The organism is uncultured Ruegeria sp., from assembly GCF_947489545.1.
GTDB lineage: Bacteria > Pseudomonadota > Alphaproteobacteria > Rhodobacterales > Rhodobacteraceae > Ruegeria.
In genome coordinates, this window is record NZ_CANLDZ010000005.1 from 167,794 (window position 1) to 224,383 (window position 56,590).

The following is a 56,590-nucleotide window of genomic DNA, read 5'->3' on the forward strand; positions in this document are numbered from 1 at the left end:
CGGCAGAGGGCCGGACATCCTGCATGACTGCACCATCGCCGTTGATAAAGGTGAAATCGCAGTCATCGGCGGTCCCAACGGCGCGGGTAAGTCCACTGCAATGAAGGCCGTATTCGGGATGCTGGACGTTCGCGCCGGCTCGGTGCGGTTGGATGGCGAGGATATCACCAACCTCACGCCACAAGATCGTGTGATCCGGGGTATGGGGTTTGTGCCTCAGACGCAGAATATCTTTACCTCGATGACGGTCGAGGAAAACCTTGAGATGGGTGCATTCATCCGTCGTGACGACATTTCCGAGACGATGGAGCAGGTGTTTGAACTGTTTCCGATCCTGCGCGACAAACGCAACCAGGCGGCCGGAGAGCTGTCGGGCGGCCAACGCCAACAGGTCGCCGTCGGCCGGGCACTGATGACCCAGCCCAAAGTGCTGATGCTGGACGAACCGACGGCCGGTGTCTCACCAATCGTAATGGACGAACTGTTTGACCGGATCATCGAGGTTTCACGCACCGGGCTGCCGATCCTGATGGTTGAACAGAACGCCCGGCAGGCGCTGGAGATCGCGGATAAGGGATATGTGCTGGTTCAGGGGCGGAATGCGTATAGCGGAACGGGCAAGGAATTGCTGGCGGACCCGGAGGTTCGGAAGAGTTTCTTGGGGGGGTGAGTATGATTAAACTTACTGCGACTTCATTTTTTCTTGCAATGACATCCACCGCCGTATCGGCGTATTCGGTACCACAAAGCCACTTTATTGAATTCGATTGCACAATAATCCAAATGTGTGACCACCAGTTTCTTTGCAAGAAAACTGCTGAATCTGCTCAAATAACCTACACCTCATTGATTCACGACTTATCAGTTTCCGAGTTAAGACCTCAAACTGATCATCCGTTTAGTACTTGGCAGGAAGTAACAGCATGGGTGGAATTCATAAATCCTCGCGCTGGCAAGCTCCCATTGCCAGTTTGGTATCTCGACGACGCCAGATATGATCGAGAGTTCACTTTCCGTCTGGAGGATTGGCTCAGTGGGCAACAAGAATCTCCCTACGACGTAAAAGGTTATGCGCTAGTTATGACTGGCGACCTGGATGAAGTTAGCCACAGCAGAGCCAACTTAGACACGGATGACGACCTGCCCTGGCAGATAACTGTCTACGAGAAGCTTCGGAATGAACCCGGAAAATACCGCACCCAAGACCTTCTCTGTGACTCCGACTGGTAACAAACATGGATTTCCTAACACCATTTTGGCGTTCTGGAGTTTCGTCCTTTTTTCGTCGTTGGTTGGCCGGTCTTTTGGCAGTTCGAGCGGAGTTGCTTTTTGAGGCTCCGACCACTTTGTTCAAAATGTGACACACCAATCAAGCTGCGTTCGTTGTGCGACATCAGCATTTCGACTTATTGAATTGAATTTAAAAATAAAGTCAAAAGGCAGACCATTTCACTCGTCAAAGCTGGTCAGCCAAAGAATGACACTGATCTGCTAAAATGCAGTCACATTATTCCCCTATCGCCTGACCTCAAGAAGGTGCCGACAACTAGAGTTCTGTTTCGAAACTGATCTGACCTCCTGGTTGATCTTCTGAACACAAAAACATGACAAAGATCAGGAAAAACAATGAAAAAATGGATGTGCATGGCCGCGACCTCCCTGCTCGCCACGGCTGCCGCCGCAGAAGAACGCCACTTCGTCTGCGTCTCAGACCGCGACGGTAGCGAAGTGCGTCTGAACCAAGCTGCGAAAGGTGACAAGGGTCGCATCGCGATGCAGAATATCGACGGCGATGCGACTATCTTGAAAGGTGTTGGCAACATGACCTTTCTTCATATCGAAGGCGGCAATGTGGTGACTTTCGTAATCCATACCGAGGATATGACCTACGACCTCTCGATCAAAGGTCCCCATGTGGGAACCGACCGCGGCACCTGCATCCAGGTCGACGCTTAGGCAGTAACTATGTCTGGCGGACGCGACCGCCAGACAGCGTTTTCCCGCATGCGATGAAACGGCAACGTAACTGTTCAAAACCTTGTACTGCAGCGTCATAAAGCCAAAAAACAGGCCACAAAATGTTGTGTCTTCTCACAACGCTATGCCATAAAGCCGCACCCGGACAGTGAGAAGAATTGATGGACTTACTAAACGCGCTTGTTGCGCTTTCGAACTTTGTGATCGTGCCTGCGATTGCCTATGGCAGTCAATTGGCACTTGGGGCGCTTGGGGTCACCTTGATCTATGGCATCCTCCGGTTTTCCAACTTTGCCCATGGCGACACGATGGCCTTTGGTGCAATGATCGCCGTCTTGGTGACATGGGGTATGCAGGCCGCTGGCGTCAGTTTTGGTCCGTTACCGACCGCTCTTCTTGCCCTGCCCTTTGCGATCTTGGGATGTATCCTTCTGGTGCTGATCACTGACCGGTTCGTTTATCGCTTTTACCGAGAACAAAAAGCCAAACCGGTCATACTGGTGATCGTGTCGATGGGGGTGATGTTCATCATGAACGGCCTGGTCCGGTTCATCATCGGCCCAGATGACCAAAGGTTTTCGGACGGCGCGCGGTTCCTGATCAAAGCACGGGATTTCAAGGCGTGGACAGGGCTCAGCGAAGGCTTGGCGATCCGCACATCACAGGTCATTACGGTCGTGGTCGCCGTTGCTGCAGTTGCGGCCCTGTTCTGGTTCCTCAACAAGACCCGCACCGGAAAATCCATGCGCGCCTATTCCGATAACGAGGATCTGGCGCTGTTGTCGGGGATCAATCCAGAACGCGTGGTGATGATCACTTGGATCCTGGTGGCGGCCCTAGCGACAACTGCCGGTGTGCTCTATGGCCTCGACAAGAGCTTCAAGCCGTTTGTCTATTTCCAGTTGCTGCTGCCGATCTTCGCCTCAGCGATTGTCGGCGGTTTGGGCAGCCCGCTTGGTGCCATTGCCGGCGGCTTCATCATCGCCTTTTCCGAGGTCACGATCACCTATGCCTGGAAAAAGGTGCTGACTTACATCGCTCCAGCAAATCTGGAACCGTCGGGATTGGTGCAGCTTCTGTCCACCGATTACAAATTCGCCGTCAGCTTTGTCATCCTGCTGATCGTGCTTCTGTTTAAGCCCACAGGCCTGTTCAAAGGGAAAGCGGTATGACCGAGACAGTCAAAAACACGCTGCTTTTCGCGGTCGTTGGGGGTTTGATCCTGCTGACTGGCTTCACGCAAAGCTGGAACTCTGCAATCCTGATCCTGAATATGGGTCTGATCTCGGCCATTATGTCGATTGGCGTGAATCTGCAGTGGGGTTTTGCCGGCTTGTTCAATGTCGGTGTCATGGGTTTCGTGGCGTTGGGTGGGTTGGCGGTTGTTTTGGTGTCGACACCTCCCACTCCGGGGGCGTGGTCGGAGGGTGGCTACGGTGTTGTGTTGGCCCTTTTGCTGGGGGCAGTAACCGTTGTTGCCGCAGTGCTGGCTGCGCAGAAAATTCCGAAGGGGCGCGCGCAAACTCTGGTCATCGTCGCGATTCTCATCATTGGTTTCTTTGTCTATCGTGCGGTCTTTGATCCCAACGCGGTCGCGATCGAGGCCATCAATCCGGCAGTTGCGGGTAACATCGGTGGCCTGAACCTGCCTGTACTGTTGGCTTGGCCCGCAGGTGGACTGCTGGCTGCAGGGGCTGCATGGCTGATTGGCAAGACGGCACTGGGTCTGCGTTCGGACTATCTGGCGATTGCCACGCTTGGTATTGCCGAGATTGTCATCGCAGTCATGAAGAATGAGGATTGGTTGGCGCGCGGTGTCAAGAATGTCTACGGCATTCCCCGCCCGGCCCCGGTGGTCGGATATGAGGTCGAACTGCAAAACGACCCCAGCTTTATTGCACGCGCCGACTGGTTTGGTCTGGACCCAGTCATTGCATCCACACTGTCTGTGAAGCTGGGCTACTCGCTGCTGTTCATGATTGTGTTGCTTGCATTGCTTTGGATGGCACAAATGGCGCTCAAAAGCCCATGGGGTCGAATGATGCGTGCCATTCGTGACAACGAGGTTGCAGCTGAGGCGATGGGCAAGGATGTCACCCGTCGCCATCTTCAGATCTTTGTTCTGGGCTCAGCGATCTGCGGTATTGCCGGGGCAATGATGACGACGTTGGACGGGCAACTTACGCCGGGGACCTATAACCCGTTGCGCTTTACGTTTCTGGTCTGGGTGATGGTTATCGTCGGCGGATCAGGAAACAACTTCGGAGCAGTACTAGGTGCATTTTTGATCTGGTTCCTTTGGGTGCAGGTCGAGCCTATGGGGCTTTGGATCATGAACCTGATCACCTCGGGCATGCCGGATGGTAGCGTGCTTAAGGTGCATCTGATCGAAAGCGCGGCGCATATGCGACTGTTCACCATGGGCCTTGTGCTGTTGATTGTTCTCAGATTTAGCCCAAGAGGCCTGATCCCCGAGAAATAGAGCAAAAACCATGTAGATCAGCGAAACTGCGCCTGTAGGACGGCCCGGTTTCTTGATTCTTAACGATTTTCTGACTAAACGGGGACACCGCACCGGCCACTTGGTGCGTTGTGTTGTCGGCACTCACTCACACACGCTTAGCCGATCTGTAACGATCATTGAGACTCACTAAAAAGAGCAAAAGTATCCCATGAAGACACCACTCGCCAAAGCCACTGTGCTGCTGCCCGTCCTTGCGGCACTGACAGCATGCATTCCTTCACCGGAAGATCTGGAAACGACTCCGGTCAAGGTTCAGACCCCCAAAGGCGTGGTCACGTGCCAACTTTATCGTCCGGACCGCGTTACCTGGGATCGTGCCATTGATTTCCCGGCTGACAAAATGTCGGTGCCGGAAGCTGACGCTTACTGCAAACAGGAAGGTCAACGCCAGCTGAAGTGAGGATGCGGCGCTTTTGATCGCGCCGCCACCAACTTCTACCGGCTACGAAACAAACCTCCGAGGATGCCGCGAACAATACGGCGACCGGTTGTTCCCTTCAGTTCCTTGATAACAGCCGAACTCATGGCTGACGCAAACGTGTCCTTCTTGCGCACTGCGCGCGAGGAGGATCGACCCACCCGAGCTCCGGAATACCTGCGGGCCGAGGCGTATTCACGCTCCATAGGGCTCTGCTGTTCCGTTACTTCATCTGTCTCGGCGCGCTCTGCAGCCTTTGCGGCCGCTTCCGCCCGGGCCTGAAGTATTTCGAATGCGGATTTCCGGTCAATCGCGGTGTCGTATTTGGCCGCCATTGGCGATGCACCCAAAATGGCCTGACGTTCTGCATCCGAAATCGGCCCCAGTTGCGACCCTGGTGGGCGAATCAAAGTGCGCTCGACGATACCCGGTACGCCCTTTTTCTGAAGCATCGATGTAACCGCCTCACCAACACCGACCTCGCGGATTGCAACTTCGGTGTCGAAGGCTGGATTTTCGCGATAAGTCTCGGCGGCCATGCGCAGATTCTTGCGGTCGCGGGCTGTGAACGCCCTTAACGCATGTTGGACGCGGTTTCCCAACTGCCCCAGGATATCTTCCGGAATATCTGCTGGATTCTGCGTGATGAAGTAGACACCGACGCCTTTGGATCGGATAAGACGCGCGACTTGCTCGACCTTGTCCACCAGCACCTTGGGGGCGTCATCAAATAACAAATGTGCTTCGTCAAAAAAGAACACCAGCTTGGGCTTATCAGGGTCACCGACCTCTGGCAGTTCTTCGAACAACTCACTTAGCAGCCACAACAAGAAGGTTGCGTAGAGGCGCGGTGATCCCATCAATTGATCTGACGCCAGAATGTTGACCACCCCGCGCCCATCGTCATCGGTCCGCATAAGGTCAGCCAGATCCAGAGCGGGTTCGCCGAACAGACGTGTGCCGCCCTGGTTTTCCAGCACCAGCAACCGTCGCTGTATCGCCCCGATCGATGCCGTGGACACATTGCCATAGCGCAGCGAAAGCTGCGCCCGGTTCTCGCCGATCCAAACCAGAAGGGCCTGCAGATCCTTGAGGTCCAACAGCGGCATTCCTTCCTCGTCGGCAACACGGAATGCGATGTTCAGAATACCTTCCTGTGCCTCGCTCAACTCCATCAATCGCGACAACAGCAATGGTCCCATTTCGGTAACAGTGGTACGCACCGGGTGCCCCTGCTCACCGAATAGGTCCCAAAACGTGACCGGAAAGGCTTCGTAAGAGAAATCGGAGAAGCCGATGCGCTCGGCCCGATCCAAAAACGCCTGATGTAGTTTGTGGGATTGGCTACCCGCCAGGGCCAACCCGGACAAATCGCCTTTGACGTCAGACAGAAACACCGGGACACCGGCGCCGGAGAACCCCTCGGCCAAGATTTGAAGCGTCACGGTCTTGCCGGTGCCTGTCGCGCCAGCAATCAGGCCGTGACGATTGGCGTACTTCAAGGACAGCCCCTGTGGCTGACTGTATTCCTGCCCTGCACCGCCTATAAACAATTCTTTTGTCATCTGTTCTTTTGCCTTCGCTTTCACCGATCCATGCCCAGCATACAAAGTTAACCTTTAACTGCGATAGTCTTGTCGTTCTCTTTGCGGTGCATGCTGCGGGGGACAAACTTCCTCCCTGTCGACTGGCCGTGCCTTCGGGCGCGGCTTTTTTCAAGTTTCCGGCATTAAAGTGAACTGATGAGTATGTTAAAAGTTCAGGTTAGCAGTTGACCGCTGAGTGCCCCTTCCTTAGGATTTGCGCATAACTAAGTCGGCCAGTCCGACGGGGAGAAAAATTCGGGAAAGGGAGCTGTGCAAACGGCTCCCTTTTTCTTGTCCTGAAAGGCAGTTGTTCTACCCTTTTGGCAAGAAATCGTTCAAATTCCGACCCACCGACAGCTTAGCGCCTGACACCAGGTGATTAGGGTGCTAGACGAAACAAAAAGATCAATCATCAAAACCCCGAGGCATTCATGATCAAGAACATCCTCTCGCTCAACACTGTGGCTGCGGCTCTGATGTGTGGCGCAGTCAGCGCACAAGAAGCGACACCCACTGAAGAGACACCAAACGCCGAGACTGGCACCGAGCTGGATCTTGGAGAATCCGGTCCGCGCGTCGGCGAGCAATTCGTCAAAGAGAAATCAGGTGAATGGGACGTGTCCTGCATCAAAGCAGAGGACGGTGAAGACCCCTGTGCAATCGTGCAAGTCTTGAACGGTCCGCAAGGCGAGCCGATAGCCGAAGTCTCCATCGGTAAACTACCCGAAGGCGGGGCCGCCGTGGCTTGGGCGAATGTAATTGTCCCGCTGGAAACACTGCTGCAGGCACAGCTGGCGCTGTCAATCGATGGTGCGCCACGCAAACTGTACAACTACCATCACTGCGTTCCCGTAGGGTGTGTTGCGCAATTGGGCCTCAGCCAGGGTGACCTCAGCGCGATGAAGGCTGGCAGCAAGGCGACATTCTCGCTGGTTCCGGCACGTTTCCCCGATCAGGTCCTCGAAATGGACATGTCTCTGTCTGGCTTTACCACAGGGTTTGACGGTCTGGACGTTAACGTCAGATAAATCCGTTTGAAACAAGACCACCACTGCTAACGATCCTGGCGGTGGTGGCTTTCACAGGTTTCACACTTTCTTCAAAGCCAGTACCGCGTTCAGCCCACCGAAGGCAAACGCATTGCTTATTGCAACATCGACTTTGACCTCGCGGGATTCGTTTGGCACGACGTCCAGCGCACATTCTGGATCGGGTTCTTCGTAGCCAATGGTTGGCGCAATGATCCCGTCCCGCAGTGCCATGATGCACGCCAGCAACTCAACAGCGCCGGTGCCACCGATCAAATGGCCATGCATGGATTTAGTAGACGAGATCATGAGATCATCCGCATGCGGGCCAAAAACGTCGGCAACTGCGGCGCATTCTGTCTTATCGTTCGCTGCAGTGCCCGTCCCGTGGGCGTTGATGTAACTTACATCGCTCGCGTTTAACCCAGCATCAGCCAAGGCCTCGGCCATGGCCCGAGAAGCCCCTTGTTTACTGGGCATAACGATATCCGCCGCATCCGATGACATGGCAAACCCAACAACCTCGCACAGGATTTCAGCACCGCGTGCGCGCGCATGCTCAAATTCTTCGAAGACAAAAATGCCGGCACCCTCACCCTGCACCATTCCGTTTCGATTGGCGCTAAATGGGCGACAGGCATCCTTGGACATCACCCGCAACCCTTCCCAGGCTTTGACCCCACCAAAACACAGCATGGATTCAGCGCCGCCGGTGATCATGGCCGGGGCCGCGCCGCTACGCACCATCTGAAAGGCCAATGCCATGGCGTGGTTTGACGACGCGCACGCTGTAGAAACCGTAAAGCTGGGCCCCTTTAGATTATGCTCCATCGACACATGGCTGGCGGCAGCGTTGTTCATCAGTTTCGGCACCACAAAAGGATGCACACGGTTTTTGCCATCTTCATAGACCGAGCGGTAGTTGTCATCCCATGTCGAAACGCCGCCACCCGCTGTCCCCAGAACAACGCCCGACCTCGCGGCCATATCACCGTGGAATTCGATCCCGGATTGCTCAATCGCTTCTTTCGCGGCGGTCAGGGTGAATTGCGTGAACCGATCATACAGCGTCATTTGCTGACGGTTGAAGCGGCCTTCGGCCTCGAACCCACGCACCTGGCCACCAATCTTGATGGTCAGACGTTCGACATCGCGAAACTCAAGCTCGGAGATGCCACAACGCCCTTCGCGCATGGCCTCGAGTGTATCGGGGACCGAATGGCCCAGCGAGTTGATGGTGCCGGCGCCGGTAATAACAACACGTTTCATAACTTTGCGTCAGACCTTTTCCGACACGAGCTTTTCGATCCCAGCGATGATCGCAGCAACGTTGGAAATATCAAAATCGTTGGCTTGCGGTTCATTTGCGTTAAACGGAACAGAAATGTCGAATTCTTCTTCGATAGAGAAAATGCTTTCGACCAGCCCCATGCTGTCGATCCCAAGATCTTCAAGCGTGCTTTCAGGCGTTACATCCGAAGGCTCCAGCAAGGCCTGCTCTGCGATGATTGCGATGACGCGGTCGCTGATGCTCATGTCGATCCCCTGATTGCCGGTTTGAGGATGATTTAATCGCTCGGAGGCTGTTTGAAAACAGCCTTTTTCAACGCCTCAACGTCACGTGCCATCCGAGGCAAGCGGCGCTGTGCCTTGTAGATATCGGTATGGCTTTCCATCTTGATGCCAGGGTAACCCATGATGACACGCCCAGCAGGAACGTTGGACAGGATCTTGGTGCCTCCGCCAGATATCACGCCATTGCCAATAAAGATGTTGTCGACTACCCCGGTTTGACCGCCCAGAACAACGTTATTGCCAATCTCGACGGACCCCGAAACACCTGTCTGACCACATAGAAGGCAATCTTGGCCGACGCGGGTGTTGTGTCCGACGTGAACGAGGTTATCCAGCTTGGTGCCGTTGCCAATACATGTGTTACGGATCGTCCCGTTGTCGATGGTGCAATTGGCCCCAACTTCGACATCATCGCCAATTTCCACGGCACCTAACGAATGAATGCGCAACCAGGTCTGTGCCTTCGCATCTCCTTGATCCCCCATCGTTTTCCGAACGTTCTCAACGCCCGAAACTTCAGGTGTCACAAAGCTGAAACCGTCCCCGCCGATCCTTGCACCGGGTTGTGCGATAAAACGGTCCCCGATCCGGGCCCGTGCCCCGATGCTGACCATTTCGCGCAGAACGGCGCTTTCGCCAAGGATCACGTCCAGGCCAACGACGCAGTGCGCTCCGATAACCGCTCCTGCGCCAATTTGGGCGCGCGCGCCCACAACGGTCAGCGGACCGATGGACACGTTCGCGGCAATCTGAGCCGTCGGGTCAACCACTGCAGACGGGTGGATGCCAGGTTCAATCCCCTGCCCCCGGTCCAGCATCGCGGTGATCCCGGCCATCGCCATTCGAGGACGCGGTACAAATACTGCGGCGGACAGACCCAGTGCCTGCCAGTCGGCGCCTTCCCATAACACGGCCGCGCGCGCATCACCGTTTGAAAGCGCTTCAGCATATTTTGGCGCCATAGCCATCGCCAGATCCGTCGGGCCCGCATCGCCCGGCTCGGCTGCCCGAATGATCGTGAGACCCGTGTCGCCCTGACACTCAGCCCCAAGGGCTTCGGCGATTTGCTGAACGGTAAACTGCATGCGGGCTTCCTTTTGGCAGGAGTTGCGCCCTGTGATTACCCCTGAACGTCCGGCAGGGCCACCCCTGCCTTCTGAAGAGCTTGCCAAATCTTGCTATCGCGTTTGTAGACGTCGCGGCGATACTGTATGTCGCCTCTCGGCCCTATATAGGCAGTGCGATAGATCAGATGCACCGGAACCGGGTTCTCCAGTTCGACCTTGGTCTCTTTTCCGGTGCCCAGAATACGATGGAAAAACGCTTTGGGGTCTTCTTCCTGCTTGGCAAGCAGTGCGTAAGCAAACTCAAACGGTTGCGCCAGTCGGATACAGCCATGCGAAAAGGCCCGCACTTCGCGTGAAAACAAACTTTTCTGAGGTGTATCATGCAGATAGATGTTGTGCTTGTTGGGGAACATGAACTTCACCAAACCCAACGCATTCCGTTTGCTGGGCGGCTGACGCATCGCAAACGGGAAATTGCGCGCCGTGAATTGGGTAAAGTCCACAGCACCGCGATTGACCTGGCGGCCGCGTCGGTCGGTAATTTCAATATGGCCAACAGCGTTGGGATTGGACTGAAGCTTTGGCAGGTATTCCTTGGTGATGATCGAGCGCGGAACATACCAGCTCGGGTTGATCACCATATGCTCCATCTCGTCTGAGAATTCAGGGCTGCGACGGTCATGCGTGTTTTTGCCAATGACAGCACGAGTCTCAAACGTGACCTGCCCATCGTCGACGATCTTTGCCGAGAAATCGGCCTGATTGACCAGAATATGACGTGTGCCACGTTCACGTGGCAACCAACGTTCGCGTTCCAAGGCGACATACACTGCTTTCAACCGCTCGGAAGCAGGCTGGTTGAGTTCCGTGATCGTACCGTTTCCGGCAACGCCATCGGCGGCCAGTCCATGGGCCGTTTGGAACGCCTGAACCGCAGCAAGAACCGCGTCGTCATAGACCGGGCTGGCCGTTGGTTTCAGATAGCCCATAGCCACAAGCCGGTTGCGCAGCTTGATCACGCTGGATCCGGTATCCCCGTATTCCAGTTTGGTCACCGGGACTGTAGACCCCCAACCACCCTGATCAACCAACGCTTCAAGGGCCATTTTTTGCTTCATCAAGGAGCGATACTGGAGCGTCCGTGGCGCAACCTGATCCAGATAGTCTGCCCCGTGCGTGTTAAGCTGTTGCAGGTGGTCTGTGGCACTGCGCCGTTCCACTTTACGCACCAGTCCAGCATCGATGCTGGCCGGGCGCAAAGCTCCCGAGTACAGATCATCTGCGTATTCGACAAAAACCCGGGTCAATTCCGCTTCGACCGCGCCCAGATCCCGAACCGAACGAGCCTGTTGCATCTGGTCGATCAACGCCTGAACGTCATATCCTGCGGCGGGTAACCCGTGCAGATGCCTCTCCGACAAGGACTTGATCAAAGCAGCCCGACGCTGGGCATGTTCTTGCGTATTCCCCACCCAAACCGGCGCAAATCCGTTGCCTTTGTAAAACTCAGCGATCCCCGTCGCATTCGGGGTGTGTTCGGCAACGGCCATCTGAAATGCAGTATCGGGGGCGATGTCCGAGGCGGTGTTAGCCATCGCGGCCGTTGCCGCGAAACAGGCGGTTAGCAAAACACTGGAACTGGTTCTAAAAACAGAGAGCATGAGATGACCTTGGTTATTCAATAGCTTGAGCAATAGTCGCTGCGTCGGACAAATATGGTTTTCGGACCCGCCTGTTGTCTATTCACAAATTCCTTACCTCAGAGCTTCCGCTCGCGCGTGATGCGCGTTTGCATCGGCTGCGTGCTGCGCGACACCCAATTAAGAAATTTTTGTGGCGCACTGTGTCATTTGCGCAAAAAACTGCCGAAAATTCCCCCTTGAAAAGATGCCTCTGAAAGACTTCTTGGCGGCCGAATCTGATTGTGCCATAAATTCCGCATCTGGGATGGGAATAAATTAACACCGCGCACGTAACATCGTGTGCAGGCAGGAACAGTACGGGACGAACCTAAAAATGACCAAGTGCAGTACCTCGGGAATGACCCGGCGTGCCCTATTGGGCGCATTCGCGGCCACAGCGGTCGCAGCAGCACCTTCCTATTCCAACGCAGCAGGTTTTCTTCGCGGTGGCGGCGATATTCGCCGTATCAGTATGTATTCCGGTCGCACTGGCGAGCGGATTGATATGATATATTGGGTGGACGGCAAATATATCAAGGACGCTGTCAAGGAAGTGAACCACTTCATGCGTGACTGGCGGACTGACCAGAGCAAGTCCATGGACCTGCGCACTATCGACATCATGGCCGCCTCACATAACCTTTTGGACGCGAGTGAGCCGTATATGCTGTTGTCGGGCTATCGCTCGCCCCAGACCAACGCGATGCTGCGTTCGAAATCCCGCCGCGTAGCGCGCAACTCGTTGCACATGCAGGGTCAGGCGGCTGATTTGCGTTTGGCGTCCAGATCGGTTTCTCAGATGGCCAAAGCAGCCATGTCGTGCCGTGCTGGCGGTGTTGGTCAGTATTACCGCTCGAACTTTGTTCACATGGACTGCGGTGTTGTCCGCACATGGCGCGGCTAAGCCCGAACGCGACAAAGCCTCAGTATCCTGCCTTTATTCGTGCTTGGATGGCATGTGATCGTACTTCAACGTGCCGCAAACTGCCTGACTTCTGAAAAGAACAAACACAATAGTCCCGTATTCTGTTTGTGAAAGACTCCATCTCCAAAGTCTCAAGACAACACCCCGCAGCGACTGAACGACAACGCGTTAGACCCGTTGCACTCGCAAAATTCTTCGACTGTCAAGATTATTGAATGGCGCACCTGAGAAGATTCTCTCAGTATTTAATATTATTATTTTTCAGTGCTTTATGCGATATTCCGTCAAAGAATGTTGCGGGATTTGTTGCGGGATTGACAATCACCCCCATGATCAGCCCTTGAGCTTTGGCGCGATCATGAAATAGATGCGATGGCGAGAATTTCACTTCATTTATTGGGATCCACCTTTATGAGCTTGCTACGTGATATCCAACAATCCTTGATGCAAGAAGGCAGCGACATTGGTCCTGTACTCCCAAAGTTGCGTTTTCTAGCGTCACGCCTTGGAAGTGACCTGCTTGAGGATTGGGTAAAGCACGAAAGTGAGGGATATCCGAGCGACATTGATGTGCCAGAATACAGAAGACTCTCGGTTACTTATAAGGCCGATTTCTCAGGGGCCTATGGATCAGGCATGCAAAATGCACCAATTCCACCGGCATTGATTAAGAAACACTGCGGTGACCACTGGGTGAACTACAAAATGCGCCAAAGTGTCGCCGCAATAGATAGCCTTTTGGCCGGTGGTGAAAGTGGTATTTTGGAGCTCGATGCCTCGAACTTGATTTTGCGTTTGCAAGGCAAAGTATACCAAGACATGGCATGCAACAGCGTAACTGGAATACTGTCGAAAGCTGCATTAGTAGAACTTCAATACGCTGTGAGATCAAAAATCCTCGAATTAACCATTGAGCTGGAAAAGAACATTCCTGCTGCGATTGAAGTAACAATTGGTGTGACGGATAACCTGAGTCCGGATGAAACGAAAACTGTCACTCAGCTGACTCAACAGATTTTCCATGGCGATGTGACGAATATAAACAGTAGCGGCGAAGCTAACTCCCGCGTAAATTTGAATTCTAATGACAGCTCTACCAACATTTCTGGTTAAATTGGTTCAACTCGGAAATGCCGCGCCCTAAAGTAGCGCCCCCAGTAAACTGATGATACCAGCGGCGACCAAATTGCCAGAGGCACCCTCTGCAACCGATTTGATGGATTGAAGCGCTCCAAGGACCCTAACCTTTGAAGGCTTAGCCTTTTCTGCCTCTTCCTCAAGGGTGACAAGTTGTGCATCCACAACGTCGCGACTGTCTGTTGGTAGTTGAGAAATCACAGGGCGTACCTGCTGTATGAAGTCGCGCAGTTGTTCCTGTGAGAAGTCAGCAGAAATGTTTGTCGAGTTGTCAGTAGAATTGATATTCAAACGCGCATTTGAGCCCGTGAAGTGGGCAGTTATCCCTTGAACTACCGTCGATACTTCTTTTGGTGAGCCTGCTTTCCGGACATCTATGTGAAAATGTGAGTCAGACCCAACATTAAAAAACTTCGGATTTGTGATCTCATAGTCTTCGACCAAGCCATTGGGGAGCTTTCGAAGAAGATGGTCACCAACTTCTAGCGGCAGCGATTGGTCGGATGTGAAGACCATGTCGCCTGTTACAAGCGCTGGAATGTCTTCCTTCACAACCTTCCCATCGGATTTTACGAGGGTGACTCGATCTTTGTTAAAGTCTTTCAGCATAAAAAATTCCTACATTGTGAACTACTTGCGCAACCCTATCTGACTGTAATTCACAGTGCCCAGACATGAAACTCCCATGTTGCGACACGGATTTTCTTACTCTTCGTGTTAGGTCAGAATTGTTTGCACAAGCCGCAGGTAAATTCGCATTGGTTGTTTGCGATGTTGCGGGAAATGTTGCGGGATTTTTTGGCTTCGCAACATTTTTCAAAGTGAAAATAAAAAATATCCAATAAATTCAATTACTTATGAAAATGGAATGGCGCACCTGAGAGGATTCGAACCTCTGGCCTCTGCCTTCGGAGGGCAGCGCTCTATCCAGCTGAGCTACAGGTGCCTTGGCCGTTAGCTAACCTTGTTCCGATCCGGGTGCAACTGCAAATCTTCGCCTCCCATATCGGTTTCGCCTAGACAGATTGGTCCGCTTCACGCGAACAAATCATGTGCCAGTTCGAGTGCTTCGATCAGGGTGTCGACCTCATCCGTTGTGTTGTACAGACCGAAACTCGCGCGGCATGTGGCGGTCAGCCCCAGGTGATCCATCAAGGGACCTGCACAGTGATGACCCGCCCGGACTGCGACACCTTTCTTGTCCAGAATAGTAGACACATCATGCGCGTGCCCTGCCCCGTCCAGTGTGAAGCTGAAGATCGCAGCCTTGTCAGGTCGGATGCCCTGCACCTGTAACCAGTTCAATCCTTTAAGGCGCTGCATGGCGTAGTCCCGCAACCCAGCCTCATGGGCTGCGATATTCTCCATCCCCAATTCCATCATGTAGTCCAGCGCAGCGCCCAACCCGATGATTTGAACGATACCCGGCGTTCCGGCTTCAAACTTCATGGGCGGATCGTTGTAGATGACCTGATCTTTGCTGACCTCTTTGATCATGTCGCCACCACCGATAAACGGGCGCATCTCAGCCATACGTTCGGATTTGATGAAAATCGCACCGGACGCAGAGGGACCGTAAAGCTTGTGCCCGGTGATCGCATAGAAGTCGCAACCGAGGTCCTGCACGTTCACAGGCATATGAACTGCACCCTGGCTTCCATCGACCAGAACCGGAACACCTTTGGCATGCGCACCGTCGGTAATGGCCTTCACATCCACAACAGTGCCAAGAACGTTCGAGCAATGTGTTACGGCGACCAATTTGGTCTTGGGTCCAATCGCATCGATCACGGCCTGAGGGTCCAACCCGCCGTCAGCATCCACATCGACCCATTTAAGGATAACGCCTTGCCGCTCGCGCAAAAAATGCCAGGGGACAATATTGGCGTGATGCTCCATCACGCTAAGTACGATCTCGTCCCCTGCTTGCAGGCGTGGCATGGCCCAGCCATACGCGACCAGATTGATCCCTTCCGTCGTACCGGAATTCAGAACAATTTCATCCTCGTCGGGTGCGCCAAGGAAATGTGCGATTTTGCCACGCACATTCTCATATTTTTCAGTGGCCAGATTGGACAGATAATGCAGCCCACGATGCACGTTTGAATACTCTTCTGAATACGCCCGGGTCACCGCATCGATCACAACCTGCGGTTTCTGCGCCGAGGCCCCATTGTCGAGGTAGGTCAGCGGCTTGCCGTTCACCTGACGCGACAGGATCGGAAAGTCTGAACGGATGTTTTGCACATCATACATAGGCTTATTCCCTAGACGGGCCCGCTTGGGGTCAACATGAGGACGAAAGGCACCGCAACAAGGGCGGACAGCAGGATGACAGCAAAAGACTTACCCAGAGATCCGAACTGATGCGCTTCGTTCAAAAAATGCAGTGTGATGTACAGGCTGAGCACCGCCGTCGCCATCAGCAATAACAGCATGAGAAACGGAAAGGTGATGCTTAGAACCAGCGTGATCAGCAGGGCTGCGATCTGCAGAAACTGCAGCCAAATCGTCAGAACCATCATATCATCGAACGTCGCAGTCCCGCCCAAAAGGCGGCCGACGAACAGAAAGGCCACGATGCTCAACATCATTGCTCCGGCCGATTTCAGCAACACTAACGGAATCGATTCAGTCTCGGTCAGTGTTTCGCTGTCCGGAGCATCAATGTCAGGCACCGAAACGAACAGCTCGATGCCCAATTGCACAAGGCAATTCAGAACAACAGCCAAGAAAAACGCCAGCCACAAGACCTCGCGCCCCGGTTTCAGGGCCAACAGCTGACGCGCAGCTTCCGCCGGTTTGCGCAGCGTTAGGACCGCCAGATTGCCGAAGAAGACCGTGTTCATACAGCAACCCTTTGTGCTTGCCTGAGGCCTGATAACCAGAACCAAACAAATACGGCAACCCAAACCCCGCCCACCAGGGTCAATGTTGGCCCAGGACCGATAAACCCGGCAACCAGCCCGTTCAACAATACCAGCGGAGCCGAGGACAACAGAGCCCAAAACAAAGCAAGACGCGCGCCATAGGCTGTTCCGTGACCACCTACCAGTCGCGCCGCCCAATATGAGATCAGAGCCAATAGGTAGAAGAACAACGGTAATATGAACACGGAACCCAACAGGGCACCGCCCAAAAGCATATTCAGTTCCAGCCCTTCAAGATGCGCCCGACGCGCCAGACCCGGCATTTGCGCAATGAACGCGACCAGACAAAAAGACATGACAAATGCCAGCGCCCGGTCTTCGCGCGGTCCCATATCCAGAAGCCGGCGCACGACGCGCCCCGGCCCCCGGTAAGTTGCCACGATATCTGACGAAACCGGCATCAGCTGCGCCGCGCCAACCAACCTTCCAGACGATTCACAATGGCTTCGGCCAAGGAACCGTCTTCGATCTCGTCTACTGCCTCGGCCAGAAAGGCCAGGGTCAGCATATTGGTCGCGTCCTTTGTCGGCACGCCACGAGACCGCAGGTAGAACAGAGCGGTTTCGTCAATCGCGCCGGATGTCGACCCGTGTGAACAGGCCACGTCGTCGGCATAGATCTCAAGCTCGGGCTTGGCCAGGAACTGACTGTCATCATCCAACAGTAGTGACTGGCTGATCTGGTAACCGTCAGTTTTCTGAGCGCCTGCTTTGACCAGAATCTTGCCCTGAAAAACCCCGGTCGCACCGTTGCGCAGCACTTTCTTGAAGACTTGCCGGCTTTCGCAGTTCACCGCATCGTGAGTGACAAACACGGTGTCATCATGATGGAAATCACCATCACCGACACAAGCGCCCGCCACGTGAGCAACAGCGTCATCTCCGGTCAGTTCGACAATCTGCTCGTTCCGGGTGAGCACGCCGTTCACGGTCAAGGTGAATGACTTGTAGACCGATTCCTGCCCCAGACGGGTGAACATATGGGTGGCTGCACGCCGCTCATGATCGCGCCCCTGCGCGCGCACGTGATGCAATGTGCCGTTGTCCGCCACGTCGATCTCCATACACTTGTTAAAGCGGGAGGCAGCCGGGCCGGTTTCCAGAATCGTCGCTTCGGCTCCGCTTTCGACGCGAACTACATGATGTAGGATAGCGTCCGATGTTGGGGACGCGTGGCGGTAGATCAGATTGATCGGTTTGGATGGCTTACCTGTCACGTGGATGGCAACTCCATCAGACGCAAAAGCAGTGTTCAGTGCCGCCAAAGGACGTTGCACCGGAACCTGACCACGAGCCTCAAGCACACCGTATAGCTCTTTCGCCCAGTGAATATCCTTGCAACAGATATCTTCGAGGCGATCAATACTGACGCCTTCCAGAGACAGGTCATCCGAATCGTTAGGGCTGAACACACCATCGACGAAAACGATTTTCAGTCGATCGAGCTTATCGAAAATCGGCGGCTCGTCATCCTTCAACACTGCGGCCGGCATAGCATCAGACGTGATGAGTGTGTCCGGGCGCGTGTATTTCCAATACTCATCGCGACGTCCGGGCAGGCCCGTTTCCAACACGCGCGCCAAAGCGTCTTCGCGCGCAGCACGGGTGCACCCGGCATCGGGCATCGTCAACGTGGCCAATCGAGCCTCGGTTGCAGATTGTTTAACCTCGGGGACAGCCATTAGTTCACCTCGGCGAGAATGTCAGAGTAGCCGTTGTTTTCAACTTCCAGCGCCAGTTCGGGACCGCCGGTTTTGACAATTTTTCCGTCAGCCATGATGTGCACGACATCCGGTTTGATGTGATCCAGCAAGCGCTGATAGTGAGTGATGACAAGAAATCCCCTGCCCTGATCGCGCAGCGCGTTTACACCTTCAGCAACCAGTTTCATCGCATCTACATCAAGGCCGGAGTCTGTTTCGTCCAGAATGCAGAGCTTGGGTTCCAGCATTGCCATTTGCAGGATCTCGTTCCGCTTCTTCTCACCGCCAGAAAACCCGACATTGACGGGGCGCTTCAGCATATCGGCGTCGATTTTCAAAGACTTGGCCTTGGCGCGGATTTCTTTGAGGAAGTCAGCAGCTGACATCTCATCTTCCCCGCGTGCTTTGCGCTGGGCGTTCACAGCGGTGCGCAGGAAGGTCATGTTGCCGACGCCCGGAATTTCGACGGGATACTGGAAGGCGAGGAACATGCCGGCGGCGGCGCGCTCTTCAGGCTCCATCTCCAGCAGATCTTCACCATTGAGATCTACCAAACCTTCGGTGACTTCGTATCCGTCACGGCCTGAGAGCACATAGCTGAGGGTCGACTTGCCCGATCCGTTCGGCCCCATGATCGCATGCACTTTGCCGGCCTCGACGGTCAGGTCCACGCCTTTGAGGATCTGCTTGTCTTCTTCCTCAAGTTTCACGTGCAGGTTTTTGATTTCCAGCATTTATTTGTCCTTTGGTGTAGCAGCAGAGCACTTGGGCTCCGTTCAATTTCTATCCCAGTAACTTTCGGAGAATACGCGACGCAATCCACCCCAGGATAACTCCGCCACCCACCGCCCATACCGGGTTTATGAAGGCCATATCATTGATGTTGACGTAAGCGACGCCAAACAACCCACCAAGCACTGGAAGCGCATAACCCATTGCGGTCAGCACTTCATCCCTTTGGATGCGTTGGCGGGACTTGTCCGGCATTAGCCTACAGACCCTTCCAGACTAATCGCGACAAGCTGTTGCGCTTCCATGGCAAATTCCATTGGCAACGCCTGCAGCACGTCTTTGCAGAACCCGTTGACCACGAGGGCCACAGCCTCTTCTTCGTCCATGCCGCGCTGACGACAATAGAACAGTTGATCGTCGTCCACTTTGGAGGTCGTCGCCTCGTGTTCCACCCGGCTCGAGTTGTTTTTGACCTCGATATACGGCACCGTGTGGGCTCCGCATTTGTCGCCAATCAAAAGGCTGTCACACTGGGTATAGTTGCGGCTGTCTTTCGCCTTCGGGTGCATCGAAACCAGCCCGCGATAGGTGTTCTGTGCCTTGCCCGCACTGATCCCCTTCGACACGATCCGCGACTTAGTGTTTTTGCCCAGATGAACCATCTTAGTGCCGGTATCAGCCTGCTGATAGTTGTTGGCAATCGCGATCGAATAGAATTCACCTTGGCTTTCATTGCCGCGCAGGATGCAGGACGGGTATTTCCAGGTCACAGCCGAGCCTGTTTCAACCTGTGTCCACATCACCTTGGACCGATCGCCCCGACAATCGGCGCGCTTGGTCACAAAGTTATAGATACCACCCTTGCCGTTCTCATCCCCGGGGAACCAGTTCTGAACAGTCGAATACTTCACCTCGGCATCTTCTTCGATGATGATTTCGACCACCGCGGCGTGCAGCTGTGCGGTGTCGCGCTGGGGCGCGGTGCACCCCTCGAGATATGAGACATACGAGCCTTTGTCGGCGATGATCAACGTCCGCTCGAACTGACCTGTGTTTTCCGCGTTGATGCGGAAATAGGTGCTCAGCTCCATAGGGCAGCGCACGCCCGGAGGGATGTAGACAAAGGATCCATCTGAGAAAACGGCTGAATTCAGTGTGGCGTAGAAGTTGTCTGACACCGGCACGACAGTGCCGAGGTACTTTTTGACCAGCTCAGGATGCTCTTTGATCGCCTCAGAAATCGAACAGAAGATGACACCGGCCTCTTTCAGCTCTTTCTGGAAAGTCGTCCCTACAGATACCGAGTCAAACACCGCATCAACAGCAACTTTACGCCCCTCGGCCGGTGCGTTTTCAGCGCCTTCGACGCCCGCCAGAATCATCTGTTCTTTCAGAGGGATACCCAGCTTTTCGTAAGTTGCCAAAAGCTTAGGGTCGACTTCGTCCAGCGATTTCGGCTTTTCTTCCATCGACTTGGGGCGCGCGTAATAATACTGGTCCTGAAAATCGATTGGCGGGTAGTGGACCATCGCCCAAGTGGGCTCGTCCATCTTGGTCCAACGCTCGAACGCGGCCAGACGCCATTCGGTCATCCATTCCGGCTCTTCGTTCTTGTCCGAGATCAGGCGCACAATATCGGGATTCACGCCCTTGGGCGCGTATTCCATTTCGATATCGGTGTCCCAGCCATATTTATAGGTTCCGACTTCGCGAACCGCATCCACGGTTTCCTGATCGACACCCTCTTTTACCTGGGCCTGGTCCAATGCGGCCATGTTCTACCCTCCGTCAGATCACGCGGCGCGCGCGCGATGCTTTTTCTCTTTTTCCAACCACGTTTCGGCGAAACGCAGCACGTCTTCTTCGGTTGTCCGAGGGCCCAGCGATACGCGGATCGCGCTGGCTGCTGTCACCTCATCATATCCCATTGCAGTCAACACCGCGCTGGCGCGTACTTTGCCGCTGGAACAGGCAGAGCCCGCACTGACCGCAAAACCCGACAGATCCATCTGCATGACCTGTGTTTCACCCTTCCAACCGGGGGACGCGAAACACAGCGTGTTCGGAAGGCGTTTTTGACCTTTCCCGACAAAAATAGGTGATTTATTTCCAGCCTCAAGAGCGTTTTCTAGAATATTTCTAAATTCTTCAACTTGCGCCCAAACACCATTGTTCAAGTCACGCGCCGCTGCCTCAGCTGCCGCCCCGAACCCTGCTATTCCAATGACATTTTCGGTACCCGACCGGCGCCCCATCTCTTGCCCACCGCCTTTGATCTGGACCGCCAGGTCCGTACCACGCTTCATGACCACCGCACCGACCCCTTTGGGACCGCCAAGTTTGTGCGCCGAGATCAAAGCCATCTGAGCGCCGAGCCAGTTGAACGCGATCGGCAGCTTACCGAAAGCTTGGGTGGCGTCAGTCACGACCAGCCCAGACGGCAGTGATTGAACAATGCCCGTTTCGGAGTTGGCCACTTGCAGGGTAGCTTTCGTAGGATCATCGACCACAACCAAACCGCTGCTCTGAACTTGGGTATCTTCTATAGTCCAAGCCCTTACCGCGTCATGTTCAATTGCAGAGCCGTGAAGATCGCGACCTGCCATCGTCAATGCAGCACCCTCGGTGGAACCGGATGTGAAGACAATGTCGGCGCCATCAGCGCCAAATGCGTTGGCAACCTGGGCACGGGCCCGCTCGATCAGAGCTTTAGCCGCGCGCCCTTCGGCGTGGACCGAGGACGGATTGCCGCAGACATCCATCGCCGCAATCATCGCGTCGCGCGCTTCGGGCCGCAAAGGCGTTGTCGCGTTGTGATCCAGATAAACACGCGTCATGGATACATCTTTTCCCGAACAATCCTCATGATGTTGCTTTCAAACCCGTTAGATCAATCGTCGACAACAGCGAACAGGTTCGGAACTGCCGGACAAGGCGCAAGATCGTTCTTGATGACGTCGGACAAACGGGTCTGGTGCAAAAACACATACACATGAGCGCTAAGGCCTTCCCAAAGCCGGTTGGTCAAAGACTGCGCACGGCTGCCTGAAGACGCGCCAGACGCCCCGGCCCCCTTTTGCAATGCGTCAACCGTTTCGTCCACCGCGCTGAGGATTTCAACCACACGAATCTCAGACGCCGGGCGCGCCAGACGATAGCCGCCACCCGGACCGCGCACAGATGCGACAAGTTCGGCCCGCCGAAGCTTGACGAACAGCTGCTCCAGGTAAGGAAGTGAGATATCCTGACGCTCGGAGATTTCACCCAGTGTGACCAGCCTGTCAGTGGACTGCAAAGCAATATCTGCCAACGCCACCATGGCGTAACGTCCTTTGGTCGACAGCTTCATTATCCGGTCCTCTTAGTCAGATCCGCGCGAAATCATTGACGCCGCCGCTGCCAGTGCGTATCTCCGACGGACAGCGCGTTTTCGCTAAGCGTGATAATTAGAACCGTTCTAAGGTGCCCGACGAATACCGTCAAGTAATTCCCGGCGCCAATTAGAAAAAGACAGGACCAAAGCACACATGCCCGAGGTGATTTTTCCCGGACCCGAAGGCCGCCTGGAAGGCCGCTACCACCCGCAAAAGGAAAAAGACGCACCGATCGCCATCGTGCTGCACCCGCATCCTCAGTTCGGCGGGACCATGAACAACAAGGTGGTCTATAATCTCCACTACGCGTTTTACAACATGGGCTTCACCGTGTTGCGCTTTAACTTCCGTGGAGTTGGCCGCAGCCAGGGCGAATACGACCAGGGCGTAGGCGAGCTGAGCGATGCAGCGTCGGCGCTGGATTACCTGCAATCGATGAACACCAATTCCAAACATTGCTGGGTCGCAGGCTTTTCGTTCGGCGCATGGATCGGAATGCAGTTGTTGATGCGCCGCCCCGAGATCACAGGGTTCATCAGCGTGTCGCCCCCGGCCAACATGTATGACTTTTCGTTCCTGGCGCCCTGCCCGTCTTCTGGCTTGATCATCAATGGATCCGCGGACCGCGTCGCGCCCCCGGCCGATACAACTGGATTGGTGAGCAAGCTGCACGAGCAAAAAGGCATCACCATCACCCATACCGAGGTCGAAGGTGCCGATCACTTCTTCCAGGATCGCCACATGGACACGCTGATCACTGATGTCAGCGACTATGTGAAGCGCCGACTGACTGAAACCACGCGCTAATGTCCGATACGATCACCAATCTGGCGTCGAAACTGGCGGAAGATACGATGAAGGTCATGGATGAAACCGGCGATGATCGTTTCTTTATGCAAGTTTCCGAGCTTTTGGGCGCCTCCTCGCAGTCTTTGGAAGAGGCATTCCTGACTGAAGTCCGGGTGCGGTTGGCGGAGCGCCAGGCGCGGCAATTCGTGATAAAGCGACTGACCGATCACCGCTCGAAGGTCAAAGCGATAGAGAAGCAATGACCGAGAGGTTATCGGCTCAGATCACATTCCTGAAACGGGCGGATGATCTGAAAACAGTCGAGCGGGCGAATGTCCTGCTCGACCAGTCCCGTCCCGAAAACTCCGCCGAACATAGCTGGCATCTTGCGCTTTGGGCGTTGGTCATGGCACCGCTGGCAGGTCCCGATGTAAGCACTGACCGTGTGATACGCATGCTGCTGCTGCATGATCTTGTCGAGATCATCGTCGGCGACCACCCAATTCACCTGAGCACGGATTGGGAAAGTGTCGCGAAAGCCGAACACGCAGCCGCAGTGCAACTTTTTGGCCTTCTCCCCTCGGAACAGGCAGAAGAGTTCATGTCCTTGTGGCGCGAATTCGAGGCAGATCAAACCTCGGACGCGCAATTTGCCAAGATACTGGATCGGTGCCAGCCCCTGTTTCAGGTCTTATGCGCAACCCAACCGAGGTCAGACCATCTGGACGTCGTTCGGGATAATCTGGATGGTGGGCGTGCGGCCTATCTGGAAAGTGTGTTTCCCTGTGCCTACCGTCACGCGCACGATTTGCTGGCCAACAAAGGCGTTGACAATAACGCGTTCACAAACCGGCTGCCATTTCTGACCGAGGCCGATCAGCTGAAATCTGTTCTGCGCGCCTCTCGTCTGATGGGCAGTGATCGGTTCGAAAACTCGGCCGAACACTCTTGGCACATCATGCTGTATGCTTGGGTCTTGTCGGAATACGCAGGCCCGAATGTCAGGATCGACCGGGTTCTGCAGATGCTTTTACTTCATGATATCGTCGAAATTGATGCCGGGGATCATCCGATCCACGGACAAGTTGATCACGCCGCACAAGCCGCGAAGGAGGAAGCCGCTGCGAAACGCCTGTTTGGCATGTTGCCGGATAGCCAGCGTCTTGCCTTTGTTGATCTGTGGCATGAATTCGAGAATGCCCAAAGCGACGATGCGCGATTTGGCAAGGCCGTTGACCGGCTCCAAACTCCGATCGCCAATCTGGAAACGGGTGGCGGGTCCTGGATCGATTACGACGTTACGTTCGCGCAGATCGAAGCTCGCGTTCGCTCTGCCATCGAAGCCGGTGCGCCCGACCTTTGGGCCTGGCTTGAACCTCAACTGACTGAGTATTTTTCAGCATCTGAGGCTGCCTGCGTATAACCGACCCAAAGAAAAAAGGAGCCCGAAAGCTCCTTTTTCCCTGCTAAGTTCTGGATGGCGCTTATCCTACGCAACCATCTAACTGATAAACCAAATAGGGCTACAGCAATCTAGACGGACCCCCCGCCTGCAAGCCACCCAAGCGCCACAATAAGAGCCGAAGCAAATATGACGGATTTTGAAAATGTCGTCATTGAACAATACTCGTTAACAAATCATTAAATATGGGGAAATCTTACACCAAACGGAAAAAACCCATAGTCAGGTATACCTGACCCTAGGTCATCGTCTTAACTGTTGCAGGGCATCGAATCTCCTTGCCTAGACGGGAAGTATCGTGCTCAACCGGGCCAGATATCCCTGTGTTTAGGTGTTTCGCCATGCCCAAAGCCTATCTGATCCTGTTGCTGGCCGTTTTTGCCGAGACAATTGGCACAACAGCCTTACAAGCCAGTCAGCAATTCACAAAGCTCTGGCCATCAGTGTTAGTTGTTGTCGGTTACGGGTTTGCATTTTATTTGATGGCCCTCACCCTGAAGGTCATGCCCGTGGGGATTGTTTATGCCATCTGGTCCGGGCTTGGGATTTTCTTTATCGCTGTCATCGGTTTTGTCGTTTTCGGACAAAAACTCGACTGGCCGGCGGTCCTTGGCTTGTCGATGATCCTGGCAGGAATCCTGATCATACACCTGTTTTCCAAGACCACAGGTCACTGACTGTCGGTTAGGGGTGGTATAATTGCCTGTGCCGCGTTATGCGCGCGGCAACTTCCCGTTCAAAGGCTGACCTCTCATGGACCTGCGCAATATCGCAATCATCGCTCACGTGGACCACGGTAAAACGACCCTGGTGGATGAGCTGCTTAAACAATCCGGCGCGTTCCGGGAAAATCAGGCTGTGGCAGAGCGTGCTATGGACAGCAATGACCTCGAACGCGAGCGCGGCATTACCATCTTGGCCAAGGCCACGTCGGTCGAATGGAAAGGCACCCGGATCAACATCGTCGACACCCCCGGCCACGCCGATTTCGGTGGCGAGGTGGAACGGATCCTCAGCATGGTCGATGGCGTTGTTTTGCTGGTGGATGCCGCCGAAGGTCCGATGCCGCAAACCAAGTTCGTGACCTCTAAGGCTTTGGCGCTGGGCCTGCGCCCGATCGTGGTGCTGAACAAGGTCGACAAGCCCGATGCCGAACCTGATCGTGCACTGGACGAATGCTTTGATCTGTTTGCGAACCTTGGTGCAGATGACGATCAGTTGGATTTTCCTGCCATGTATGCCTCGGGCCGCTCAGGCTGGGCTGACATGGAACTGGACGGACCCCGCAAAGATCTGACCGCGCTATTTGATCTTGTCGTAGATCATGTGCCCGCACCCAAGCAGGCCGAACACAAGGACGAACCGTTCCGGATGCTGGCAACTACTCTTGGCAGTGATCCGTTCATCGGGCGCATCCTGACGGGCCGCGTCGAAAGCGGCACGTTGAAAGCGGGTGAAAGCCTGAAAGCCCTCAGCCGGGACGGCACACCTATTGAAAGCTTCCGTGCCTCCAAAATCCTGGCCTTCCGTGGATTGGGCCAACAACCCATCGATGTGGCCGAAGCAGGCGACATCGTCACCATCGCAGGCATGAGCAAGGCGACCGTGGCCGACTCCCTGGTTTCCCCGCAAGTAGATGAAGCTCTGCCCGCCCAGCCCATCGACCCGCCTACGATCACAGTGACATTTGGGATCAACGATTCACCTCTGGCTGGCCGCGACGGTAAAAAGGTCCAATCGCGTGTGATCCGTGATCGCCTGATGAAAGAGGCCGAATCCAATGTGGCCATCCGCATCACCGACACCCCCGGTGGCGAAGCTTTTGAGGTCGCCGGTCGTGGCGAACTTCAGATGGGCGTGTTGATCGAAAACATGCGCCGTGAAGGATTCGAGCTCAGCATCTCACGCCCGCAGGTTCTGTTTCGCGAAGAAGAAGGTCAACGGCTTGAACCCATCGAAGAGGTCACCATTGATGTGGATGACGAATACTCCGGGTCAGTAATCGAGAAAATTACAGGTGCGCGCAAAGGCGAACTGGCAGAAATGCGCCCCGCAGGTGTCGGAAAGACCCGCATCATCGCACATGTGCCGTCCCGCGGATTGATCGGATACCACGGAGAGTTCCTGACCGATACACGCGGAACCGGCGTCTTGAACCGTGTGTTCCACGGCTGGTCGCCCCACAAGGGACCCATCCCCGGTCGCCGTGCAGGTGTTCTGATTTCCATGGAAAACGGCCAAGCCGTTGCCTACGCGCTTTGGAACCTGGAAGAGCGCGGCCGCATGTTCGTCGGTCCTCAGACAGATGTTTATCAGGGCATGGTGATTGGCGAACATTCTCGTGACAACGATCTGGAAGTGAACCCCTTGAAGGGCAAGAAGCTTACCAACGTCAGGGCCAGCGGGTCCGACGATGCGGTCCGTCTGACGCCTCACATCCAGTTTTCACTGGAAGAGGCGATTGCCTATATCGACGACGACGAATTGGTTGAGGTTACGCCCAACGCAATCCGTTTGCGCAAGCGCTTTCTGGATCCGCATGAGCGCAAAAGGATGTCCAGATCGGCCTAAAACACCGCCTGTGGACTGGTGTGAGGTTGGAAACAATGACATGAGTGTGACATTTTTTCACCCATTTCAAAAATGATGAAAAGTTGAGGGCCTGCCGTTACGTCAGGCCTTCTCTCTGTTTTGAAAGAACATTCAACTATTAGGGGAGTCGATTACAGCTCAATCAGCCAAACATCTTCTTGTAAATCGGGCTCAAGAAAGGTGTATTTATGGCCAAAGTGTGACGTCGTTCATACACGCAGCATCCAGTATAGCGCATAAGTACGACGTAGTTGTTAACGAGTTTCAAGGAGACGCGCTATGCGCATCAAGTTCCGTCTTTTATCCATTGTTTTCGCATCAGCCACAGTCCCATTACTCGCTGGTGCTCCGGCACAGGCTGCAGAAAAGTGCACCGTAAGAACAGCCAAGCAATCTGTTTCAACCGAAACGCTTTGTGCGTGTAGCGTCGTCGATGCTCGGATGCTGCGTTATATTCAGCGCCGTCCCGACTTCGAAGATATTCTCACAAGAACCCTTCAGTTTTGCCCGGCCTTTGCCGCTGTTCTGACGGACTTCCCGACCGCTTCGATCGGCGCACCAACACAAAGAACTGGTGATGGATCAGCCGACGAAGGCGGCGGCTCGGGCGGCGGCTCTAGTTCCGGTGGCGGCTCTAGCTCCGGTGGCGGCTCTAGCTCCGGTGGCGGCTCTAGCTCCGGTGGTGGCTCTAGCTCCGGTGGTGGCTCTAGCTCCGGTGGTGGCTCTAGCTCCGGTGGCGGCTCTAGCTCCGGCGGTGGCGACGGTGGCGGCTCCGGCTCCGGCGGCGGTGACGGCGGTGGCTCTGGCTCCGGTGGTGGATCCAGCTCTGGCGGCGGTGACGGCGGCGGCTCTGGCTCCGGTGGTGGATCCAGCTCTGGCGGCGGTGACGGCGGCGGCTCTGGTTCCGGTGGTGGATCCAGCTCTGGCGGTGGTGATGGCGGCGGCTCTGGTTCCGGTGGTGGATCCAGCTCTGGCGGTGGTGATGGCGGCGGCTCTGGTTCCGGCGGCGGCGACGGTGGTGGTGATGGCGGCGGCTCTGGCTCCGGTGGCGGCGACGGCGGCGGAGACGGCGGGTCCGGTGGCGGGAACGGCCCAAGCGATCCAGTCAAAGACTGACCTAGAAACAAACAAAGACCGGTGAAAAGTGACCTTTTCACCGGTTCCTCTAATTTTCATCAAAACTGGAAGGGAAGAGAATTAGCTACTCCCGTAAACGCCAACCCATCGGCGCGGTTGATTTGGGTCCTGCATCCGCAAAAACAGGTAACGCGTATCCGCCCAGGGTTTGATCCGGCTCGTCGCGTTGTCCAGAATAAGATCGCCATTTGCAGACCGGTAGACCAAAACAGCGTGACCATTCCGGCTTCTATCCAGAACGGTCGCGATCAGGAGCTTCTTCGGATCGATTCCAGCCTTGATAAGATCCCGTTTCTTCAAAAGAGCGAAGTCTTCGCAATCACCGCCACGAGACGTCGGCAAAGCCCATCTTTCCCGGGTTTTGTACTGAAGCTGGTCAGCCACCTCGCGGGTTGTGGCGTTCACGCGGCGATTTACCTGCCGAATAATCTGCATCTCCTGCTGACTTGTCAGCGATATCGACCGCTTGGAGGAACACGCCCAACTATACTGACGACATAATTGATGTGCCCCGGACGGAGGAGGCGAAGCTGCGACTGTGGTGATAAAGGCCTTTTCAAAAGCCTTGGCCTCGGATCCCACGAAGAAAGACCCCAAAACAAGGGCAAATAGTCCTGTTGCGCGTCCGGATGTTCTCACAAAGTGACCAATACCTGACGATAACTTAGTGCTATACGATGTCATGCCTGTCCCTCGATCCAGGTTTTTCCGAGCAATTGCCGTAAAGCAGGACCTTGTACCGTTTTTTGAAACTATCCGTAAACAGGCCTGGTTATGCAATCTCCGGTTAGACTGAAGGGGAAAAAAGGCGGAAATTCGTCAGCGAATTTGACCATTTCGGGCAAGAAGTTAGATGCGGTGGCCACAATTGGGGCACGCGTTCCACGGCTTTGCCCGGGAGCATGCCGTTAAGTCCATGACAAATATGAAATAAACCTCACAGGCCATCCGAACACGAAATCGTTACACGTGCCGCAATTGGTCTAAGCTGAAATTTGCTTACAAACAGCACACTTGGCTCAAATGTCTTGAACCAATGTTTGAAGACTGATTCTCAGTCTGTTATTTCCACAACAACAAGTTCACGCTCACTTGCGCCGCGTGCGTGATCAAGGGCCTTTTGATAGTCCACCGAGTTGTAACACTCGACCGCCGCTTCGACGGACGGGAACCGGGCAACCACGTTTCGAGGTCTTTCCTTACCTTCCAATTGCACATAGCGTGCCGCGCGTGCGATAAATTCGCCCCCGTGCTTGGCAATCGCTGGTCCGGCCAACTCAGCATACTTTCCATATGCCTCAGCATCGGTCACTGTTACATGCGCAATCCAAAGTGCAGGCATCTTATCCTCCCAGTACTTGTTCCGCAGCTTTGATCGCTGCATCCGAATTGGCGGCATCTCTGCCGCCGCCCTGGGCCATGTCCGGACGCCCACCGCCACCTTTACCGCCCAGTTCGACCACCGCTGCCTTTACCAGATCAACGGCTGAGATCCTGTCAGTCAGATCCTGTGTCACCCCGGCCGCAACCGCCGCTTTCCCACCGGTGTCTGCAATCAGCAAGACGGCCCCGGATTCAATGCGGCTTTTGTGCTCGTCTATCAACGCAGGCAGATCTTTTCCGGACACACCAGTCAGAGCCTGAGCCAGGAACTTTACGCCATTGACATCACGCGCCTCAGCACCAGACCCCTGACCCGCACCACCAGCCATGGCCAGATCGCGCCGCAATTGGGCAAGCTCGTTTTGCAACGCTTTGCGCTCATCCAACAGCGACTTTACTCTGCTGACCACGTCATCCGGCTGCGCCTTCAATTCCAACGCGACCTCTGACACACGTTGATCCTGCGCCGACAAATAGCGGAATGCCGCATCTCCGGTCAGCGCTTCAATCCGCCGAACACCCGCGCTGCTGGCGCTGTCACCCAAGACAACAAATGTTCCGATATCTCCGGTTTGACGAACATGCGTTCCACCACACAGTTCAATCGACCAGGTTTCGCCGTCATGGCCTTTTCCGGTTGGGGCCTTGCCCATCGAAACAACACGAACCTCGTCGCCGTATTTCTCACCAAACAGCGCTTGCGCCCCCAACTCGCGCGCGTCGTCCGGGGTCATGACCCGTGTCTCGACTGCCGAGTTCTGGCGAATGAAATCGTTCACCTCACGCTCGACCTTCTGCACTTCTTCCTGAGACAGCGCTTTGGAATGGCTGAAGTCAAACCGCAAACGATCTGATGCGTTCAGCGATCCGCGCTGCGCCACGTGATCACCCAACGCCTCGCGCAGTGCCTCATGCAGCAGGTGCGTTGCCGAGTGATTGGCGCGTATTGCAGTGCGACGCGCGTGATCAACTTCCAACTCGACCGCATCGCCTTTGCATAACGCTCCGTGATCTACAGTCACCTTATGCGCATAGACCTTACCGTCGGCAAATTTCTTGGTGTCTTCGACCTTTGCAACATCGTCGCGATCTTCCAGTCGGCGGATTTCGCCAGTATCACCTATCTGGCCGCCAGCTTCGGCATAGAACGGGGATTGGTTCACAACGACCCAGCCACCGCCGCCCTGTTCGATCTTGTCCACCAAAGCGCCATCAACCACCAGGGCCATGACCTGACCTTCCGCTTTCTCGGTGTCGTAACCCAGAAAATCAGTAGCGCCGTCGTGATCAAGTACGTCAAACCATACGGCCTGATCTGCGGCTTCGCCTGATCCCGACCACGCAGCGCGCGCCTTTGCTTTCTGTTCCGCCATGGCCGCATCGAAACCATCGGTGTCGACGCTGCGGCCCTTTTCGCGTAGCGCATCCTGCGTCAAATCCAGCGGAAACCCAAAAGTGTCGTAAAGCTTAAACGCCGCGTCGCCAGGCAGTTGCTCACCTTCAGGCAATCCGGCAACTTCGTCGTCCAACAGTTTCAGTCCGCGATCCAGAGTTTGCTTGAACCGGGTTTCTTCCAACAACAAAGTCTCTTCGATCAGCGCCTGCGCCTGGCCCAGTTCGGAGTACTGAGCGCCCATCAGTTGCACCAAGGTCGGAACAAGCCGGTGCATGACCGGATCTTTTGCACCCAACAAATGCGCATGGCGCATCGCCCGACGCATGATCCGACGCAGAACATAGCCGCGTCCGTCATTCGACGGCATCACGCCATCCGCCATCAGGAAAGAGGTCGACCGCAGGTGATCCGCAATAACGCGGTGATGCACATTCTGATCACCATACGGATCGACATGTGTGACATCCGCCGATGCTTCGATCAGCGTCTTGAACAGGTCGGTATCATAGTTGTCGTGGCTGCCTTGCAGCAAGGCCCCGATGCGTTCCAGTCCCATGCCCGTGTCGATCGACTGCATGTCGAGTTCCACCATCGAACCATCTTCGAACTGCTCGTTTTGCATGAAAACGATGTTCCAGATTTCGATGAAACGATCACCGTCTTCGTCGGCTGATCCCGGAGGGCCACCCCAGATATGATCGCCATGATCATAGAAGATCTCGGTGCACGGACCACAGGGCCCGGTTGGACCCATTTGCCAGAAATTGTCATTAGTGGCGATGCGGATGATCCGGTCTTCTGGGATACCGACCTTTTTCCAAATCTCAAACGCCTCATCATCGGTATGATAGACGGTCGCCAACAGGCGGCTCTTGTCGATACCGAATTCCTTGGTGATCAACTCCCACGCAAATGGAATTGCCTCAGGCTTGAAATAGTCCCCGAACGAGAAGTTGCCCAGCATTTCAAAGAATGTGTGGTGGCGCGCCGTATATCCCACATTGTCCAGATCGTTGTGCTTGCCGCCAGCGCGCACGCATTTCTGTGCTGTCGTGGCGCGTTGGTATTCGCGGTTCTCCAGGCCGGTGAACAGGTTTTTGAACTGCACCATACCGGAATTTACAAACATCAATGTTGGATCATTGCGCGGCACCAGCGGGCTGGACGCAACCACTTCGTGACCTTGCTTGGCAAAGTAGTTCAGGAAGGTTGAGCGGATATCGTTCAGCGTGGGCATAGGGCTCTCTCGGCGGGCAATCACAGTCGTCCGCGAAGGTTTAGCCCCCTGCCAAGGGAGTGTCCACAGGATACGGTTGGTGAAAACTGACAAGGCGGCCCAACCGGCCGCCCCGTCGAAAACTTCTGTCAGAAATCCAGGCTATTGCTATGCCTCGAGGATATCATCTTCGTCGGCATTCGGTGGCATCTCGAAATCCAAACCATGCGCGGCACGGATCTTGTCTTCGATCTCTAGCCCTATGCGGCTGTTGTCGCGCAGATATTGCTTGGCATTCTCACGCCCTTGCCCGATCCGCTCGTCGCCATAGCTGAACCACGAACCTGACTTCTCGACCACACCGGCTTTGACGCCCAGATCCAACAGTTCACCCATCTTGCTGATGCCTTCGCCATACATGATGTCGAATTCCACCTGCTTGAAGGGCGGTGCCACCTTGTTTTTCACAACTTTGACACGGGTCTGGTTGCCGACAACCTCATCCCGGTCCTTGATCGCGCCGATGCGGCGAATGTCCAGACGGACCGAGCTGTAGAATTTCAGCGCGTTGCCACCGGTCGTGGTTTCCGGGCTGCCAAACATAACGCCGATCTTCATCCGAATCTGGTTGATGAAGACCACCATACACTTGCTGCGATTAATCGATCCGGTCAGTTTGCGCATCGCCTGGCTCATCAAACGGGCTTGCACACCAACACTGCTGTCGCCCATATCGCCTTCAAGCTCGGATTTCGGCGTCAGCGCCGCCACCGAGTCGACCACAACCATGTTCACCGCACCAGACCGTACCAGCGTATCAGTGATCTCCAAAGCTTGCTCACCCGTGTCGGGTTGTGAAATCAACAACTCGTCCAGATCAACGCCCAGCTTGCGGGCATATTGCGGGTCAAGCGCATGTTCCGCATCAACGAACGCACACACACCGCCACGCTTTTGCTGCTCTGCAATACAATGCAAGGTCAGCGTGGTCTTACCCGAGCTTTCGGGCCCATAAATCTCGACAATGCGGCCCATCGGCAACCCGCCAATGCCCAGTGCAATGTCCAGGCCCAGAGATCCGGTCGAGCTTGCCTCGATCTCTTGCTTGGTGTCATCACCCAGCTTCATGATCGAGCCTTTGCCGAACTGGCGTTCGATCTGGGCCAACGCGCTGTCGAGCGCCTTTTGCTTGTCCGCGTTTTTCTTGTCGCTCATCGTCAGAAGATCCGCCATTGTCCTGTCGCCTTCTCTTTTGTCACACCCTTGGCCGGGCGGCAATCGCTGCTTTGTTCGCCTCTTGTTCCTTATGGGACCAAAAAGAGAACATTTCAACTAAAACTTACAGACCTCACTGTTCTGCAATTGTATTAAGGAGTCGTTTACGACAATCTGCGTGTATAAGTTATGTGATCGAGAAGTTGATAAATGCTTGTTTTCTATAAGGAACGCCTGGCGTTTTTGTCTGTTCCCAAAACCGGGAGCACTGCGTATCATTCGGCATTGCGCGACCGTGCCGACCTTGTAGTAGCAGGCCCACCCGAATTGAAGCATGCCCCGGTGCGCCGATACGATCGCTTTTTTCAAAACATGTTTCGCAAGATGTACAACACCGAGATGGAGATCATGGCCGTTGTTCGCGAACCCATCGATTGGCTCGGCAGTTGGTACAGGTTTCGCAGCAGGCAGGACCGTGTCGGCCATCCACACTCGACCCGCGACATCACGTTCGACGAGTTTGTCCGCGCTTACATGCAAAATCCCCGCCCTGAATTTGCCGATGTGGGTAGTCAGAGCCAGTTTTTCCGCACACGCAGCAATGGATTCGGCGCCACTCACGTTTTCAAATACGAAAACCAAGACAAGATCCTGACCTTCCTACAGGACCGCCTTAACGTAGACATCACCTTGCCTCGGGAAAACGTCTCTCCTCCCGGCGACCTTTCTTTGACCGAAGAAACACGCCGCAAGTTTCGAAATAAACACGCAGCGGAATTTGCCACGCATGACTCGGCCGAATAGCCAGGTCAGCTTAGTTGTTGGAAAACGGCCTCGGTCAGCTGGTTGAGTGAAAATGGTTTCGGCAAGAAGGTGGAATTCGCGATTTCCGGGCCGTTATCGCCGAAGGCGCCCTCGGTATAGCCTGAAACAAAGACCACCCGCGTGTCCGGACGCGTCTCCATCGCTTGGCGCACCCAAGTTGGCCCGTCCATGCCGGGCATCACAACATCGGTGACAAACACATCAACGTTTAAATCCGGATCTTCCAGTAGCCGCAATGCGTCTTCTGCGGACTCAGCCTCAAGCACCGTGTAGCCTTTCAATCTCAATGCGCGTGTCGCAAAAGCCCGCACCGGCGCCTCGTCTTCCACCAACAGCACCACGCCCTCGCCCTGACCCGCGTTTTGAGTATCAGGTTGTTCAAGTGTCGTCGGCCCAGGTTCGGCTGCAGCGGTACTCACAGGAAGAAGGACGGCAAACTCGGTCCCCCGCCCCGGTGCACTGTCCACAAAGATGAAGCCGCCTGTTTGCTTTACGATGCCGTAGGCAGTCGACAACCCTAGTCCGGTGCCCTCGCCTGTGCGCTTGGTCGTATAAAACGGCTCAAACACCTTTTGCAGCTTATCCGTGGGAATCCCAATTCCTTGATCGATCACCTTGACGGTCACATATTCCCCGGGCTGCACTGTCGCGCGGTCGCGCCTGAATGGCCGTGTCAGATTCAGAACCTCGGTTTCAATTCGAATCTCTCCTCCATCGGGCATCGCGTCACGCGCATTGACGACAAGATTCATCAGCACTTGTTCTAGTTGGCGTTTGTCTGCCCTGACGGATTTCAACACCGGGTCGTGGCTGAGTGTCAGTTGGACTTTTTCACCAACCAGACGGTTCAAAAGGTGAATCAGGTCCGAGATCGTATCCCTTAGATCCAGCATCTCGGGTCTGAGGGTTTGCTTCCGGGAAAAAGCCAAAAGCTGACTGACCAGTGCAGCGGCTCGATTGGCGTTTTGGTTGATTTGCACCAAGTCACCGTAATCAGAATCGTTCTGATCATGTCGCAGTAAAAGTAAATCGCAATGCCCGGAAATGGCCGTCAACAAGTTGTTGAAGTCATGCGCCACACCGCCCGCCAGCTGCCCGACGGCCTGCATTTTTTGGCCTTGAACAAATTGAGCTTCTAATGTTTTGAGCTCGGTTGCGTCATTTAAAACCGCAATCAGACAAACCTTTCCGTCATCAATGATGCGGTTCAAGGTGACTTGAACAAAGACTTCCTTGTCATCCCGGCTAAGCCGCAAAAACTCAGATCGCTGAGTGTCTTCCTCATTTGCCGTCCGCTGCAGCCATTCCAGAACCGGATGGCCCAGGCCGTTCATAATCTGACTGATGTTCGTGTCCCTCAGGCGCGTGTCGCCCAACAGCTTGTTGGCCAGTCGGTTGGCCTCGAGTATCGTGCCATCCGGCGCAAGACACATGATCGCAACCGGGAGGTCCGCAAAACCGGTTCCGCCTTGTGTGTTTGCAGTCTCATTCAGAGGTGACAGCGCCAGGTTTTGCCCGAACCCGGATCGGGAGAGTTGCGACGCCACGACAGGGACGGCGCCGTCGCGCGTTTGTACCTGGCTGATATCACCAATTGTTGGCGTTCCATCCGGGAAAATCTCCTCAATGGAACCCGGTCTGAACCCCAACAGGCGTTCAGCCGCACCGTTCAAACCCAGCACCAACCCATTTCGACCTTTGGACAGAACCGGCAGCGTTAGATCTTGCCAGCTCGCTTGCTCATCCAACTGGAAACGCCAACAGAAAACACCCTCGGCCAACCGGAAAACGGACACCGGTATCGTATCCCCATATGTTAGGATATCTTCGCGTGCCCGCCCCTTTAACAGGGCTTGAGATTGCAGCCGCAACAAAATCGCCGGTGGATTGCCAAAAACAGATCGCAGGCACTGGGCCAGTTTCAATCCCGTATCCGCATGAAGCCGACTGACGGCCTGAGAATTGGCTACTAGTATTTCACCATGCGAATTTGCGATCAGGCACGGAAACAGGTCCTGTTCGGCAAAAGCCGCCATGATTGCCGTGGCCTGGCGCGCGGATCGATTGGCCAGCAGCACCTGAATGACAACGCCAGCAGCCACCACGAGCAATGACAAACTGGCAACAAGCAACCCTCTGCTCCAATCCTGCGACAAAATCCCGGTTGCAGGCATAACACTCAGAAAAACAGCCAGAAGAATAAGAGGTCCAAGTCGCGAAACTGGGGGAAATTTTGAGATGGACGGATTAGGAAAGAAATCTGCTGTGTCGGACATTAATGGCTCGGGGTAAGGGCTATGGGTTAAAACGATCCAAAAAACGTTAACACCCGCTTAAAGGACACTAGAAAGAAATACTCTACCCATGGTTGCTAATCGCCAGATGGTCACCGCGTCAAGTGCGCTGTGAAGAAACCATCAGTGCCGTGTGTAACCAGCCACGATCTTCGAAAGCTTTCGCGCCACTTAGGATTACGTTCAAGAAAACGATCCACGACTGTACCGTTTTCATCGTTCAGCATTGAGCAGGTCGCATATGCTAATGTCCCGTGCTCCCCAACCAAACTCATGATCTGCGTCAAAATCCTTGTCTGAATTGCCGTCAGGTCCTGCAAACGCTCGTCTGTTAATGCCCATTTACCTGCAGGCGCACGTCGCCATGAACCGCTGCCCGAACACGGGGCATCAACCAGAACAACGTCAAACGGGGCCACATCGGCAATCTCGTCAGTGGTCAGCATTGTGATTTTTGCACCGGCCCGCGCGGCCCGGGCTGGCAGGTCGCGCATCCGTCCGGCATTCACGTCATGGGCAAACACCTCGAGCCCCTTGTGCGCGGCCAACGCCAGCGCTTTGCCACCGCCTCCTGCACAGTAGTCAAGAACACGCATCGCGGGCTTTAGATCCAGCGCTGCGACAACTGCCTGACTGGCTGCATCCTGCAGTTCCACCAGACCATTGGCATAGGCGCGGCTTTGCGAGATTTTTCGCGCGCCTTCTGTCACCTCCAACGCAGTATCGCAGGTGGGATGAGGAAGCGCTTTGATATTGTTATCTTCCAGCGCCAACAGTGCCGTGGCCACGTCGCCCTTCAAAAGGTTCACGCGCAGATGAACCGCTGCACGGGTTTGCAGTGATTGCGCCGCTGGAATTGCTTCCCCGCCCAGCGATGCCGAGAACCGGGGCCATAACCACTCGGGAATGTCGAAACGTTCCGAGTCCGAGGTGAAATCTCTGGTTGTTTCAGCCTCAAGAACTGGGGACGGTGCGTGTCGATCTCCGGAAAACAACGCCTCCAAATTCCCCTGCTCGGCACGAACTGCGCCGATCATCAGACCGCGCCCCGTGTTCGCCCCGCCAAGTGCAGCTAAGGACCGCTTGCAACGCACCGCATCAAAGACATGATCGCGAACTGCCGCGCGGTCTTTCGACCCGGCAAAGCGACTGCGCCGGGCCCAACCCGTCAACGCCTTTTCAACCGGCATCCCGGCCAGAATGTCATCCAGGATTTCGATTGAGGCTTGAACACGGGCTGCAGGGGTCATGTCAGTTATCCTTGGCAATCAGAGGCATACGAAATGACAGATTCGAACGTAAAACGGCGCCCTATTGAGGGCGCCGTGAGATGGACTCCAATGGATCACATCACCCTGTAATTCGGGCTTTCACGGGTGATCTGCACGTCGTGTACGTGGCTTTCTTTCAAGCCCGCACCTGTAATCTTGACGAAGTTGCAGTTGCGACGCATCTCATCAACCGTCGCGCAGCCGGTGTACCCCATGGCGGCGCGCAACCCACCAACCAACTGATGTACAACTGCACTGGCCGACCCCTTGTAAGGCACCTGCCCTTCGATCCCCTCGGGCACCAGCTTGTCGTTGGCCGCATCCTTTTGGAAATAACGATCCGCCGAACCGCGCGCCATTGCACCCAGGCTACCCATACCACGATAAGATTTGAACGACCGCCCCTGATACAAGATGACCTCGCCCGGGCTTTCGTCGGTGCCCGCGATCATTGATCCGACCATGGCACAAGACGCACCTGCCGCAATCGCCTTTGCGAAATCTCCGGAAAACTTGATGCCGCCATCAGCGATCACTGGCACATCCTGCGCGGCCGAAGCGCAATCCATGATCGCCGTCAGCTGAGGCACTCCGACCCCTGCCACCATGCGCGTTGTGCAGATCGAACCCGGTCCGATGCCCACCTTGATCGCATCTGCGCCCGCGTCAATCAGCGCCCGGGTGGCTTCTCCGGTTGCGACGTTGCCCGCGATGATCTGCACTTCGTTTGATAGGGTTTTGACCCGCGTGACAGCGTCCAGAACGCCTTGAGAGTGACCATGTGCGGTGTCCACGACAATAATATCGACACCCGAATCCACCAGCTGCTCGGACCGTTCAAATCCTGCATCCCCGACCGAGGTCGCCGCCGCGACGCGTAAACGGCCCAAGTGGTCTTTGCAGGCTGTCGGATTCAGCACGGCTTGTTCGGTATCCTTCAGGGTCAGCAGACCGGTCAGTTTGCCTTCACCATCAACGACCAGCAGCTTTTCGATCCGGCGTGCGCGCATCAGGCTTTTGGCCTCTTCCAGATCCGCGGGTTCCTGCAACATGGCCAGATTGTCCGAGGTCATCATCGCCTTGACCGGCGTATTGTCAGACGATGCGAACCGCATGTCCCGGTTGGTCAGGATGCCGACCACCCGGCCGTTTTCCTCGACCACCGGAAACCCGGTGAAATTGTAACGCTCAACCAAAGCCTGTGCGTCGGCCAGCGTTTGATCCACACGCAACGTGACCGGATTGTAGACGATGCCAGATTCAAACCGTTTCACACGTCGTATCTCGCGCGCCTGTTCTTCGATGGTCAGGTTCTTGTGGACAACGCCAATTCCGCCTGCCTGCGCCATTGCAATGGCCATCCGCGCCTCGGTCACCGTATCCATCGCCGAGCTGAGCAGCGGGATATTCATGGTGATCTCGCGCGTTACACGCGTCGCCGTGTCAGCCGTTGCCGGCAGCACGGAAGATGCGCCCGGCACCAAGAGAACGTCGTCAAAGGTGAGTGCCTCACGAATCTGCATCATCTAACTCCATGCAAAAGCCCGTTTGGCGGTGACCCTATTACATGGATTTGACCCAAGGAAAAGCCCCCTGCAACAAGTTGTTGTTCCATGCGGGCCAATGCCGCGCCCCAAAACGACGCAACATGTGCAAAACGTGCCGCTGAATGCCCTTTCCCTTTGCCCGCAAACCCATATGTTGCGCGGGATACGTGCGAATACAAAAGGCAGGCCGTTCATGACCACCGACCCCCTTGTTGTTTTTACCCCGTCAGGCAAACGCGGGCATTTTCCCGCAGGCACACCGATTCTGACCGCCGCCCGCCAGTTGGGGGTCGATCTGGATTCGGTTTGCGGCGGACGCGGGATTTGTTCAAAGTGCCAGATCACGCCCAGCTACGGTGAGTTTCCCAAGCACGGAGTCACCGTATCAGACGGCGCGTTGAGCGAATGGAATGCGGTCGAACAGCGCTATGACGACAAACGCGGCCTGAAACCTGGCCGCCGCTTGGGATGCCAAGCCACTGTTCAGGGCGATATTGTAATCGATGTGCCGCCTGAAAGTCAGGTGCATCGACAGGTCGTCCGCAAAGCGGCGACAGCGCGGGCAATCACCATGGATCCGGCGACCCGACTTTACTTTGTCGTGGTTGAAGAGCCGGACATGCATTCTCCGACAGGTGATCTTGAGCGTTTGGAACGGGCCTTGCAGCAGCAATGGATGATTGGTGACGTCACCGCCGATTTGTCCCTGATGTCCAAGCTGCAACCCACGCTGCGCAAAGGCAAATGGGAGGTTACGGTCGCGGTTCACAAAGGTCACAAGGACGCTGCCGGCCGAATCGTGGAAATCTGGCCGGGACTGCACGAAGGTGGCCTGTATGGGTTGGCAATTGACCTTGGCTCAACCACCATAGCCGCCCACCTGACCGATCTGGAAACCGGCCAGGTCAAAGCATCCTCTGGCCTGATGAACCCTCAGATCCGCTTTGGCGAAGACCTCATGAGCCGCGTTTCATATGCCATGATGAACCCCGGCGGCGATCAGGAAATGACCAAAGCAGTGCGCGAGGCGATCAATGATCTGACCACGTCTATTGCTGCAGACGCTGAGATCGACGCAAAGCTGATTGTGGAAACGGTGTTTGTCTGCAACCCGGTCATGCACCACTTGCTGCTGGGGTTGGATCCTGTGGAACTGGGCCAAGCTCCGTTTGCGCTGGCCACCTCAGAGAGCCTCTCGCTGCCAGCGCACGAGATGGACCTGACCAACATGAATCCGCGCGCGCAGGTGTACATCTTGCCCTGCATTGCTGGCCATGTCGGGGCCGATTGTGCCGCCGTAGCCCTGTCGGAAGAACCCGGCAAGTCCGAGGATCTGGTGCTGATCGTTGACGTCGGTACAAACGCCGAAATCCTATTGGGCAACACCACCCGCGTATTGGCCTGTTCTTCGCCCACAGGACCCGCGTTTGAGGGCGCTCAGATCAGCTCGGGCCAGCGCGCAGCGCCCGGCGCAATCGAGCGCATTGAAATCGACCCAGTGACCAAGGAACCCCGCTTCCAGGTCATCGGATCCGAGAAATGGTCAGATGAAGACGGGTTTGATCAGGATATCGCGAACACCGGCATCACCGGCATCTGTGGGTCCGGCATCATCGAGGCGGTCGCCGAAATGCGCATCGCAGGTCTGCTGGATGAAAGTGGCTTGATCGGTTCAGCCGAGCAAACCGGCACCGCTCGCGCCGTCCCAGAAGGGCGCACGCATTCCTATCTGATCCACGACGCCAGCGCCGAAGGTGGCCCGCGGATCACCGTCACGCAAGGTGACATTCGGGCCATCCAATTGGCGAAATCGGCGCTCTATGCTGGTGCGCGCCTATTGATGGACGAAATGAAGGTCGACAAGGTTGACCGTGTCGTTCTGGCGGGCGCTTTTGGGGCGCATATTTCGACCAAACACGCCATGGTTCTGGGGATGATCCCGGACGCACCGTTGGACAAAGTCTCCAGCGCGGGCAATGCAGCCGGAACCGGGGCACGGATTGCGCTGTGCAACATCGCAGCCCGGTCGGAAATCGAGCAGGTCGTGCGCCAGATTACAAAGGTCGAAACCGCCATCGAACCCAAGTTTCAGGACCATTTCGTCGCTGCAAATGCGATCCCGCACAAGACAGATCCATTCCCCGAACTGGGTCAGATTGTTACCCTGCCATCGCCTTCATTCAACACAGGCGGCGATCCTGAAAAAGCTGGCCGCAGGAGGCGGCGCAAAGCATAGTCCTGCTATCCACAGGAGGACGGCATGCAGATCGCGAATGAGGACCAGGCAGAATATTGGAGCAACTCACCTTCTGGCGCCAAATGGCTGACCTATGAGGACCAGCTTGATCATATGATGGCTCCGGTCATTGATTTGATTCTGAAACACGCCGATCTGAATAAAGGCATGCGCGTTCTGGATATCGGCTGTGGAACTGGCGTCAGCAGCTTGGCTGCGGCGAGGCAAGTTGGCGCTGACGGCCACATACTCGGGGCCGATATCTCACAACCGTTTCTGGACCGGGCCGCGCAACGAGCCAAAGAAAGCGGACTGGGCAACGTTGATTTTCAACGGGCCGATGCACAGGTCATCCAATTTCCAGAAGCAGGCCGGGATGCGGCAATCTCTCGATTCGGGGTGATGTTTTTTGATGATTCCATTGCCGCGTTCAAAAACATTGCGCGAGCGCTGGCACCGAACGGTCAAATGACGTTTGCCGCCTGGGGCCCCTTGGCGGACAATCCGTGGTTTCGGATACCGCATATCGCCGCCACCAATCGATTGGGGCATCCGCCCAAGGTTGACCGTTACGCGCCCGGCCCGCTTGCTTTTCATGATCTGGACCATGTGACCGGTATGATGGCCGAAGCCGGATTGAAAGACGTCCGGGCGCACGCAATCCCAATCAGGCTGAACTTTCTTGATACGATCGAGAAAACCGCCACCTTATGCACCCGCGTCGGCCCGGCAGCGCGGGTCATCTCTCATTTCGATGGGTCAAAAGAAGATGTTTCTGTAATTCAGCAGGCCGTTTCTGAAGAGTTCAGACCTATGTTAACAGACGAAACCGGCCTTCCAGCCGTGATCAACTTGTATCAAGCCCGCCGTGCATCGTGATGTGAAGGTCAGAGTTGGAGCGGGTAGCGGGAATCGAACCCGCGCGTTCAGCTTGGGAAGCTGACAGGCTACCATTACATCATACCCGCCGCTCTGGTTTGGATATCATCGCCGCCAGCCAAGGTTCAAGCCGGATCGTCTGGGCCGCGACGCAAAATCGTCATTCCGTCCGCGCACGCAGACTGTTGATCAGGGACTGATCCAGGTCCAAGGCCTCGCAGGCCGCGTCCAACGTGCGCGTATCCAAATGCTGAGGATTAAGGTCCACATCCTTCGAGAACGCCTTAACAACCGCGCTCATCGCGTTGATACGCCCATATTTCTTGTTGTTTGCCGGAATAACATGCCACGGCGCTATACCTGTCGACGTACGGGCTAGCATCTCATCTACGGCAACCTCAGCCGCCTCCCATTTTTCGCGGTTGCGAAAATCCTCATAGGTCAGTTTCCAACGTTTCAGCGGATTGGTCAGGCGCTCGGTAAAGCGTTTCATCTGTTCTTCGGGGGAAATGTGAAAGTACAGCTTCACGACCCGTGTCCCGTCATCCACCAGCATGCGTTCGAAATCGTTGATTTCTTGGTATGCGGCGCGCCATCGATTTTCTGGTGTAAGGTTTTCGATCCGTTCGACCAACACCCGGCCATACCAGCTGCGATCAAAGGCCGAGATTGCCCCACTGGGCGGCAGCCGTTCCCAGAAACGTAGCAGGTAGTGTCGATTGAGGTAGTAGTTCCGAGGCGCCCCGATAGGCCAAACCTTGAAGCTGCGCGGGTCCAAAGCCTGACTGATCCGGCGGATTGTACCGCCCTTGCCTGCGGCATCCCACCCTTCGAATACGATCACCCCCTTTAAATCATGAAACAAAAAGGCCTGTTGAATACGCGCAAGCTGCGCCTGCAGCTCCGCAAGCTGATCGTGATAGTCGTGCTTTGCCAACCGTTGCGACAGGTCAGCGTCCGACAGTTTCGGAGGGTGATGTCTTGCCATGATAATGCCTGATCGTTGTGTGCTGGGTCAGGCCATTTTGCCCAAATCGGGGATCCTGGCATTGATCAGAGTCAAACGAAAAAGGCCGGGCTTATGGCCCGGCCTCGCTTGATGGTTTCAAGTAAATCAGGCGCGACGACGGCGGCCACCGCCACGACGACCACCTCCGGCCCCTTCGGCCCCGGCTTCGCTGGGGGCTTTGTTGAACTTGATCCACGCCCCACCATGCGGGTCGTTGTTGGTCAACAGATTGGCGGCGCGAATTGCCTCCATCTCTTTCCCGGCACGCGGCAGTGTCGAACCCAGACCGAACAGCTGGCAGAAAGTTTCATCATCCATATCGGCGGGCAAGATAATGCCTTTGGCTTCAACTTCGGCCTTTTTCTCGGCCAGTTTCTTGGGACCAACCGGCAGCGCCACCGGGTTCATGATCGCCGAAGTCATGCCTGCGCCCATAGCCATCGGAAGGAAGGCGTTGTTGATACCGTGGCGGTTCGGCAGGCCGAACGAGACGTTGGAAGCGCCGCAAGTGGTGTTTACGCCAAGTTCCTCGCGCAAGCGACGGACCAGAGCAAACACCTGCTGGCCAGCGGTTGCCATCGCACCAATGGGCATCACCAAGGGGTCAACGACGATGTCATGCGCAGGGATACCGAAGTCGGCAGCGCGCTCGACGATCTTTTTGGCCACTTCGAACCGTACATTTGGATCTTCTGAAATACCCGTATCGTCGTTCGAGATTGCAACAACTGGCACGTTATACTTCTTGACGAGCGGCAGAACCAATTCCAGACGATCCTCCTCGCCAGTGACCGAATTCAGCAGAGGACGACCTTCCGCCGCCTCAAGCCCGGCTTCCAACGCACCGGGAACCGAGGAATCGACGCAAAGCGGAACGTCGACCAGCCCCTGCACCAGTTCAACGATCTTGCGCATCAGTGGCGGCTCGGTCTCGTTTGGGTTGGGGTTCGAGTTGTAGACAACGCCCGCGTTGATATCCAGAACCGTCGCGCCCGCCGCAACCTGGGCCAATGCATCCTTCTCGACAGTCGAGAAATCGCCTGCTTCCAGCTCAGCTGCCAGCTTCTTGCGACCGGTCGGATTGATCCGCTCACCGATCACACAAAACGGCTCATCAAAGCCCAGAACGGCAGTTTTTGTTTTTGATTCTACGACTGTTCGCGTCATGTCCGTTCCTTAGGAGTTTACAGGCTTTGCCGAAGCGCCGCCGTTATTGATGGCCCAGTTGGCGTTTGTCTTGATGCCGCCAAGTGGGAAGAAGTGTACGTTGGTGATGTTGAAATCCGGGTTGGCGGCTTTGTGGTTGGCCAGTTCGGTAATCACATCGGTCGGCTCGTAGGGCAGCAGCAGCTTTGACACGTCCATGGCACGCTTTTGCAGGACCTTCAGCGACGGGCCAACACCGCAAGCGATGGCGAACTTGATCAGCGTCTGCAGCTTGGCCGGACCGGCGATACCGATATGGACTGGAATATCAATACCAGCTTCTTTCAGACTGTCGGCCCATTCGATGATCGGTTTGGCTTCAAACGCAAACTGCGTTGCCAGCGCCATTTCGGCATCCGTGGTCTCGCTGAATTTCTGCTTCCAGCGCAGCGCGTCGTCGACATTCTTGGTCGAGCCATCTGGGTCGATATCCTTGTTGCCTTCTGGATGACCCGCGACGTGCAAGCGCTTGAAACCGGCCTTGTCGAACAGACCGCTTTCCAGCAGCTGCATCGAGCTGTCGAAATCACCATGCGGGTTTGTGACGCCACCGGCCAGCAACAAGGCCTGATCAACGCCCGCTTCGCCATTGTACATCGAGATCCAGTTCTCCAGCGTCGCCGCATCTTTGATAATCCGCGCCGGAAAGTGCGGCATGACCGGATAGCCTTCGTCAGCGATCCGCTTGGCGGTCTTGACCATATCCTCGATGGGCGTGCCTTCGATATGGGCGATGTAGACACGCGTGCCCTCGGGCAGCAGCGCGCGGAAATCTTCGACCTTTTCAGCGGTGCGCGGCATCACCTCAATCGAATAACCCTGCAAAAAGGCTTCGACGGTCGGGTTTACCGGGGCCTTTTCAGCCGCATCACGTTTCTTGAAGTTCAGCAAAGCCATCGCGGCCTCCCATAAAGATTTTGGGCTCATGCCCAACCGTCATTGGCAATCAGGGTCTTGATGCGATCCTGATCGTATTCCGTTTCCAGACGCACGGCTTCTGCCTCGGCAATCTCGGCTGGCTCGCCTTCGACTGCGAAGGGGGCCGCCTTGCGCCACTCAGCCAGATAGGCATCACTGTCCTTGGCGTTCACCTTCATTGCAGCCCGGTCGATGGCTTGCTCGAACCGTTCCTCCAGCTGCCGCTTGGCCCCACGTCGGCCTTTGCCAACGATGACCTGAGCGGGAATGTCGCGCCAGTATACGATAGTGACGTCAGGCATCGCCGTGATTCCTCCTAACCAGATGGGCTGGTTCTAAACTTCTATGTGGGCGCGGGTCGGTCGAATTTCGACACACGACGCTTATCCAGCGACGTTTTTTGCCCACGACCGGATATGGGGCTTTTAGCCAATTCCTTACAGAACACGCATATCAAAATTCTCAACGTCACTATGAAATCGGCACATAAACAAAGAAAACCCCGAACGGCGTCCACCGTTCAGGGTCATTTTCAGGCTTAAGAGGGCTTAACCGAGCAAGCCACCGTCATCGCGCGTGACCGCAATGATGGCCGAGCGTGGCACTGCATCACCCCCTTCTGGCCAGTGGCTGTTGCCGTCCTCGCCCGGATGCTGAATGCCAACAAACATGGTGCGACGATCCGGGGACCAGCTTAGGCCAGTAACCTCACACTCGTTAGGTCCCACAAGGAAACGGCGGATTTCACCGGTGACCGGATCACCCGCCAGCATCTGGTTATTGCCCTGCCCTTCAAAGTCGCCTTCGTTGGAGTACGTACCGTCCGTCTGGATCCATAGCAGGCCATGGTTGTCGAATTTCAGACCATCGGGTGAGTTGAACATGTTGTCAGCATTCACGTTGTCCGACCCGCCATAGGCGTCTTGATGGACAGTTGGGTTGCCAGCAAGCACGTACAGATCCCAGCCAAAGCCGGCTGCAGTATGATCGCCCCCATCGGGACGCCACCGCACGATCTGGCCATAGTTATTTGCCTCACGCGGGTTCGGCCCCCCTGCGGGTGTTTCATCGCCGCCTGCATTCGGCTTTACGCCCCGGTTCTTGTTGTTGGTGAGACAGCAATAGACCTCGGGTGCGTTTGGATTTGCCGCAACCCATTCGGGCCGGTCCATCGTGGTCGCACCGACGGCCGAGGCACCCTGACGTGTATGCACGCTGACTTCGGCTGCAGAGGCAAGGCCAGTCGTTTCGGGGGTCAGGTCCAACCACTCACCCGTGCCATCGTCGTTGAATTTCGCGACGGAAAGGGTGCCGTTTTCCAACAGCGGGTTGGTATCGACGCCAGGCGCATAAACGCCGTCAGACACGAAGCGATACAGGAACTCGCCCCGCTCATCATCGCCCATATACACAACAACGCGACCATCGTTGTTGACGACAGTTTCTGCGTTTTCGTGTTTGAAACGGCCCAAAGCTGTCAGCTTACGAGGTGTCGACGTCGGGTCAGATGGGTCGATCTCAACAACATAGCCTGCACGATGCGGTTCATTAGGATGTTTGGACACGTCGAACCGTTCGTCAATCTTGGACCAGCCATATCCCCAGTCTTTCGAGGACACGCCATAGCGCTTCAGATGGTCTTCGACTTCGTGGTTTTCGTCAGCTGCGGAAAAGTAACCGTTAAAGTTCTCTTCACAGGCCAGATAGGTGCCCCACGGCGTCTTGCCGTTACCGCAATTATTCCAAGTGCCTTTGCATGTAGTGCCGCTTGGATCCGCAGCCGTTTTCATCAAGTCATCGCCTGCAGCAGGCCCCGTCAGAGTCATGACAGTCTGGGGTGTAACGCGACGGTTATAAGGGCTGTCTTTTACGATACCCCACTTACCGTCGGTATTGGCGATTTCGACGACGGTTACACCATGGGCCATCATGCCCTTGGCGACATCATCGTCAGATGCTGCCTTGGCATCGGGGTTGTTGCCCCAAAGAATATCGCGATTGGTATACTCGTTGTTGACGACCAGCAGGATATGACCGTCGTGAAAGAACACGTCCTGGCCGTCAGTGTTGTCCCCAAACGCCCGTTCCTGGCTGGCTGCGGTGCCACGGGTCGCATGGTCGAATTCAGGTGCATCAGACCACAGCGGATCCCCCCACCGTACCATGACTTCGGCTTTGTACCCCGGCGGTACAATCACTTCGTCCGCTGTAGAGATCGGAATTGCCTCGAATGAGAACCGGTCCGATGCAGCGCTTGCACCTGAGGGCAGAATCGATCCACCAACAGCCGTGAAACTGCCCATGGCCAGAACACCACCCAAAAATCCGCGACGCGACAAGGCGCGTTCGACAACGCGGTCAAATTCGCATTCTTCTGGTCGTGGATTTACGACTTCGTCAAATTCATCAAAGGAAAGAGGGCGCTCATCATTCATGGCAGACTCCGTATCTGGCTGTAAGCTGGTAGAGAATCCCGCAATGGGTTTCGACCAATCAGGTCGCATCCCAGTATGAACCGCATGTGACAGTTGCGTTAAATTCAAAATTGAAATCGCTTGCACGTCGGCGAAGCGCCGCCTAGGGTCGGGGTAACTTGAAAATCGGAGGGCGTGACGATGGCGCCCAAGCGTCCCAAAGGTGCGGGCGCGTTCCCGAAAGCGGTTGAAAGCCCCGCGCCGGATAGACCCGATCCAGATGCTTTGTATGCGGCGCTGGATTTGGGGACAAATAGCTGCCGCATGTTGATAGCCCAGCCCAAGGCAAGCGGGTTCCATGTGGTAGACAGCTTCTCCAAGTCCGTGCAGTTGGGTGCCGGATTGGAACGCACCGGGCGGCTGTCACGGGCGTCGATGGCGCGCACCGTACAGGCCCTGCGGATTTGCCAGCAAAAGCTGAAACGCAATAAAGTCAAACGGATGCGTCTGGTCGCGACCGAGGCGTGCCGGCGGGCAAAAAATTCACGTGATTTCATCCGCCAGGTGAAACGTGAAACCGGTCTGACGCTTGAGATCATTCAGCCCGAAGAAGAAGCCCGTTTGGCCGTCATTTCATGCGCCCCGTTGGTTTCAACCAAGACCGAGCAATTGCTAGTTGTGGACATTGGTGGCGGATCGACGGAACTTGTTTGGATCGATATCTCGTCAATTGCGCGCCGGGACCGTCCGGCGGCGATCATGCGATTGCACAACGGGTTCCACACCGCAGATAGCCCCTTTCCCGCCGCCAAAGTGGTGGACTGGATCAGTGTGCCCCTTGGCGTTGCGACACTGCGGGATCAGTTCAATGATGTCGAGGATGACTCGGCCCGGTTTGCTTTGATGAGCTGGTTCTTTGAAGAAAACCTGGCCGATTTTGCCCCATATAAAGACGAACAGACCCGCGAAGGGTTTCAGATTGTCGGCACCAGCGGCACGGTGACCACAGTCGCGGCCTCGCATCTTGGCCTCAAGCGTTATGACCGGACCAAAGTGGACGGGTTGCGTATGACCAGCGATCAGATTGACAAAGTCATACGTGGTTATCTAGAACTCGGCCCTCATGGGCGCCGCCGCGATCCCCGTATCGGTGATGATAGGCAGGCCCTGATCATGTCCGGCTCGGCCATTTTGCAGGCATTGCTGCGTTGCTGGCCCACCGACCGCCTCTCCGTGGCGGACCGGGGGCTGCGCGAGGGCCTGCTTTATGCTCAGATGAGCGCGGACGGCGTATTGGAAGACGGACCGTTTTAATGGCGAAGACACCAACTGGTAAAAACACCTCGGGTCGCGGACAACGCGACCTGAAGGTTCAAGTGAAAACGGCACGCGGGCGCAAGCTCAGCTCGACCCGCTGGCTGCAGCGACAGTTGAATGATCCCTACGTCAAACGGGCGCAGACCGAAGGTTATCGGGGGCGTGCTGCGTTCAAGATACTGGAACTGGATGAAAAATTCCGCTTTCTTGTACCGGGCGCACGGGTAGTTGATCTGGGCTGCGCTCCGGGTGGCTGGTGTCAGGTCGCCGTCAAACGCGTCAACGCGCTGGGTGAGAAATCCGGCAAGAAAATCGGCACTGTTCTGGGCATCGATATACAAGAGGTTGAACCGATCGCAGGGGCCGAAATTCATGTGTTAGATTTCATGGAAGACGACGCAGATCAAAAGGTCAAAGAGTGGATGGGCGGCAAGGCCGATGTGGTGATGTCTGACATGGCGGCCTCGTCATCGGGACACAAGCAAACGGACCACTTGCGGATCATGGCCCTGTGCGAAACGGCGGCCTATTTTTCATTCGATGTTCTGGAAGAAGGTGGAACCTTTGTTGCCAAAGTTCTGGCTGGGGGCGCCGAAGGTGACCTGCAAAAACTGTTGAAACAGAAGTTCGACAAAGTGGCCAATGTAAAACCACCTGCATCTCGTTCGGACAGTTCTGAAAAGTTTGTTGTCGCAACCGGGTTCCGTGGCTGAGGTCAATCCTCGAGCGCGAAATGATCCTTTGCGAGACGCGGCTCGCGCCAAGATGCTGTGGCGATTCCCTGCAACAGCAGTGCCTCCCCGTGGTTCAGATCAACGGGCTTTCTGTCGCGCAGCTCGGCAATTCGCTGATCAAGCGAAACCTTCTGCTTCGTCGTTTTGTCCGACATTGGTCACCTTTAAACACATTCAGAGCATCATTCTGCTCAGAAGCGTAGTCACCAAATCCGCCGGGAAAATGGCTTAATACTGGCACGATGGTGCCATGTCAGCGGGCAAGTTGTGTCGACAATTGCAGCAAGCTTGGATCTAGTGGCATCCGAACCAATGCTTAGTTCAATACATCTCAGGCAGCGTCCGCGCCCCGGTCGATCTGCGCCAACTGGACCAGCATAGGCCAGGCTTCGGCCCGTTGCGGATCCATCATGGCAACCTTGCGGAACGCCTGTTCGGCGGCCCCGCATTGCGTAACGTCAAAGCCATACCGCCAACCTCATGAGGCATCGTCTTTGGCTTTGGTGCGCAATGCGATCAGGGCACCGTTGTATTCCGCCCCAAGGATCAGCATTGCTGCACAAAGGTAAAGAAAGATCAAAGCCGCCATGGCGCCCGCCAGCCCGGCATAGGTAGCGCTGTAAGTGGCGAATTGAGCGATATAGATAGAAAACACCCATCCTCCGATCGCCCACAAGATCAGTGTCAGAAGGACGCCCGGAAAGATCTGAGACAACCGGTGTCGCCGCGTCGGCAGGATCAAATGGGCCAAGAGAACGGTTCCCACAGGAACGGCCACGGTGAACGTCCATCGTAACCTGTCCACCGAAAGCCAATCGGATACATTCACCGCCGTTCTGTCTGAAACCAGCTGAGTGTAGACCGGCAAGACGACTTCGAACGCTGCGATGGCCAGAATCGCTGCGCCGCCTAAAATGACCAACACGAAGCATAACAGCCGCGTTTTCCAGAACGGCCAGTGATCATAGTCGTGATAGGCTTGGTTTATCGCGGCCCGCACAGCGGCCACACCATTTGATGCAAAATAGACTGCCAGCAAACCCCCGAGCGTGATGACGCCCGACCCTGATCCGGCCAGAACCGCGCGCAATTCGGAAACGATCGGGTCGGCAACATCCTTGGGCCATGCGCCAAAAATCAGATCGATCAATTCATCTGTCGCATATCCCTGCGACAGTGTGCCAGCCAAAGCCACCGTAAACAGAACAAAGGGAAACAGCGCCATCATCAGCGACATGGCGACATGGCTGCTCATGACGAACCCGTTCTTGTCGTTAAAGCGGCGAATGGCCATCCACAACGCCTGTACGGGAAGACCAACCGAGGGAATCACATGTCCGGTCATAGTTTGACCCTATCGTGACACCGAAAAACACAGAACCCGTCAAACGCGACACACGGCAATAATCGATCCGACAAATATCTGACTGCATTGCATAAACTCAATCGCTTGTGCAGGATCAGGATATCTACGCCATTTTTTCCAGCGCATCGCCGCGCGCATTTCAGGGATCTGGATGACCTCGGATCAGCAAGACACACCGGATCGCCCAAGACTTAAGTTGTCGGTCGTTCGCGACACCTGCATTGTCGCCAGCCTTTTGGTGTTGGGACTATATGCAGGGGCTGCCTTCCTGATCCCGCTGACCATGGCATTGTTAGTAAATGTTCTGATCATCGCACTCAGCGACCGTGTTATCGCCGTTACGCGTGCGCCTGTCTGGTTGGCAAACATCGCTGGCGTAACCGTGGTTTTAGCCGGTTTGTTTATGATAATGTACATTCTGGGCAGTCAGGCCACGCAGTTTGCGCGCTCAATCGGCACCTATGAAACACAATTTGACAGCGCGGTTGATCGGATTACCGGCTTGGTGGGCAACGATATCACCACCTTCATCCGTGACAATCTGGTCAGTATCGACATGTCTTATCTGGCCCGCCTGTTACTGGGCAGCGCAACATCCCTGCTGAACCAGTTCTTTCTGATCAGCCTCTATGTTGCGTTTCTGATGGCCGAACGTCTTGCCTTTCGCAAGAAAATCCAGCTGGCCGCAGGCAGTCCACAAACCGGCGCAGAGTTCTCGTCGATGCTTGACGCGATCTCGTTCAGCCTTCAGCGTTATGTCGGGGTTAAGACGCTCATCAGCCTGTTTACGGCTGGTATCAGCTATGCGGTATTCAAAGTTCTGGGGTTGGAATACGCCGAGACTTGGGCGGTACTGACCTTTGCGTTGAACTTCATCCCGTCAATCGGATCGATTATCGCGGTGATTTTCCCGGCAATGATTGCTTTGGTGCAATTCGACAGCATCGGCCCGTTTCTGATCATTGTTCTGGGCTGTGGCACGCTGCAGTTCCTGATCGGTAACTTCCTGGATCCTGCCCTGTTGGGGAGGTCGCTGAACATGTCCACATTCCTTGTCATTCTGGCGCTAACCTTCTGGACGACGGTTTGGGGGTTGATCGGTGCGTTCCTCAGCGTGCCTTTGACTGTCTGCATTCTGATTGTCTTTAGCCATGTTCCGGCGTTGCGCCCCATTGCGATCCTGATGTCCCTGGACGGTAGTCTGGGCGAAGACGACAACGGGACCTAAAGGTCTGGGTTGTTTGGCCAGTAGAGATCACTCAGAAATAGGACATTTCGAATTCGAGATGTTTTTGCATCGCGGAACGTGCATCTCTGCTTCAATTTTAAGATACACGTAGATCAGCATCCTACAGATAAATTTGAACTTCGAATACCGCCGATGACTAGACTTTTACATAAGTCGTGGCCGCAGGACCGCCGCTAAACGTCAATGAGATGTGACCGCTCCCCCATGACACGTGGGTGGCAAGCTGGCAACCGCGGCAGTCGCGACATGGCGGGCTATTCCAGCATTGATGCGGGATCAAAAGCCCAACATCGGCGCGATACCAAAGAAGGCATGCAAATCGAGGATCCAACCATCGCTTGTCTGCGGAAGACCGAGATTATGTCACTGATCAAATCGGCAAAGGTCACCTGGTCAATCGTGATGAGTATCTGCCAACAAACCACTAATTTTGTGCTATTCCGTAACACCAATCATCTGATCGCCGAGGAGGTACGCTGACATGCGTACTATCCGGGTGAGGCCGCTCTGCCTTATCGGCTACCCTCTGCGAGGCGTATGAAATCACCTCTGGCACGCTTGAACATGACAGATACGCCGCACAATCAATTGATTTTATGTATAATTTTGGCGTTTCTGGCAACTCGTTGGCGCACTATTCGACAGACAATAGCCCCGACCACAAAACCTACGTCTATCGACGAGGGAACCCGCGAGCGTCTGCGCCGAGATATCTTCTATTTCATCGATAACGGCGATCCGTCTTTGCGTATTGGCGATTGGAAACTGACCTTATCTGAGCAAAGGGCCCGGGCCATGAGTTGACTGGCTCATCGTGGATATGGCGCATGACTGGCCACGCATCTACACTGGGGCAAACTGAACGACCTCGGAGTCACCCAACCCCATGTGGACACTACTCTTTTCCGTCTTCGTTTTTGCCCTGTACGTCACGGCGGTTGTGTTTTCCGTGCGTGCCGCACAGACCGCACGCACGCCGCAGGGAGCCGTCGGTTGGGTGGTGTTTTTGCTGTCAGCGCCCTTTTTCGCGGTGCCTATGTATCTGTTTCTGGGCCATCATCGGTTCCGTGGCTACCGGATCGCCCGACAGGAAAGTGAACGGGTTGTCGAAGGCATCAAGACTTTTGCCGACTACTCCAAACCCGATCCCGCGTCTATGTCGATCAATCCTCGCCCGTTTGAGTTTTTGGCTCACCTGCCCGTCTCACGCGGCAACGGTGCGCAGTTGCTGATTGATGGGCAAGCAACATTTGATGCTATCTTTGAGGCGATTGACGCCGCCAAAAGCTATGTGCTGATTCAGTTCTATATCATCCGCGACGATGCGCTGGGGCAAAAGCTTCAGGAAAAGCTGATCGAAGCGTCAAAACGTGGGGTTCATGTGCGGTTCATGACCGACGCTGTCGGTAGCTATGGCCTGCCCACGCAATATCTGGAAACGATGCAGGAAGCCGGGATTGATGTCGCCGATCCACGGCAACAGCGCGGCCCGAATTTTCGCTTTCAGCTAAACTACCGCAATCACCGCAAAACCGTGATTATTGACGGCGAAACCGGCTTTATCGGCGGGCATAATGTAGGTGTCGAATACTTGGGCGAAGATCCACATTTTGGCCACTGGCGTGATACCCATTTGAAGATGACCGGGCATGTTGTTCGACAGCTGCAGCTCATCTTCTCGGAGGATTGGCATTGGGCCCACGACGAAGATTTGATCGATCATCTGGACTGGGCCGGCAGTGTATCAGAGCAGGACATGAACGCTCTTTTGGTGGCGACCGGTCCCGGGGACGATACTGAAACTGGGGCGATGATGTTTTTTTCCGCCATTGCCGAGGCAAAAGAGCGCCTATGGATCGCATCTCCCTATTTTGTTCCGGACATCGACATCATGACCGCGCTGCAACACGCAGCGATGCGCGGCGTGGATGTGCGCATTCTTGTTCCTGAGGTGATTGATCACCGTCTGCCCTGGCTGGCTGCCTTCGCTTACTTTGACGAGGTTCGGGACTGTGGTGCGCGGGTATTTCGATACACCGATGGCTTCATGCACCAGAAGGTATTTGTGGTCGATGACACTCTGATGGCGGTCGGCACAACCAACCTCGACAACCGCTCTTTCCGTCTGAACTTTGAGGCGATGGCCCTGTTCTTCGATACCCGCGCCGCGCATGACGTGGAACAAATGCTACTGGCTGATTTCGAAGCGAGTTTCGAGCTGACACGGTCCCTGTCACAACAACCGGCCCATATCCGGTTCGGCGCCCCACTGGCCCGTTTGTTCGCACCGATCCTTTAGGAAAAGAAGTTCTCCTGAAACACCCGTGTCATCAGCGCTACCATATAGGCCGTAGACAATCCGAACGCCAAAAGTCCGGCCACAGCCGCAAATGAGCCAAAGATTCGCAGGCCATCCCCCAAGACGATGTCGCCATAACCTAGAGTCGTGAATGTGACCAACGAGAAATAAAGGGCTGAATTCAAATCCGGCAACACCTTAAGCAGCACCCAGACAATGGCCCAGAGCCAAACTTGAATTGTATGCGTTGCGACAATGAAGGCTAACGCAGTGGCAATCGGACCTGCTGTGCCCATGAACAAGCCGCGCGCGGACCATTTTGCTTCCATTTTCATAATGACCACGGTGCACCAGGTCAGCAAAAGGATCTCGACCACGATGCAGAGACCCAGAAAAGTACTGCCCCAAAAGATCTGGTGCGGCAACGTCATGTTTTTACATCCTGAATTGCGGTTTCGGTTTGCCCGTGCAGAATGACCCTTGGCGCCCCCGGGTACAAGCCCGACCCGGCATGACTTTGCCTGCGGCGAATGGAACCGGATACATGTCAGCACTGGACAGGCACGCAAACAGTTGCACATCCTGCGCAGTAAGACGGGTCAGGCCATGTTATTGAATATCGACAACATCCAGAAATCCTATCCGGGCGGGCGACCTGTTTTAGAGGGCGTTTCGCTAACATTGGATAAGGGCCAAACGCTTGCACTTACCGGAGAAAGTGGCAGCGGCAAAAGTACTTTGTTGAATCTGGCAGGCGCGCTGGACAGTTTCGATCAGGGCGAGATCACACTGGACGGAACGCGTTTGTCGCCGTTGGATGACGCAGGTCGTGCGCAACTGCGCCGCCACAGCGTTTCGCTGGTATTTCAGCAATTCAACCTGATACCGTCTTTGACAGTTCTGCAAAACCTGACGTTCCACGCGCGTCTCGCCGAATGTCAGGACCAGGAATGGACCCTGCATCTGGCAGACAGGTTGGGCGTCGCAGATTTACTGGATCGACATCCCGAAAACCTGTCTGGCGGTCAGCAGCAACGGGTGGCGATCGGACGCGCCATGGCCGTGCGCCCCAAGTTGCTATTGGCGGATGAACCCACCGGTAATCTGGACGAAACCGCAAGCGCAAATGTGCTGGACCTGATGTTGGCGTTGGTCGCGGACACTGGCGCTGCGTTGCTG

The 56,590-nt window shown here is 55.4% G+C and carries 55 protein-coding genes and 2 tRNA genes (2 of these 57 running past the window's edge); 25 read left to right on the top strand and 32 right to left on the bottom strand.

From position 1 onward, the window contains the following. The 6 genes from Q1B13_RS09525 to Q1B13_RS09550 all read left to right on the top strand — a co-directional run. Window positions 1–670: the 3' portion of an ABC transporter ATP-binding protein gene (locus Q1B13_RS09525; RefSeq protein ID WP_299075408.1), read on the top strand. The gene continues 161 nt to the left of window position 1, outside the view; 670 of the gene's 831 nt are visible here — the last part of the coding sequence; its start codon lies off the left edge, out of view; it ends in the stop codon at window positions 668–670. Between the two features lie 2 nt (window positions 671–672). Then, a complete protein-coding gene (locus Q1B13_RS09530; RefSeq protein ID WP_299075411.1) occupies window positions 673–1,230 on the top strand; it encodes a hypothetical protein in 558 nt (185 codons plus the stop codon). A 396-nt stretch (window positions 1,231–1,626) separates the two neighbouring features. Beyond that, complete coding sequence (locus tag Q1B13_RS09535; protein ID WP_298935450.1) at window positions 1,627–1,956, top strand: hypothetical protein; 330 nt, start codon at window positions 1,627–1,629, stop codon at window positions 1,954–1,956. A 182-nt stretch (window positions 1,957–2,138) separates the two neighbouring features. After that, complete coding sequence (locus Q1B13_RS09540) at window positions 2,139–3,149, top strand: branched-chain amino acid ABC transporter permease (protein ID WP_299075414.1); 1,011 nt, start codon at window positions 2,139–2,141, stop codon at window positions 3,147–3,149. Beyond that, entirely contained in the window at window positions 3,146–4,459 is a 1,314-nt protein-coding gene (locus Q1B13_RS09545) for a branched-chain amino acid ABC transporter permease (protein WP_299075417.1), read from the top strand. The genes Q1B13_RS09540 and Q1B13_RS09545 overlap by 4 nt, the downstream gene beginning before the upstream one ends. A gap of 190 nt (window positions 4,460–4,649) precedes the next feature. Next, on the top strand, window positions 4,650–4,901 hold the full coding sequence (locus Q1B13_RS09550; RefSeq protein ID WP_298935446.1) for a hypothetical protein: 252 nt from the start codon (window positions 4,650–4,652) through the stop codon (window positions 4,899–4,901). Window positions 4,902–4,936: 35 nt separating this feature from the next. Here the strand turns inward: Q1B13_RS09550 and Q1B13_RS09555 are convergent, their stop codons facing one another. Then, complete coding sequence (locus Q1B13_RS09555; RefSeq protein WP_299075419.1) at window positions 4,937–6,484, bottom strand: helicase HerA-like domain-containing protein; 1,548 nt, start codon at window positions 6,482–6,484, stop codon at window positions 4,937–4,939. 452 nt (window positions 6,485–6,936) lie between these two features. On the opposite strand from Q1B13_RS09555, the gene Q1B13_RS09560 reads away from it, so the two are divergent. Continuing rightward, window positions 6,937–7,533: an invasion associated locus B family protein gene (locus tag Q1B13_RS09560; protein WP_299075422.1), complete on the top strand. Its 597-nt coding sequence runs from the start codon at window positions 6,937–6,939 to the stop codon at window positions 7,531–7,533. Between the two features lie 60 nt (window positions 7,534–7,593). Here the strand turns inward: Q1B13_RS09560 and Q1B13_RS09565 are convergent, their stop codons facing one another. The 4 genes from Q1B13_RS09565 to Q1B13_RS09580 are packed head-to-tail and all read right to left on the bottom strand — an operon-like array spanning window position 7,594 to window position 11,770. Further along, the gene (locus Q1B13_RS09565) at window positions 7,594–8,802 is read right to left on the bottom strand and encodes a beta-ketoacyl synthase (RefSeq protein ID WP_299075426.1); all 1,209 of its coding nucleotides are present in this window, start codon (window positions 8,800–8,802) and stop codon (window positions 7,594–7,596) included. Between the two features lie 9 nt (window positions 8,803–8,811). Then, window positions 8,812–9,069, bottom strand: a complete 258-nt coding sequence (locus Q1B13_RS09570; protein ID WP_298935442.1) for an acyl carrier protein — start codon at window positions 9,067–9,069, stop codon at window positions 8,812–8,814. 32 nt (window positions 9,070–9,101) lie between these two features. Further along, window positions 9,102–10,193, bottom strand: a complete 1,092-nt coding sequence (gene lpxD / locus Q1B13_RS09575; protein WP_299075429.1) for a UDP-3-O-(3-hydroxymyristoyl)glucosamine N-acyltransferase — start codon at window positions 10,191–10,193, stop codon at window positions 9,102–9,104. 35 nt (window positions 10,194–10,228) lie between these two features. Beyond that, entirely contained in the window at window positions 10,229–11,770 is a 1,542-nt protein-coding gene (locus tag Q1B13_RS09580; RefSeq protein WP_299075432.1) for a L,D-transpeptidase family protein, read from the bottom strand. A gap of 421 nt (window positions 11,771–12,191) precedes the next feature. Here Q1B13_RS09580 and Q1B13_RS09585 point away from each other — a divergent pair, with 421 nt between their 5' ends. Further along, entirely contained in the window at window positions 12,192–12,761 is a 570-nt protein-coding gene (locus Q1B13_RS09585; RefSeq protein WP_299075435.1) for a DUF882 domain-containing protein, read from the top strand. A gap of 432 nt (window positions 12,762–13,193) precedes the next feature. Then, the gene (locus Q1B13_RS09590) at window positions 13,194–13,895 is read left to right on the top strand and encodes a hypothetical protein (RefSeq protein ID WP_299075437.1); all 702 of its coding nucleotides are present in this window, start codon (window positions 13,194–13,196) and stop codon (window positions 13,893–13,895) included. A 27-nt stretch (window positions 13,896–13,922) separates the two neighbouring features. Here Q1B13_RS09590 and Q1B13_RS09595 read toward each other — a convergent pair whose 3' ends face one another. The 11 genes from Q1B13_RS09595 to Q1B13_RS09645 all read right to left on the bottom strand — a co-directional run bounded on the left by Q1B13_RS09595 (window position 13,923) and on the right by Q1B13_RS09645 (window position 22,632). Then, window positions 13,923–14,528 carry a hypothetical protein gene (locus Q1B13_RS09595; protein ID WP_299075440.1) on the bottom strand — a complete coding sequence of 202 codons (606 nt, stop codon included), beginning with the start codon at window positions 14,526–14,528 and terminating at the stop codon, window positions 13,923–13,925. A gap of 260 nt (window positions 14,529–14,788) precedes the next feature. Then, a tRNA-Arg gene (locus Q1B13_RS09600) sits at window positions 14,789–14,865 on the bottom strand. Between the two features lie 89 nt (window positions 14,866–14,954). After that, window positions 14,955–16,175 carry a cysteine desulfurase gene (locus tag Q1B13_RS09605; protein WP_299075442.1) on the bottom strand — a complete coding sequence of 407 codons (1,221 nt, stop codon included), beginning with the start codon at window positions 16,173–16,175 and terminating at the stop codon, window positions 14,955–14,957. An 11-nt stretch (window positions 16,176–16,186) separates the two neighbouring features. Continuing rightward, window positions 16,187–16,768, bottom strand: coding sequence for a Yip1 family protein (locus Q1B13_RS09610; protein WP_298935436.1), 582 nt, complete (start codon window positions 16,766–16,768; stop codon window positions 16,187–16,189). Then, complete coding sequence (locus tag Q1B13_RS09615) at window positions 16,765–17,250, bottom strand: YIP1 family protein (protein ID WP_298935435.1); 486 nt, start codon at window positions 17,248–17,250, stop codon at window positions 16,765–16,767. The genes Q1B13_RS09610 and Q1B13_RS09615 overlap by 4 nt, the downstream gene beginning before the upstream one ends. Further along, window positions 17,250–18,530, bottom strand: coding sequence for a SufD family Fe-S cluster assembly protein (locus Q1B13_RS09620; protein WP_298935434.1), 1,281 nt, complete (start codon window positions 18,528–18,530; stop codon window positions 17,250–17,252). Before Q1B13_RS09620 ends, Q1B13_RS09615 begins: the two co-directional genes overlap by 1 nt. Further along, window positions 18,530–19,285: a Fe-S cluster assembly ATPase SufC gene (gene sufC / locus Q1B13_RS09625; RefSeq protein ID WP_299075445.1), complete on the bottom strand. Its 756-nt coding sequence runs from the start codon at window positions 19,283–19,285 to the stop codon at window positions 18,530–18,532. Before sufC ends, Q1B13_RS09620 begins: the two co-directional genes overlap by 1 nt. Before the next feature lie 49 nt (window positions 19,286–19,334). Then, entirely contained in the window at window positions 19,335–19,538 is a 204-nt protein-coding gene (locus Q1B13_RS09630; RefSeq protein WP_299075448.1) for a hypothetical protein, read from the bottom strand. Further along, the gene (gene sufB / locus Q1B13_RS09635; RefSeq protein ID WP_298935431.1) at window positions 19,538–21,058 is read right to left on the bottom strand and encodes a Fe-S cluster assembly protein SufB; all 1,521 of its coding nucleotides are present in this window, start codon (window positions 21,056–21,058) and stop codon (window positions 19,538–19,540) included. The genes Q1B13_RS09630 and sufB overlap by 1 nt, the downstream gene beginning before the upstream one ends. An 18-nt stretch (window positions 21,059–21,076) precedes the next feature. Beyond that, window positions 21,077–22,120, bottom strand: coding sequence for a cysteine desulfurase family protein (locus Q1B13_RS09640; RefSeq protein WP_299075451.1), 1,044 nt, complete (start codon window positions 22,118–22,120; stop codon window positions 21,077–21,079). Between the two features lie 53 nt (window positions 22,121–22,173). After that, window positions 22,174–22,632 (bottom strand): Rrf2 family transcriptional regulator, encoded by a 459-nt coding sequence (locus tag Q1B13_RS09645; RefSeq protein ID WP_299075454.1) that lies wholly within the window; start codon window positions 22,630–22,632, stop codon window positions 22,174–22,176. Between the two features lie 178 nt (window positions 22,633–22,810). Between Q1B13_RS09645 and Q1B13_RS09650 the strand changes: the two genes are divergently transcribed. From Q1B13_RS09650 to Q1B13_RS09675, 6 genes are all read left to right on the top strand, one after another. After that, on the top strand, window positions 22,811–23,464 hold the full coding sequence (locus Q1B13_RS09650) for an alpha/beta hydrolase (RefSeq protein ID WP_120635482.1): 654 nt from the start codon (window positions 22,811–22,813) through the stop codon (window positions 23,462–23,464). Then, window positions 23,464–23,709 carry a hypothetical protein gene (locus tag Q1B13_RS09655; protein WP_299075457.1) on the top strand — a complete coding sequence of 82 codons (246 nt, stop codon included), beginning with the start codon at window positions 23,464–23,466 and terminating at the stop codon, window positions 23,707–23,709. Before Q1B13_RS09650 ends, Q1B13_RS09655 begins: the two co-directional genes overlap by 1 nt. Next, a complete protein-coding gene (locus tag Q1B13_RS09660) occupies window positions 23,706–24,869 on the top strand; it encodes an HD domain-containing protein (RefSeq protein WP_299075459.1) in 1,164 nt (387 codons plus the stop codon). The genes Q1B13_RS09655 and Q1B13_RS09660 overlap by 4 nt, the downstream gene beginning before the upstream one ends. 380 nt (window positions 24,870–25,249) lie before the next feature. After that, window positions 25,250–25,585, top strand: a complete 336-nt coding sequence (locus tag Q1B13_RS09665) for an SMR family transporter (RefSeq protein WP_298935426.1) — start codon at window positions 25,250–25,252, stop codon at window positions 25,583–25,585. A 76-nt stretch (window positions 25,586–25,661) separates the two neighbouring features. Beyond that, on the top strand, window positions 25,662–27,479 hold the full coding sequence (gene typA, locus Q1B13_RS09670) for a translational GTPase TypA (protein ID WP_298935425.1): 1,818 nt from the start codon (window positions 25,662–25,664) through the stop codon (window positions 27,477–27,479). Between the two features lie 300 nt (window positions 27,480–27,779). After that, window positions 27,780–28,616: a hypothetical protein gene (locus tag Q1B13_RS09675; protein WP_299075462.1), complete on the top strand. Its 837-nt coding sequence runs from the start codon at window positions 27,780–27,782 to the stop codon at window positions 28,614–28,616. Between the two features lie 81 nt (window positions 28,617–28,697). Here Q1B13_RS09675 and Q1B13_RS09680 read toward each other — a convergent pair whose 3' ends face one another. The 4 genes from Q1B13_RS09680 to recA all read right to left on the bottom strand — a co-directional run bounded on the left by Q1B13_RS09680 (window position 28,698) and on the right by recA (window position 33,865). After that, window positions 28,698–29,321: a transglutaminase-like cysteine peptidase gene (locus Q1B13_RS09680; RefSeq protein ID WP_299075465.1), complete on the bottom strand. Its 624-nt coding sequence runs from the start codon at window positions 29,319–29,321 to the stop codon at window positions 28,698–28,700. A gap of 370 nt (window positions 29,322–29,691) precedes the next feature. Continuing rightward, window positions 29,692–29,979 (bottom strand): DUF1330 domain-containing protein, encoded by a 288-nt coding sequence (locus Q1B13_RS09685; protein ID WP_299075468.1) that lies wholly within the window; start codon window positions 29,977–29,979, stop codon window positions 29,692–29,694. A 1-nt stretch (window position 29,980) separates the two neighbouring features. Then, window positions 29,981–32,653, bottom strand: coding sequence for an alanine--tRNA ligase (gene alaS / locus Q1B13_RS09690; protein WP_299075471.1), 2,673 nt, complete (start codon window positions 32,651–32,653; stop codon window positions 29,981–29,983). A 147-nt stretch (window positions 32,654–32,800) separates the two neighbouring features. Next, a complete protein-coding gene (gene recA, locus Q1B13_RS09695; RefSeq protein ID WP_120635490.1) occupies window positions 32,801–33,865 on the bottom strand; it encodes a recombinase RecA in 1,065 nt (354 codons plus the stop codon). A 192-nt stretch (window positions 33,866–34,057) separates the two neighbouring features. Between recA and Q1B13_RS09700 the strand changes: the two genes are divergently transcribed. Further along, on the top strand, window positions 34,058–34,651 hold the full coding sequence (locus tag Q1B13_RS09700) for a sulfotransferase family 2 domain-containing protein (protein ID WP_299075474.1): 594 nt from the start codon (window positions 34,058–34,060) through the stop codon (window positions 34,649–34,651). Window positions 34,652–34,656: 5 nt separating this feature from the next. Here the strand turns inward: Q1B13_RS09700 and Q1B13_RS09705 are convergent, their stop codons facing one another. The 3 genes from Q1B13_RS09705 to guaB all read right to left on the bottom strand — a co-directional run bounded on the left by Q1B13_RS09705 (window position 34,657) and on the right by guaB (window position 39,760). Further along, entirely contained in the window at window positions 34,657–36,948 is a 2,292-nt protein-coding gene (locus Q1B13_RS09705; RefSeq protein WP_299075477.1) for an ATP-binding protein, read from the bottom strand. A 110-nt stretch (window positions 36,949–37,058) separates the two neighbouring features. Further along, entirely contained in the window at window positions 37,059–38,216 is a 1,158-nt protein-coding gene (locus tag Q1B13_RS09710; protein WP_299075479.1) for an RsmB/NOP family class I SAM-dependent RNA methyltransferase, read from the bottom strand. 95 nt (window positions 38,217–38,311) lie between these two features. Then, the gene (gene guaB / locus Q1B13_RS09715) at window positions 38,312–39,760 is read right to left on the bottom strand and encodes an IMP dehydrogenase (RefSeq protein ID WP_299075482.1); all 1,449 of its coding nucleotides are present in this window, start codon (window positions 39,758–39,760) and stop codon (window positions 38,312–38,314) included. Window positions 39,761–39,977: 217 nt separating this feature from the next. Here guaB and Q1B13_RS09720 point away from each other — a divergent pair, with 217 nt between their 5' ends. Both Q1B13_RS09720 and Q1B13_RS09725 read left to right on the top strand, forming a co-directional pair. Continuing rightward, window positions 39,978–42,020, top strand: a complete 2,043-nt coding sequence (locus tag Q1B13_RS09720) for an ASKHA domain-containing protein (RefSeq protein ID WP_299075484.1) — start codon at window positions 39,978–39,980, stop codon at window positions 42,018–42,020. A gap of 24 nt (window positions 42,021–42,044) precedes the next feature. Beyond that, window positions 42,045–42,899, top strand: a complete 855-nt coding sequence (locus tag Q1B13_RS09725) for a class I SAM-dependent methyltransferase (RefSeq protein ID WP_299075487.1) — start codon at window positions 42,045–42,047, stop codon at window positions 42,897–42,899. Between the two features lie 15 nt (window positions 42,900–42,914). On the opposite strand, the gene Q1B13_RS09730 is transcribed toward Q1B13_RS09725, so the two are convergent. The 6 genes from Q1B13_RS09730 to Q1B13_RS09755 form a co-directional block, all read right to left on the bottom strand. Beyond that, window positions 42,915–42,988: transfer RNA gene (locus tag Q1B13_RS09730), tRNA-Gly, on the bottom strand. Window positions 42,989–43,059: 71 nt separating this feature from the next. Next, on the bottom strand, window positions 43,060–43,887 hold the full coding sequence (locus Q1B13_RS09735; RefSeq protein ID WP_299075490.1) for a polyphosphate kinase 2: 828 nt from the start codon (window positions 43,885–43,887) through the stop codon (window positions 43,060–43,062). 126 nt (window positions 43,888–44,013) lie between these two features. Beyond that, complete coding sequence (locus tag Q1B13_RS09740) at window positions 44,014–45,075, bottom strand: methyltetrahydrofolate cobalamin methyltransferase (protein WP_298934970.1); 1,062 nt, start codon at window positions 45,073–45,075, stop codon at window positions 44,014–44,016. A 9-nt stretch (window positions 45,076–45,084) separates the two neighbouring features. Next, window positions 45,085–46,011, bottom strand: coding sequence for a methylenetetrahydrofolate reductase (locus Q1B13_RS09745; protein ID WP_299075493.1), 927 nt, complete (start codon window positions 46,009–46,011; stop codon window positions 45,085–45,087). 26 nt (window positions 46,012–46,037) lie between these two features. After that, a complete protein-coding gene (locus Q1B13_RS09750; protein ID WP_298934969.1) occupies window positions 46,038–46,334 on the bottom strand; it encodes a virulence factor in 297 nt (98 codons plus the stop codon). A 246-nt stretch (window positions 46,335–46,580) separates the two neighbouring features. Continuing rightward, window positions 46,581–48,467, bottom strand: a complete 1,887-nt coding sequence (locus tag Q1B13_RS09755; RefSeq protein WP_299075495.1) for a PhoX family phosphatase — start codon at window positions 48,465–48,467, stop codon at window positions 46,581–46,583. A gap of 180 nt (window positions 48,468–48,647) precedes the next feature. Here Q1B13_RS09755 and Q1B13_RS09760 point away from each other — a divergent pair, with 180 nt between their 5' ends. Then, window positions 48,648–49,760, top strand: coding sequence for a Ppx/GppA phosphatase family protein (locus Q1B13_RS09760; protein ID WP_299075498.1), 1,113 nt, complete (start codon window positions 48,648–48,650; stop codon window positions 49,758–49,760). Further along, a complete protein-coding gene (locus Q1B13_RS09765) occupies window positions 49,760–50,476 on the top strand; it encodes an RlmE family RNA methyltransferase (protein WP_299075500.1) in 717 nt (238 codons plus the stop codon). Before Q1B13_RS09760 ends, Q1B13_RS09765 begins: the two co-directional genes overlap by 1 nt. Window positions 50,477–50,478: 2 nt before the next feature. Here the strand turns inward: Q1B13_RS09765 and Q1B13_RS09770 are convergent, their stop codons facing one another. Together Q1B13_RS09770 and Q1B13_RS09775 are read right to left on the bottom strand one after the other, a co-directional pair. Further along, complete coding sequence (locus tag Q1B13_RS09770; RefSeq protein WP_298934965.1) at window positions 50,479–50,652, bottom strand: hypothetical protein; 174 nt, start codon at window positions 50,650–50,652, stop codon at window positions 50,479–50,481. 323 nt (window positions 50,653–50,975) lie between these two features. Then, on the bottom strand, window positions 50,976–51,842 hold the full coding sequence (locus Q1B13_RS09775; RefSeq protein WP_299075503.1) for a YihY/virulence factor BrkB family protein: 867 nt from the start codon (window positions 51,840–51,842) through the stop codon (window positions 50,976–50,978). Window positions 51,843–52,014: 172 nt separating this feature from the next. Between Q1B13_RS09775 and Q1B13_RS09780 the strand changes: the two genes are divergently transcribed. From Q1B13_RS09780 to cls, 4 genes are all read left to right on the top strand, one after another. Then, entirely contained in the window at window positions 52,015–53,091 is a 1,077-nt protein-coding gene (locus Q1B13_RS09780; protein ID WP_298934963.1) for an AI-2E family transporter, read from the top strand. Window positions 53,092–53,358: 267 nt separating this feature from the next. Next, window positions 53,359–53,592 (top strand): hypothetical protein, encoded by a 234-nt coding sequence (locus Q1B13_RS09785; RefSeq protein ID WP_299075506.1) that lies wholly within the window; start codon window positions 53,359–53,361, stop codon window positions 53,590–53,592. Window positions 53,593–53,676: 84 nt separating this feature from the next. Continuing rightward, window positions 53,677–53,916 carry a hypothetical protein gene (locus Q1B13_RS09790; protein ID WP_299799783.1) on the top strand — a complete coding sequence of 80 codons (240 nt, stop codon included), beginning with the start codon at window positions 53,677–53,679 and terminating at the stop codon, window positions 53,914–53,916. Between the two features lie 82 nt (window positions 53,917–53,998). After that, window positions 53,999–55,411 carry a cardiolipin synthase gene (gene cls / locus Q1B13_RS09795; protein WP_299075511.1) on the top strand — a complete coding sequence of 471 codons (1,413 nt, stop codon included), beginning with the start codon at window positions 53,999–54,001 and terminating at the stop codon, window positions 55,409–55,411. On the opposite strand, the gene Q1B13_RS09800 is transcribed toward cls, so the two are convergent. After that, a complete protein-coding gene (locus Q1B13_RS09800; protein WP_298934960.1) occupies window positions 55,408–55,842 on the bottom strand; it encodes an ion channel in 435 nt (144 codons plus the stop codon). The genes cls and Q1B13_RS09800 overlap by 4 nt on opposite strands. 175 nt (window positions 55,843–56,017) lie before the next feature. Between Q1B13_RS09800 and Q1B13_RS09805 the strand changes: the two genes are divergently transcribed. Then, a protein-coding gene (locus Q1B13_RS09805; protein ID WP_299076637.1) for an ABC transporter ATP-binding protein crosses the window boundary here: on the top strand, window positions 56,018–56,590 show its 5' portion. It continues 75 nt past the right edge of the window; 573 of the gene's 648 nt are visible here — the first part of the coding sequence; the start codon lies at window positions 56,018–56,020; its stop codon lies off the right edge, out of view.

Excerpts from the sequence above, each read along its gene's own strand:
- Q1B13_RS09530 (WP_299075411.1), top strand. The coding sequence starts at position 673 with ATGATTAAACTTACTGCGACTTCATTTTTTCTTGCAATGACATCCACC.
- Q1B13_RS09535 (WP_298935450.1), top strand. The coding sequence starts at position 1,627 with ATGAAAAAATGGATGTGCATGGCCGCGACCTCCCTGCTCGCCACGGCT.
- Q1B13_RS09540 (WP_299075414.1), top strand. The coding sequence starts at position 2,139 with ATGGACTTACTAAACGCGCTTGTTGCGCTTTCGAACTTTGTGATCGTG.
- Q1B13_RS09545 (WP_299075417.1), top strand. The coding sequence starts at position 3,146 with ATGACCGAGACAGTCAAAAACACGCTGCTTTTCGCGGTCGTTGGGGGT.
- Q1B13_RS09550 (WP_298935446.1), top strand. The coding sequence starts at position 4,650 with ATGAAGACACCACTCGCCAAAGCCACTGTGCTGCTGCCCGTCCTTGCG.
- Q1B13_RS09555 (WP_299075419.1), bottom strand. The coding sequence starts at position 6,484 with ATGACAAAAGAATTGTTTATAGGCGGTGCAGGGCAGGAATACAGTCAG.
- Q1B13_RS09560 (WP_299075422.1), top strand. The coding sequence starts at position 6,937 with ATGATCAAGAACATCCTCTCGCTCAACACTGTGGCTGCGGCTCTGATG.
- Q1B13_RS09565 (WP_299075426.1), bottom strand. The coding sequence starts at position 8,802 with ATGAAACGTGTTGTTATTACCGGCGCCGGCACCATCAACTCGCTGGGC.
- Q1B13_RS09570 (WP_298935442.1), bottom strand. The coding sequence starts at position 9,069 with ATGAGCATCAGCGACCGCGTCATCGCAATCATCGCAGAGCAGGCCTTG.
- lpxD (WP_299075429.1), bottom strand. The coding sequence starts at position 10,193 with ATGCAGTTTACCGTTCAGCAAATCGCCGAAGCCCTTGGGGCTGAGTGT.
- Q1B13_RS09580 (WP_299075432.1), bottom strand. The coding sequence starts at position 11,770 with ATGGCTAACACCGCCTCGGACATCGCCCCCGATACTGCATTTCAGATG.
- Q1B13_RS09585 (WP_299075435.1), top strand. The coding sequence starts at position 12,192 with ATGACCAAGTGCAGTACCTCGGGAATGACCCGGCGTGCCCTATTGGGC.
- Q1B13_RS09590 (WP_299075437.1), top strand. The coding sequence starts at position 13,194 with ATGAGCTTGCTACGTGATATCCAACAATCCTTGATGCAAGAAGGCAGC.
- Q1B13_RS09595 (WP_299075440.1), bottom strand. The coding sequence starts at position 14,528 with ATGCTGAAAGACTTTAACAAAGATCGAGTCACCCTCGTAAAATCCGAT.
- Q1B13_RS09605 (WP_299075442.1), bottom strand. The coding sequence starts at position 16,175 with ATGTATGATGTGCAAAACATCCGTTCAGACTTTCCGATCCTGTCGCGT.
- Q1B13_RS09610 (WP_298935436.1), bottom strand. The coding sequence starts at position 16,768 with ATGAACACGGTCTTCTTCGGCAATCTGGCGGTCCTAACGCTGCGCAAA.
- Q1B13_RS09615 (WP_298935435.1), bottom strand. The coding sequence starts at position 17,250 with ATGCCGGTTTCGTCAGATATCGTGGCAACTTACCGGGGGCCGGGGCGC.
- Q1B13_RS09620 (WP_298935434.1), bottom strand. The coding sequence starts at position 18,530 with ATGGCTGTCCCCGAGGTTAAACAATCTGCAACCGAGGCTCGATTGGCC.
- sufC (WP_299075445.1), bottom strand. The coding sequence starts at position 19,285 with ATGCTGGAAATCAAAAACCTGCACGTGAAACTTGAGGAAGAAGACAAG.
- Q1B13_RS09630 (WP_299075448.1), bottom strand. The coding sequence starts at position 19,538 with ATGCCGGACAAGTCCCGCCAACGCATCCAAAGGGATGAAGTGCTGACC.
- sufB (WP_298935431.1), bottom strand. The coding sequence starts at position 21,058 with ATGGCCGCATTGGACCAGGCCCAGGTAAAAGAGGGTGTCGATCAGGAA.
- Q1B13_RS09640 (WP_299075451.1), bottom strand. The coding sequence starts at position 22,120 with ATGACGCGTGTTTATCTGGATCACAACGCGACAACGCCTTTGCGGCCC.
- Q1B13_RS09645 (WP_299075454.1), bottom strand. The coding sequence starts at position 22,632 with ATGAAGCTGTCGACCAAAGGACGTTACGCCATGGTGGCGTTGGCAGAT.
- Q1B13_RS09650 (WP_120635482.1), top strand. The coding sequence starts at position 22,811 with ATGCCCGAGGTGATTTTTCCCGGACCCGAAGGCCGCCTGGAAGGCCGC.
- Q1B13_RS09655 (WP_299075457.1), top strand. The coding sequence starts at position 23,464 with ATGTCCGATACGATCACCAATCTGGCGTCGAAACTGGCGGAAGATACG.
- Q1B13_RS09660 (WP_299075459.1), top strand. The coding sequence starts at position 23,706 with ATGACCGAGAGGTTATCGGCTCAGATCACATTCCTGAAACGGGCGGAT.
- Q1B13_RS09665 (WP_298935426.1), top strand. The coding sequence starts at position 25,250 with ATGCCCAAAGCCTATCTGATCCTGTTGCTGGCCGTTTTTGCCGAGACA.
- typA (WP_298935425.1), top strand. The coding sequence starts at position 25,662 with ATGGACCTGCGCAATATCGCAATCATCGCTCACGTGGACCACGGTAAA.
- Q1B13_RS09675 (WP_299075462.1), top strand. The coding sequence starts at position 27,780 with ATGCGCATCAAGTTCCGTCTTTTATCCATTGTTTTCGCATCAGCCACA.
- Q1B13_RS09680 (WP_299075465.1), bottom strand. The coding sequence starts at position 29,321 with ATGACATCGTATAGCACTAAGTTATCGTCAGGTATTGGTCACTTTGTG.
- Q1B13_RS09685 (WP_299075468.1), bottom strand. The coding sequence starts at position 29,979 with ATGCCTGCACTTTGGATTGCGCATGTAACAGTGACCGATGCTGAGGCA.
- alaS (WP_299075471.1), bottom strand. The coding sequence starts at position 32,653 with ATGCCCACGCTGAACGATATCCGCTCAACCTTCCTGAACTACTTTGCC.
- recA (WP_120635490.1), bottom strand. The coding sequence starts at position 33,865 with ATGGCGGATCTTCTGACGATGAGCGACAAGAAAAACGCGGACAAGCAA.
- Q1B13_RS09700 (WP_299075474.1), top strand. The coding sequence starts at position 34,058 with ATGCTTGTTTTCTATAAGGAACGCCTGGCGTTTTTGTCTGTTCCCAAA.
- Q1B13_RS09705 (WP_299075477.1), bottom strand. The coding sequence starts at position 36,948 with ATGTCCGACACAGCAGATTTCTTTCCTAATCCGTCCATCTCAAAATTT.
- Q1B13_RS09710 (WP_299075479.1), bottom strand. The coding sequence starts at position 38,216 with ATGACCCCTGCAGCCCGTGTTCAAGCCTCAATCGAAATCCTGGATGAC.
- guaB (WP_299075482.1), bottom strand. The coding sequence starts at position 39,760 with ATGCAGATTCGTGAGGCACTCACCTTTGACGACGTTCTCTTGGTGCCG.
- Q1B13_RS09720 (WP_299075484.1), top strand. The coding sequence starts at position 39,978 with ATGACCACCGACCCCCTTGTTGTTTTTACCCCGTCAGGCAAACGCGGG.
- Q1B13_RS09725 (WP_299075487.1), top strand. The coding sequence starts at position 42,045 with ATGCAGATCGCGAATGAGGACCAGGCAGAATATTGGAGCAACTCACCT.
- Q1B13_RS09735 (WP_299075490.1), bottom strand. The coding sequence starts at position 43,887 with ATGGCAAGACATCACCCTCCGAAACTGTCGGACGCTGACCTGTCGCAA.
- Q1B13_RS09740 (WP_298934970.1), bottom strand. The coding sequence starts at position 45,075 with ATGACGCGAACAGTCGTAGAATCAAAAACAAAAACTGCCGTTCTGGGC.
- Q1B13_RS09745 (WP_299075493.1), bottom strand. The coding sequence starts at position 46,011 with ATGGCTTTGCTGAACTTCAAGAAACGTGATGCGGCTGAAAAGGCCCCG.
- Q1B13_RS09750 (WP_298934969.1), bottom strand. The coding sequence starts at position 46,334 with ATGCCTGACGTCACTATCGTATACTGGCGCGACATTCCCGCTCAGGTC.
- Q1B13_RS09755 (WP_299075495.1), bottom strand. The coding sequence starts at position 48,467 with ATGAATGATGAGCGCCCTCTTTCCTTTGATGAATTTGACGAAGTCGTA.
- Q1B13_RS09760 (WP_299075498.1), top strand. The coding sequence starts at position 48,648 with ATGGCGCCCAAGCGTCCCAAAGGTGCGGGCGCGTTCCCGAAAGCGGTT.
- Q1B13_RS09765 (WP_299075500.1), top strand. The coding sequence starts at position 49,760 with ATGGCGAAGACACCAACTGGTAAAAACACCTCGGGTCGCGGACAACGC.
- Q1B13_RS09770 (WP_298934965.1), bottom strand. The coding sequence starts at position 50,652 with ATGTCGGACAAAACGACGAAGCAGAAGGTTTCGCTTGATCAGCGAATT.
- Q1B13_RS09775 (WP_299075503.1), bottom strand. The coding sequence starts at position 51,842 with ATGACCGGACATGTGATTCCCTCGGTTGGTCTTCCCGTACAGGCGTTG.
- Q1B13_RS09780 (WP_298934963.1), top strand. The coding sequence starts at position 52,015 with ATGACCTCGGATCAGCAAGACACACCGGATCGCCCAAGACTTAAGTTG.
- Q1B13_RS09785 (WP_299075506.1), top strand. The coding sequence starts at position 53,359 with ATGGCGGGCTATTCCAGCATTGATGCGGGATCAAAAGCCCAACATCGG.
- Q1B13_RS09790 (WP_299799783.1), top strand. The coding sequence starts at position 53,677 with ATGACAGATACGCCGCACAATCAATTGATTTTATGTATAATTTTGGCG.
- cls (WP_299075511.1), top strand. The coding sequence starts at position 53,999 with ATGTGGACACTACTCTTTTCCGTCTTCGTTTTTGCCCTGTACGTCACG.
- Q1B13_RS09800 (WP_298934960.1), bottom strand. The coding sequence starts at position 55,842 with ATGACGTTGCCGCACCAGATCTTTTGGGGCAGTACTTTTCTGGGTCTC.